57 protein-coding genes, 1 tRNA gene, 1 rRNA gene, 1 other RNA gene and 1 other annotated feature (1 of these 61 running past the window's edge) are annotated in these 57,671 nt (G+C 44.5%); of the genes, 21 read left to right on the plus strand and 39 right to left on the minus strand.

Annotated features, from left to right (window positions below; all coding sequences use genetic code 11):
• The 9 genes from G475_RS0115065 to tadA all read right to left on the minus strand — a co-directional run.
• Nucleotides 1-101, minus strand: a 16S ribosomal RNA gene (locus tag G475_RS0115065); the annotation flags it as partial.
• Nucleotides 102-417: 316 nt separating this feature from the next.
• Nucleotides 418-681, minus strand: coding sequence for a pro-sigmaK processing inhibitor BofA family protein (locus G475_RS0115070; RefSeq protein WP_026701987.1), 264 nt, complete (start codon nt 679-681; stop codon nt 418-420).
• Between the two features lie 230 nt (nt 682-911).
• On the minus strand, nt 912-1,133 hold the full coding sequence (locus G475_RS0115075) for a YaaL family protein (protein WP_026701988.1): 222 nt from the start codon (nt 1,131-1,133) through the stop codon (nt 912-914).
• Nucleotides 1,134-1,148: 15 nt separating this feature from the next.
• Nucleotides 1,149-1,745, minus strand: coding sequence for a recombination mediator RecR (recR, locus tag G475_RS0115080; RefSeq protein WP_026701989.1), 597 nt, complete (start codon nt 1,743-1,745; stop codon nt 1,149-1,151).
• 15 nt (nt 1,746-1,760) lie between these two features.
• The gene (locus G475_RS0115085) at nt 1,761-2,069 is read right to left on the minus strand and encodes a YbaB/EbfC family nucleoid-associated protein (RefSeq protein ID WP_026701990.1); all 309 of its coding nucleotides are present in this window, start codon (nt 2,067-2,069) and stop codon (nt 1,761-1,763) included.
• 24 nt (nt 2,070-2,093) lie between these two features.
• Nucleotides 2,094-3,809, minus strand: a complete 1,716-nt coding sequence (dnaX, locus tag G475_RS0115090) for a DNA polymerase III subunit gamma/tau (RefSeq protein ID WP_026701991.1) — start codon at nt 3,807-3,809, stop codon at nt 2,094-2,096.
• Nucleotides 3,810-4,041: 232 nt separating this feature from the next.
• Nucleotides 4,042-4,307: signal recognition particle sRNA large type (gene ffs, locus G475_RS26865), an RNA gene on the minus strand.
• A 103-nt stretch (nt 4,308-4,410) separates the two neighbouring features.
• Nucleotides 4,411-4,575, minus strand: coding sequence for a YycC family protein (locus G475_RS26870; RefSeq protein WP_084414151.1), 165 nt, complete (start codon nt 4,573-4,575; stop codon nt 4,411-4,413).
• 67 nt (nt 4,576-4,642) lie between these two features.
• Nucleotides 4,643-5,131, minus strand: a complete 489-nt coding sequence (gene tadA / locus G475_RS0115100) for a tRNA adenosine(34) deaminase TadA (protein ID WP_156911735.1) — start codon at nt 5,129-5,131, stop codon at nt 4,643-4,645.
• Between the two features lie 158 nt (nt 5,132-5,289).
• On the opposite strand from tadA, the gene G475_RS0115105 reads away from it, so the two are divergent.
• The gene (locus G475_RS0115105; protein WP_026701993.1) at nt 5,290-6,423 is read left to right on the plus strand and encodes an alcohol dehydrogenase catalytic domain-containing protein; all 1,134 of its coding nucleotides are present in this window, start codon (nt 5,290-5,292) and stop codon (nt 6,421-6,423) included.
• Nucleotides 6,424-6,731: 308 nt separating this feature from the next.
• Here the strand turns inward: G475_RS0115105 and G475_RS0115115 are convergent, their stop codons facing one another.
• The 12 genes from G475_RS0115115 to G475_RS0115170 form a co-directional block, all read right to left on the minus strand.
• Nucleotides 6,732-7,169, minus strand: coding sequence for a small multi-drug export protein (locus G475_RS0115115; RefSeq protein WP_026701994.1), 438 nt, complete (start codon nt 7,167-7,169; stop codon nt 6,732-6,734).
• Nucleotides 7,170-7,188: 19 nt separating this feature from the next.
• Nucleotides 7,189-7,722, minus strand: a complete 534-nt coding sequence (locus tag G475_RS0115120) for a TetR/AcrR family transcriptional regulator (protein WP_026701995.1) — start codon at nt 7,720-7,722, stop codon at nt 7,189-7,191.
• A 155-nt stretch (nt 7,723-7,877) separates the two neighbouring features.
• The gene (locus tag G475_RS0115125) at nt 7,878-9,092 is read right to left on the minus strand and encodes a hypothetical protein (protein WP_026701996.1); all 1,215 of its coding nucleotides are present in this window, start codon (nt 9,090-9,092) and stop codon (nt 7,878-7,880) included.
• A 223-nt stretch (nt 9,093-9,315) separates the two neighbouring features.
• Nucleotides 9,316-10,434, minus strand: a complete 1,119-nt coding sequence (locus G475_RS0115130; RefSeq protein WP_026701997.1) for a threonine synthase — start codon at nt 10,432-10,434, stop codon at nt 9,316-9,318.
• A gap of 23 nt (nt 10,435-10,457) precedes the next feature.
• Nucleotides 10,458-10,841: a hypothetical protein gene (locus tag G475_RS0115135; protein WP_026701998.1), complete on the minus strand. Its 384-nt coding sequence runs from the start codon at nt 10,839-10,841 to the stop codon at nt 10,458-10,460.
• A gap of 15 nt (nt 10,842-10,856) precedes the next feature.
• Complete coding sequence (locus G475_RS0115140) at nt 10,857-11,063, minus strand: helix-turn-helix transcriptional regulator (protein ID WP_026701999.1); 207 nt, start codon at nt 11,061-11,063, stop codon at nt 10,857-10,859.
• A gap of 171 nt (nt 11,064-11,234) precedes the next feature.
• Nucleotides 11,235-13,004, minus strand: a complete 1,770-nt coding sequence (locus tag G475_RS0115145; RefSeq protein ID WP_026702000.1) for an alkaline phosphatase family protein — start codon at nt 13,002-13,004, stop codon at nt 11,235-11,237.
• Nucleotides 13,005-13,030: 26 nt separating this feature from the next.
• A complete protein-coding gene (locus tag G475_RS0115150; RefSeq protein ID WP_026702001.1) occupies nt 13,031-14,185 on the minus strand; it encodes a mandelate racemase/muconate lactonizing enzyme family protein in 1,155 nt (384 codons plus the stop codon).
• A 25-nt stretch (nt 14,186-14,210) separates the two neighbouring features.
• Complete coding sequence (locus G475_RS0115155) at nt 14,211-15,704, minus strand: tripartite tricarboxylate transporter permease (RefSeq protein ID WP_026702002.1); 1,494 nt, start codon at nt 15,702-15,704, stop codon at nt 14,211-14,213.
• A gap of 25 nt (nt 15,705-15,729) precedes the next feature.
• On the minus strand, nt 15,730-16,182 hold the full coding sequence (locus G475_RS0115160; RefSeq protein WP_026702003.1) for a tripartite tricarboxylate transporter TctB family protein: 453 nt from the start codon (nt 16,180-16,182) through the stop codon (nt 15,730-15,732).
• A 61-nt stretch (nt 16,183-16,243) separates the two neighbouring features.
• A complete protein-coding gene (locus tag G475_RS0115165; RefSeq protein ID WP_026702004.1) occupies nt 16,244-17,293 on the minus strand; it encodes a tripartite tricarboxylate transporter substrate binding protein in 1,050 nt (349 codons plus the stop codon).
• Nucleotides 17,294-17,581: 288 nt separating this feature from the next.
• Complete coding sequence (locus tag G475_RS0115170) at nt 17,582-18,595, minus strand: LacI family DNA-binding transcriptional regulator (protein ID WP_026702005.1); 1,014 nt, start codon at nt 18,593-18,595, stop codon at nt 17,582-17,584.
• Nucleotides 18,596-18,834: 239 nt separating this feature from the next.
• On the opposite strand from G475_RS0115170, the gene G475_RS0115175 reads away from it, so the two are divergent.
• Entirely contained in the window at nt 18,835-19,593 is a 759-nt protein-coding gene (locus G475_RS0115175) for a DUF817 domain-containing protein (RefSeq protein ID WP_026702006.1), read from the plus strand.
• Between the two features lie 290 nt (nt 19,594-19,883).
• Here the strand turns inward: G475_RS0115175 and G475_RS0115185 are convergent, their stop codons facing one another.
• The 8 genes from G475_RS0115185 to guaB form a co-directional block, all read right to left on the minus strand.
• Nucleotides 19,884-20,537, minus strand: coding sequence for an SDR family oxidoreductase (locus tag G475_RS0115185; protein ID WP_026702008.1), 654 nt, complete (start codon nt 20,535-20,537; stop codon nt 19,884-19,886).
• A gap of 219 nt (nt 20,538-20,756) precedes the next feature.
• Nucleotides 20,757-20,849 (minus strand) — tRNA-Ser (locus tag G475_RS0115190).
• 93 nt (nt 20,850-20,942) lie between these two features.
• Nucleotides 20,943-21,395, minus strand: coding sequence for an Lrp/AsnC family transcriptional regulator (locus G475_RS0115195; RefSeq protein ID WP_026702009.1), 453 nt, complete (start codon nt 21,393-21,395; stop codon nt 20,943-20,945).
• Between the two features lie 243 nt (nt 21,396-21,638).
• The gene (gene serS, locus G475_RS0115200) at nt 21,639-22,913 is read right to left on the minus strand and encodes a serine--tRNA ligase (protein WP_026702010.1); all 1,275 of its coding nucleotides are present in this window, start codon (nt 22,911-22,913) and stop codon (nt 21,639-21,641) included.
• Between the two features lie 89 nt (nt 22,914-23,002).
• Nucleotides 23,003-23,221, minus strand: a binding site (T-box leader).
• Nucleotides 23,220-23,825 (minus strand): pyridoxal 5'-phosphate synthase glutaminase subunit PdxT, encoded by a 606-nt coding sequence (gene pdxT, locus G475_RS0115205; RefSeq protein ID WP_026702011.1) that lies wholly within the window; start codon nt 23,823-23,825, stop codon nt 23,220-23,222. (Overlaps the previous feature by 2 nt.)
• Before the next feature lie 13 nt (nt 23,826-23,838).
• Nucleotides 23,839-24,723 carry a pyridoxal 5'-phosphate synthase lyase subunit PdxS gene (gene pdxS, locus G475_RS0115210; RefSeq protein ID WP_026702012.1) on the minus strand — a complete coding sequence of 295 codons (885 nt, stop codon included), beginning with the start codon at nt 24,721-24,723 and terminating at the stop codon, nt 23,839-23,841.
• Between the two features lie 119 nt (nt 24,724-24,842).
• Nucleotides 24,843-26,183, minus strand: a complete 1,341-nt coding sequence (locus G475_RS0115215) for a D-alanyl-D-alanine carboxypeptidase family protein (RefSeq protein WP_026702013.1) — start codon at nt 26,181-26,183, stop codon at nt 24,843-24,845.
• A gap of 295 nt (nt 26,184-26,478) precedes the next feature.
• On the minus strand, nt 26,479-27,936 hold the full coding sequence (gene guaB / locus G475_RS0115225) for an IMP dehydrogenase (protein WP_026702015.1): 1,458 nt from the start codon (nt 27,934-27,936) through the stop codon (nt 26,479-26,481).
• Between the two features lie 196 nt (nt 27,937-28,132).
• Here guaB and G475_RS0115230 point away from each other — a divergent pair, with 196 nt between their 5' ends.
• A complete protein-coding gene (locus tag G475_RS0115230) occupies nt 28,133-29,101 on the plus strand; it encodes a YaaC family protein (protein WP_026702016.1) in 969 nt (322 codons plus the stop codon).
• On the opposite strand, the gene G475_RS0115235 is transcribed toward G475_RS0115230, so the two are convergent.
• The 9 genes from G475_RS0115235 to dnaA form a co-directional block, all read right to left on the minus strand.
• Nucleotides 29,076-30,158 (minus strand): HD-GYP domain-containing protein, encoded by a 1,083-nt coding sequence (locus G475_RS0115235; protein ID WP_026702017.1) that lies wholly within the window; start codon nt 30,156-30,158, stop codon nt 29,076-29,078. The two genes, G475_RS0115230 and G475_RS0115235, sit on opposite strands and share 26 nt — an antisense overlap.
• 258 nt (nt 30,159-30,416) lie before the next feature.
• Nucleotides 30,417-32,951 carry a DNA gyrase subunit A gene (gyrA, locus tag G475_RS0115240; protein ID WP_026702018.1) on the minus strand — a complete coding sequence of 845 codons (2,535 nt, stop codon included), beginning with the start codon at nt 32,949-32,951 and terminating at the stop codon, nt 30,417-30,419.
• Nucleotides 32,941-33,228, minus strand: coding sequence for a hypothetical protein (locus G475_RS0115245; protein WP_026702019.1), 288 nt, complete (start codon nt 33,226-33,228; stop codon nt 32,941-32,943). Before G475_RS0115245 ends, gyrA begins: the two co-directional genes overlap by 11 nt.
• The gene (gyrB, locus tag G475_RS0115250) at nt 33,206-35,122 is read right to left on the minus strand and encodes a DNA topoisomerase (ATP-hydrolyzing) subunit B (RefSeq protein ID WP_026702020.1); all 1,917 of its coding nucleotides are present in this window, start codon (nt 35,120-35,122) and stop codon (nt 33,206-33,208) included. Before gyrB ends, G475_RS0115245 begins: the two co-directional genes overlap by 23 nt.
• Before the next feature lie 84 nt (nt 35,123-35,206).
• On the minus strand, nt 35,207-35,491 hold the full coding sequence (gene remB / locus G475_RS0115255) for an extracellular matrix regulator RemB (RefSeq protein ID WP_026702021.1): 285 nt from the start codon (nt 35,489-35,491) through the stop codon (nt 35,207-35,209).
• Nucleotides 35,492-35,501: 10 nt separating this feature from the next.
• A complete protein-coding gene (gene recF, locus G475_RS0115260; RefSeq protein ID WP_026702022.1) occupies nt 35,502-36,623 on the minus strand; it encodes a DNA replication/repair protein RecF in 1,122 nt (373 codons plus the stop codon).
• A 9-nt stretch (nt 36,624-36,632) separates the two neighbouring features.
• The gene (yaaA, locus tag G475_RS0115265; protein WP_026702023.1) at nt 36,633-36,857 is read right to left on the minus strand and encodes a S4 domain-containing protein YaaA; all 225 of its coding nucleotides are present in this window, start codon (nt 36,855-36,857) and stop codon (nt 36,633-36,635) included.
• 192 nt (nt 36,858-37,049) lie between these two features.
• Nucleotides 37,050-38,192 carry a DNA polymerase III subunit beta gene (dnaN, locus tag G475_RS0115270; protein ID WP_026702024.1) on the minus strand — a complete coding sequence of 381 codons (1,143 nt, stop codon included), beginning with the start codon at nt 38,190-38,192 and terminating at the stop codon, nt 37,050-37,052.
• Between the two features lie 154 nt (nt 38,193-38,346).
• Nucleotides 38,347-39,699 (minus strand): chromosomal replication initiator protein DnaA, encoded by a 1,353-nt coding sequence (gene dnaA / locus G475_RS0115275; RefSeq protein ID WP_026702025.1) that lies wholly within the window; start codon nt 39,697-39,699, stop codon nt 38,347-38,349.
• A 623-nt stretch (nt 39,700-40,322) separates the two neighbouring features.
• Here dnaA and rpmH point away from each other — a divergent pair.
• From rpmH to G475_RS0115325, 10 genes are all read left to right on the plus strand, one after another.
• Nucleotides 40,323-40,460, plus strand: a complete 138-nt coding sequence (gene rpmH / locus G475_RS0115280) for a 50S ribosomal protein L34 (RefSeq protein WP_026702026.1) — start codon at nt 40,323-40,325, stop codon at nt 40,458-40,460.
• Nucleotides 40,461-40,538: 78 nt separating this feature from the next.
• Nucleotides 40,539-40,895 carry a ribonuclease P protein component gene (gene rnpA / locus G475_RS0115285; RefSeq protein ID WP_026702027.1) on the plus strand — a complete coding sequence of 119 codons (357 nt, stop codon included), beginning with the start codon at nt 40,539-40,541 and terminating at the stop codon, nt 40,893-40,895.
• A gap of 120 nt (nt 40,896-41,015) precedes the next feature.
• The gene (spoIIIJ, locus tag G475_RS0115290; RefSeq protein WP_026702028.1) at nt 41,016-41,792 is read left to right on the plus strand and encodes a YidC family membrane integrase SpoIIIJ; all 777 of its coding nucleotides are present in this window, start codon (nt 41,016-41,018) and stop codon (nt 41,790-41,792) included.
• On the plus strand, nt 41,789-42,412 hold the full coding sequence (jag, locus tag G475_RS0115295; RefSeq protein ID WP_026702029.1) for an RNA-binding cell elongation regulator Jag/EloR: 624 nt from the start codon (nt 41,789-41,791) through the stop codon (nt 42,410-42,412). The genes spoIIIJ and jag overlap by 4 nt, the downstream gene beginning before the upstream one ends.
• A gap of 562 nt (nt 42,413-42,974) precedes the next feature.
• Nucleotides 42,975-44,354: a tRNA uridine-5-carboxymethylaminomethyl(34) synthesis GTPase MnmE gene (gene mnmE, locus G475_RS0115300; RefSeq protein WP_026702030.1), complete on the plus strand. Its 1,380-nt coding sequence runs from the start codon at nt 42,975-42,977 to the stop codon at nt 44,352-44,354.
• A 16-nt stretch (nt 44,355-44,370) separates the two neighbouring features.
• Nucleotides 44,371-46,260 (plus strand): tRNA uridine-5-carboxymethylaminomethyl(34) synthesis enzyme MnmG, encoded by a 1,890-nt coding sequence (gene mnmG, locus G475_RS0115305; protein WP_026702031.1) that lies wholly within the window; start codon nt 44,371-44,373, stop codon nt 46,258-46,260.
• Between the two features lie 87 nt (nt 46,261-46,347).
• Nucleotides 46,348-47,064 carry a 16S rRNA (guanine(527)-N(7))-methyltransferase RsmG gene (gene rsmG / locus G475_RS0115310; RefSeq protein WP_026702032.1) on the plus strand — a complete coding sequence of 239 codons (717 nt, stop codon included), beginning with the start codon at nt 46,348-46,350 and terminating at the stop codon, nt 47,062-47,064.
• A gap of 122 nt (nt 47,065-47,186) precedes the next feature.
• Nucleotides 47,187-48,023 carry a nucleoid occlusion protein gene (noc, locus tag G475_RS0115315; RefSeq protein WP_026702033.1) on the plus strand — a complete coding sequence of 279 codons (837 nt, stop codon included), beginning with the start codon at nt 47,187-47,189 and terminating at the stop codon, nt 48,021-48,023.
• Nucleotides 48,024-48,169: 146 nt separating this feature from the next.
• Nucleotides 48,170-48,931, plus strand: a complete 762-nt coding sequence (locus tag G475_RS0115320) for a ParA family protein (protein ID WP_026702034.1) — start codon at nt 48,170-48,172, stop codon at nt 48,929-48,931.
• On the plus strand, nt 48,924-49,772 hold the full coding sequence (locus tag G475_RS0115325) for a ParB/RepB/Spo0J family partition protein (RefSeq protein ID WP_026702035.1): 849 nt from the start codon (nt 48,924-48,926) through the stop codon (nt 49,770-49,772). Before G475_RS0115320 ends, G475_RS0115325 begins: the two co-directional genes overlap by 8 nt.
• A gap of 93 nt (nt 49,773-49,865) precedes the next feature.
• Here G475_RS0115325 and yyaC read toward each other — a convergent pair whose 3' ends face one another.
• The gene (gene yyaC, locus G475_RS25300) at nt 49,866-50,540 is read right to left on the minus strand and encodes a spore protease YyaC (RefSeq protein ID WP_084414155.1); all 675 of its coding nucleotides are present in this window, start codon (nt 50,538-50,540) and stop codon (nt 49,866-49,868) included.
• Nucleotides 50,541-50,642: 102 nt separating this feature from the next.
• Between yyaC and G475_RS0115340 the strand changes: the two genes are divergently transcribed.
• The 8 genes from G475_RS0115340 to G475_RS0115380 form a co-directional block, all read left to right on the plus strand.
• Nucleotides 50,643-51,659 carry a YkvI family membrane protein gene (locus G475_RS0115340; RefSeq protein ID WP_026702036.1) on the plus strand — a complete coding sequence of 339 codons (1,017 nt, stop codon included), beginning with the start codon at nt 50,643-50,645 and terminating at the stop codon, nt 51,657-51,659.
• A gap of 141 nt (nt 51,660-51,800) precedes the next feature.
• Nucleotides 51,801-51,998 (plus strand): DUF951 domain-containing protein, encoded by a 198-nt coding sequence (locus G475_RS0115345; RefSeq protein ID WP_026702037.1) that lies wholly within the window; start codon nt 51,801-51,803, stop codon nt 51,996-51,998.
• Between the two features lie 110 nt (nt 51,999-52,108).
• Nucleotides 52,109-53,209, plus strand: a complete 1,101-nt coding sequence (gene ychF, locus G475_RS0115350; protein WP_026702038.1) for a redox-regulated ATPase YchF — start codon at nt 52,109-52,111, stop codon at nt 53,207-53,209.
• 329 nt (nt 53,210-53,538) lie between these two features.
• Nucleotides 53,539-53,826, plus strand: coding sequence for a 30S ribosomal protein S6 (rpsF, locus tag G475_RS0115360; protein ID WP_026702039.1), 288 nt, complete (start codon nt 53,539-53,541; stop codon nt 53,824-53,826).
• Nucleotides 53,827-53,853: 27 nt separating this feature from the next.
• On the plus strand, nt 53,854-54,342 hold the full coding sequence (gene ssb / locus G475_RS0115365) for a single-stranded DNA-binding protein (RefSeq protein ID WP_026702040.1): 489 nt from the start codon (nt 53,854-53,856) through the stop codon (nt 54,340-54,342).
• Between the two features lie 60 nt (nt 54,343-54,402).
• Nucleotides 54,403-54,630, plus strand: coding sequence for a 30S ribosomal protein S18 (rpsR, locus tag G475_RS0115370; protein ID WP_026702041.1), 228 nt, complete (start codon nt 54,403-54,405; stop codon nt 54,628-54,630).
• A gap of 208 nt (nt 54,631-54,838) precedes the next feature.
• A complete protein-coding gene (locus G475_RS0115375) occupies nt 54,839-55,774 on the plus strand; it encodes a YybS family protein (protein WP_026702042.1) in 936 nt (311 codons plus the stop codon).
• 11 nt (nt 55,775-55,785) lie between these two features.
• On the plus strand, nt 55,786-57,671 hold the 5' portion of the coding sequence (locus G475_RS0115380; protein ID WP_026702043.1) for a DHH family phosphoesterase. It continues 82 nt past the right edge of the window; the window shows 1,886 of its 1,968 coding nt (coding positions 1-1,886); its start codon is at nt 55,786-55,788; the stop codon falls past the right edge of the window.

Consider the following 57,671-nt stretch of genomic DNA (forward strand, 5'->3'; position numbering starts at 1 on the left):
CATTCCCTCCGAAGAGGGGCTGCCTGCTTCCCGCGCTCGACTTGCATGTATTAGGCACGCCGCCAGCGTTCGTCCTGAGCCAGGATCAAACTCTCCATTAAAAAGTTTGAACTAGCAAAACATAAATCATGCGATTCAACACCGTTGAATCGTCTTTGAATTGACAGACGCTTGACTTTCATTCAATTTTCAAAGGGCAGTTCATATGTCTCCGCCTTTTTTGGCGACTTTTATATAATATCATTTCTTCAAAACAAAGTCAACCTAAAATGTTGTTTTTTGTCGAAATGATTTATTTTCTTCCGTACCTTTTCTATAAAGAAACGGCGGAAGTACTGTTGATCCCTCTCTTTATCGAAGGGAATTCCCATTATAACGTTTTATAAAAAAATGTCAACAACACACAAAAATTTTTTATCAGAGAATGAAAATATCTACGGCAACCAGCATTAAAATACCTGGAATGCCTAAAAGTCCAGACACAGATACTGTTACTGCATTTATAGGCAGATGGTAATCAACGGCGCTGCCAAAAGCATTCAGAAAGAATAAGGCCAAGGCTCCTATAACGAGTTTTACCAATATACCGCCTGCCCACTTAATCGGCTTTTTCCCTCCACCCAACAAAAAAAATAAACAAACTCCTATCCCTGCCAACGAAATATAAAGAATTGGATCCACTATCTTCCCTCCATATCACTTTTTCCTCCATATATATGTACAGGCCCGAAAGGTTATCCCTAAAAGAAGTAAAAAGTTGTATGGGTAAATCAGAATGCCATAAAAAAGAGGCTCCCACCAGGCAGCAACATCCATAAGTAAGTTTCCACTCAATCTTTTGGAGTGCAGCACTATAAGGGTCCTCTTTAGGAGCAGGCGGTCATACGTACGCGCGCCCCGGATCGGTAAAGCTATACTCTGTCATAACCGTTGACACGGCGGTGACGCGCTTCTTTTAACAAAAACATATACTTAGCCCGTTTTCGTTTTAATTCTGTCTGAATGTCCAATGAAGGTTCTACGCTTCTATCTATAAGATGCTGGTATTTATCCAAATCCTCTTTTATCGTTTGAATCAGGTGAACCAATCGTTCGTTTTCCGCTTGATGAATACTTTTCTTTTGAAACAACATACCGTTTTCCCCACCTTAAAGTTCTCTACGCCCCTCAATAGCTTTGGACAGCGTAACTTCATCCGCGTACTCCAAATCCCCTCCGATAGGCAGACCATGAGCGAGACGAGTTACTTTAATCCCTGTGGGTTTCACCAGGCGGGATATATACATCGCAGTCGCTTCCCCTTCAATGGTCGGGTTGGTGGCTACAATCACTTCTTGAATTTCATCATTCTGAAGGCGTTTTATAAGTTCCGGAATTTTTATATCTTCCGGACCAATCCCATCCATAGGCGAAATCGCCCCGTGCAGGACGTGATAAAGCCCGGTATACTCTCTCATTTTTTCCATGGCCATCACATCTTTAGAATCCTGTACCACACACACAGAGGTCTGGTCCCGTTCTTTATCTTCGCATATTCTGCAGGGGTCAATATCTGTAATGTGATGACAGATAGAACAATAGGTTAAATCTCGTTTGGCATTAACTAATGATTTAGCAAAATCCAGGACATCGTCTTCCTTCATATCAAGCACATAAAAAGCCAGGCGGCTCGCCGTTTTGGGGCCGATACCCGGCAATTTCATGAATCCTTCTATTAATTTGGATATAGGCGTTGGATACTGCACCACATCCTCCTCCTATCACATGCCGGGGATATTCAATCCTTTGGTGAGCTTTCCTAAATCCTGCTCGGTTAACTCATCTACTTTTTTCAACGCTTCATTCATTGCAGCCAGGATGAGGTCCTGCAGCATTTCTACATCTTCCGGATCAACTACATTCTCATCAATTTCGATATCAACAATTCGTTTATCTCCGGCTGCTGTTACCTTTACGGCTCCTCCTCCGGACGTTGCTTCCACCGTTTTTTCTTTTAATTCTTCCTGCGCTTTTTGCATCTGCTTTTGCATTTTCTGCATCTGTTTCATCATATTTCCTTGGTTTTTCATTTACATAACCTCCATCGTAAAAAATTATTCTTCAATTTCCACCAGGTCCGAGCCAAAAAGTTTTACCGCTTCATCGACGAGCGGATCTGCTGTGTCCTCTTTTTCTTCAGACGGGTCTTCTGATCCTTCTTGTTCCTGCTGTTTTTGTTTAAATTCCTCTTTTATCTTTTCCCAATGCACAGATTGAACGGTTAAAAGATATAACGGCTTTCCGGACTTTTCCAATGCTCCTTCGATAAGAGCACGGAATTTTGTATCCACCATATTACGGTGCATTTCGTTTTGGAAAGCCAGAACCACCGTCCCCCCGTCAGAAACAACCGGTTTCGCGTCACTCAGCCACGCATGCGCCGGTACACTTTGCTGCTTGACTTCTTTCATGACGGTACTCCATTGATTCACGACGGACTGCAGTTCCTGTTTTGTAGCACTTTTTAACACTTCCCGGACTTTTCCTTCTCCCCCGAGCCCGGCAGAAATATTTTTGGCTGTCTGCCCGCGCGCTGCTTTGCCTGTTTCTACGGCAGGTGCTTCCTGAGAAGACGAGGGGGACGGGGATTTCCAATGTTTTATCCTCTCTTCCAGCCGGGCTATTTTTTCTTTTAACGATTGCACTTCTTCTGTTTCTGCTCCCCCAGTTTGAGTCTGCTGATTTTCCGCTGTATGACATATGTTAATCAATGCCATTTCCAGAAAAATCTTGGGGTGGCTGGCCCATTTCATCTCCTGATGATAATAGTTCAGCCGGTTGATCACCTCATATAACCAGTTGGTCTCTGTTTTTTGGGAAAGCTCCTCAAAGTTTTCATCCACTGTGACACGATCCATAATTTCATCTAAGCGGGGAGCTGTTTTATACAGGAGCATGTCTCTGAAATAATAAATCATATCTCCCATGAATTGAAGGGGATCTTTTCCGTCCCGTATCATTTGATCAGCTGCTTCTACGGCGGCAGGAGTGTCCTGATTTTTCAAAGCATGCACTACTTTTGTTAAAAATTGCTGAGACACAGTGCCTGTAATAGCCAGGACATCGTCTGCCGTAATCACATCTTCCGAGAAAGAAACAGCCTGATCCAGAAGGCTGAGGGCATCCCGCATACCGCCTTCCGCTGCCCTTGCGATTAAGTATAAAGCATCTTCTTCCGCTTCCCATCCCTGGGCCTCGAGAATATACTTCATCCTTCCCACCAAATCGTGGGCAGTGATCTGTTTAAAATCAAAACGCTGGCAGCGGGAAATGATCGTTAATGGTATTTTGTGGGGCTCCGTGGTCGCTAAGATGAAGACAGCATGTTTCGGCGGTTCTTCCAGGGTCTTGAGCAGGGCGTTAAACGCTCCCGTGGAAAGCATATGAACCTCATCGATGATATATACTTTGTAACGGACGTCCCTGGGAGCTGCGATGACGTTATCCCGGATATATCTTATTTCATCTACTCCGTTGTTGGAAGCTGCATCAATTTCAATAATATCTACAACAGAGCCATCGGTAATGCCTCTACAGGCCGCACATTCGTTGCACGGTTCCCGCACCGGCGCTTTTTCACAATTAATAGCTTTTGCCAGAATCTTAGCGGCGCTTGTCTTGCCTGTGCCACGCGGTCCGCTGAATAAATAGGCGTGGGAAAATTTTTCCTGTCCTAATGCATTTTGAAGGGTTTGGGTAATGTGTTCCTGACCCACTACATCCTGCAGTTCCTGCGGGCGCCAAACCCGGTACAGCGCCTTATAACTCACCCCCGGGACCTCCTTTCTTTTCTTGTTCTATTATACCGGTTCCAAAGACAGTTTTCAAAGCTCAAATACATCTGGGAGTTTCTACGCATCCGCTTCAGACAGACGCTTTTCGCTCTTGCTTTGATACTATGTCGTTCATAAACCTTTAACATAATAACAAAATAACAACGGATTTGCTTATAAAAAAAAACCGCCCATTTGGAGCCGTTTTTTCTAAGTATTATGTATAAAGCCGTGCACCTTCTGTCGGCAATGAATCCATGAGCGTTACCCGGGCAGTTAGCTCGGCCCAGGCGACTCTGCGGCACACAGAAGAGGCCGCTTACTGCTGCTTCCTTCCGGACCTGACAGGGTTCACGGGTTTCCGTTGCACAGAACCCGGACGTCAACACCACTTACACGGGTCAGGCCTCACGGAAACAAAGCCTCGAGAAGGGATTCAGCCTCGCTATAGCGGATTGCGAGTGCAGGGCACCGCTACCTCCCCGCCTAGCACGGCAAATTTGTTAACTTATTCAGGCACTCTTCTAAAGAGCGCATTACTCAGTATATCTGTTTTAAAATGAAAACGCAATAGATAACGTGCAGGAAAGAAAAAATTCTATCTGTTGTTTTTTTCCATCCCCGCTTCCTCTTCTTTCTTTTCCAGTTCCGAAATTTTCTCCATAATTACCTGTGGAGGTGTATGAACAATATGTTCGATTGGCATATTCAGTTTCTCGGCTAGTTTTTGAGCTGTTTCTGCTGAAAATTGATTTGGACGCACCGTTTTCCCTCCCGCATTTCACACATTCTATAACTACTATATCACGGGTATTTTATGAATCCAATCGTCATTCTTCGACTTCTTTTGTCTTCTTTTTTTCCTGCCGCTTTTGCATGCGCAGTTTCTGAAAAAATGCCGTCAGCAAATGACTGCATTCCTCCAGCAGCACATTCGATTGAACCGAACAGCGGTGGTTAAAACGTTCTTCTTCCAGAAGGTTCATTAATGTACCGGCACATCCTGCTTTCGGATCAGGAGCACCGTAGACAACGTGAGGGATACGGGACTGAACAACAGCCCCAGCGCACATGGGACAGGGCTCCAGGGTAACGTACAAGGTGCAGTCTTCCAGGCGCCAGCTTCCTAAAAAAGCACACGCTTCCTTTATAGCCAGCATCTCCGCGTGGGCAGCAGACTGCTGGCTGCATTCCCGTTGATTATACCCTCTTCCTATGATCTGGTTCTGATACACAATAACGCAGCCGATCGGGACTTCCCCTGCTTTTTCCGCCTTTTCCGCTTCTTCTATCGCTGCCTTCATCCATTGCTCTTCCAATACCTCAGGCACTCCTTCATTTTACATTGTTCTAACATCTTATTTTATCAAACTTGCGCGTTCCGTGTGTTTGATTGCTTTTTTTTATGGGAAGGAAGATGACAAATGGCACGTGAGCCTTATATCATTCAGAGTGCCTTATAGAAAGGATGGTTCGAATGCAGGCTGTAACGTTTCAGGATAAAGATCAGATGCGGGTAAAAGAAATCGAGACACCAACCATTCGGCAAAAAGACGATATGATTGTAAGAATCACTGCTACCGGCATATGCGGATCCGATCTGCATTTGTACAAAGGCGGTTTCCCCCTGCCTCAGGACTACGTCGTCGGCCATGAACCGATGGGAATTGTAGAGGAGACCGGTCCGGAAGTAAAAACCCTGAAAAAAGGCGACCGGGTCGTGATCCCTTTTAACATTGGCTGCGGGGAATGCTATTACTGCACCCATCAGATGGAAAGCCAGTGTGATCATTCCAACCCTCACGGCGAAATTGGCGGCCTCTTCGGTTTTTCAGAAATCATGGGCGACTATCCCGGCGGCCAGGCTGAATACCTGAGAGTTCCTTATGCTGATTTTACTTCTTTTAAAGTTCCCGAAAACAGTGAATTGGAAGATGAAAGTGTGATGTTTCTCTCCGATGTGATTCCCACTGCCTACTGGAGTGTGGAAAACAGCGGAGTGACCAACGGAGATACCGTCATTGTGCTGGGCTGCGGTCCAATCGGCCTTATGGCACAGAAATTTGCCTGGCTCCGGGGAGCCTCCCGCGTTATCGCTGTGGACCAGGTGCCGCACCGGCTTGAGCATGCAGAGCGTACCAACCACGTAGAAACGTATAATTTCAGCAGACATGAAGAAATTGGCAAGGTTCTGCATGAAAACACAAAAGGCGGAGCTGAGGTTATCATTGACTGTGTTGGCATGGACGGTACCGTGCCCCCAAATACTACGTTTGGTTCCGACGGAGATAATCAATTTGGCACGATCAGTCCGATTGTCACGGCATCTCAGGCCGTGAAAAAATTCGGCATGGTCCAGTTGACTGGTGTGTATGGCACCGAGGCCAACAATTTTCCGATTGGCGACTTTTTCAGCCGGAACGTAGGACTCACCATGGGACAGGCTCCAGTCATTCATTTAATGCCGGGGTTATATAACATGGTCGAAAACGGCTATATCGATCCAACTGATATTATTACCCACTCCATGCCTTTAACGGAAGCGCCTGAAGCATACCGTATTTTTGATCAAAAAGAAGACGGCAACATCAAAGCGATCCTTAAACCTTAAGAGGGAGCGGGCATACTCTTCGGACATTTATTCCGTTAAATGGCAGATTGTGCGAGGTGGGCTGGCTTTTTCGGACATTTGTTCCGCTATCCGAGGGTTGGACCACTTCTTTTACGCTAAAAAGGGAGAATAACGGAATATATGTCCGATGCCCCCTTCAACATGGGAAAAATCGAAGAAATAGCGGAATATATGTCCGATCGGTTTGTGATAAAACCGGTTCTTCGAAAAAACGCCCAAAATTTAGCTTTTCCCGCAAAACCCTGGATGACTCCAAGCAACCGATGCAGGCGGGACACTTTCACTGATCAAGACTGAAACCAATCCAGCCCGACCTGTACCGAGTAAGCTGTTAAGACGCTGTATACAAAAATACTGACCCCGGTGGTAAGCATTAATTTCCTTCTACTCATTCCAAGAGAGCGGCATATGGCTGCCACTGCCCACACGCCGACAAAAACAGTCGTTAATAAAACCATGATACCGCCGTAACGTTCTATTTTCGCACGGAACCGGTTGTGCTCCATACGGTGCAGCCAGTTTTGGAAGCGGGGAATTTTACTTAACTGATCATAAAAAAAGAGAATCGTGGGTACTCCCGCAAAATTCCCAAGTCCTGCCCATATTACTGCTGACACCGGCCCCATCCCTGCTACCATCATCGCAGGAATAGCGAGATAGATTTCAAAAAAAGGGATATACCCCATTCCCAGTGCAGAAATCGCAAGCAATAGATATTCCAACATTCCGCCTTCCCCCCTTTTTTCAGCTCTTTTTTTCTTTCTCGATCAACTCGAATATATACGTTTTGATGTTTTTCTGTTTCTCTTCGGACAGGGGAAGCAGATCAAACATATTGGCAAACCACAACCCGTCACTGACAAGCCGGACTATTTGGGCCAGTTCATCGGAAACCCCATCCTGTTTCATCTTGGCATCCATGTCCTGATATTTTTCATTCCAGGGCTGAATCAACTCCCGGTTCGTTGCAGCTGCAGCCAGCAGGCTCGTACTGACATTCAAAACATCCGGGCCATTCAGTTCTTTAAGTGATCCATCCAGATATGCTTTATTATAGGAAGATTCCTGTCGGTAAGCGTCTTCGATGCTTCGCGTAAAACGGGCTGCCACCTCTTCATTCATCGCAGTAATCAGACCCTCTTTATTAGGGAAGTGATGAATAAGTCCCGCTTTGCTCAGCCCGCATTCTTTGGCGACCGCATCCAGTGTCAGGCGATGCAGTCCCTGCTCTGCAACAACTTTAGAAGCTCCCTCAAGAATCTGCTGTTGTTTTTCCATGATTACTCCCCTTTCATTCAACCTACCAACCATTTGGTAGGTATTTATTTTACAGATTTCGTGACAAACAATCAAGGAGGGGAAGTCAATAATGTTTCAAAAAAGTCCGGAAGTATGTAAGCCTGCTGTCCATCTCCCAGCAGGCTTTGCTTTTATTAACAACTAAAGGTCAGCCCTCTCAACATCCCCATCGTAAGCCCCGTTAGAGCCCTGTGGAAAAAAGATCCTGTCGTATCATGATCTATTTCACAAATACGAACAATGGCATCCTTAAAAGGACTTCCGATTTGTTCCCTTTCGCAATAAGCATAGACAGCTTCATCCAGCCATGGCAGGAAAGAATCACTCCCAGCGGTTTCTGCGAAGATCATGGGATATAAATAACCCACTGCATTCCCACCGTCCATGATCGTACCGTTTCTATCATAAATAAATGGAACAGTCTCGTTACTTCGATAATAGGTTGCTGTGAAACCATCCTGCATTTCCCTGGATTCAGAAAAAAATACAGAATCATTATCATCAGCAATACTTGGAGGATAAACAAGGCCAAAAGCCATTTGGGCTATACTCCAGGCGACCCAGCTGTTATATCCCGCATGAATTTCATTTCTTCTGCTGGAGCTTTCTCCACCGCCCACTTTTCCTTCTCTCCCCTCTACCTGATGATTATAGTTCATTGCCTTTATATAATATCCAATCTCCTCAATTCTGCCATAAAGAGGATAGTCAGCAGGAGCAGAAGATTTGTGGTTATTTTGTTGGTGGGTAATCAAGTAAGAATCTAAAGCTAAACTCGCACCATAAAGGGCCACTATATTTGTAGAAAAATAAGGGGTGTAGGTACTCGGCTCCCTATACTCCTGATCTAAAACGTGTTGTCTGAACGTGCGGGTACTATCCTGCACGATAGAATTCAAATATTCATCTTCCAGATTCTCCTTCGAACGGTGATACAGTTCGTCTACCATGGTTTGTACAGGAGAATCAACTGATTTTAAACGCTTATAATTATAACGTTTAGCATAAATCATCGCCTGCAGCGTTAAACTCATACCTGGAGCATCAAACGGCCGTACTTTATCCATACCTTCTTCTCTCCATTTTAAATGAAGTTTTTCAATTGCCTCATTCAGCTTCTCCCCTGCTTCCTCCTTGAATGTTTGATTCTCTCGAGTGATGTGGCAAGCGAAATATTCCAGAACACTGAGAAACTGAATATCAAGAGCAAGTCTCATAAAGTGGGCGCCATCATGATACACTTCCCCCGTGTCAGGGTTTTCATAATCATCCATTGTGTCAAGATGACCCTTTGAACCAGCAAAATAAGTGTTAAAAACGTCCCTGGCATTTTGATAAGCGGTAGCCATAAAAACACTGTACTCCTCTCTTTTTATTTTTTATACCATGCGTGCTTTTTCCGTGATTTTCCATTTGTTAGTTATTTTCCCTGTATCGCTTTTTCTAAACTTCCGCACCATAAAAAAGCAGCACCGCTTATCCAATGCCGATCTAACGAAAAAGCTGGCTTCTGATATATTTTTTGTTGGAGAACATAAAAGGGAAGTCATCGATTTTGCCAAATATGGAATCCTATACCAGAAGTTCTTTATAGCCGTTGGAGGAGAGCAGCAGGAGAACTTTTTCCCCTTCCTGCACCATGCCGGTCCGCCGTGCCTGTTTGAGGGCTCCGAGGACAAGCGATGACGAGCGTTCCGCGTAAATGCCGGCTTCTGCTAATTCCTGTTGTTCTGCTTCCGCTCTCTCCGTCGGCACGACCACCGCTTCTCCCCCGGATTCCTGCAAGGCTTTCACACTTTGATAGGTCACCGTGGTTCCAGCAACAGAAGGAGTTTCCGCAGCGTTCCCTTCAAAATTGCCGATATAGGAAGCCCCGTGTCGTACAGCCTGCAACCGAGCAAAGGGTTCCACTGCCAGCAGCCGGGGCAGCTCGGAAATAACCTGCCTGTCATAGGCCTGTTTAAATCCTTCCCAAATCCCCCACAACAAGTCTCCTCTGGAAGTTGGAATAACAATAACACCCGGCAGCTTTTCCATATCCTCGATGATTTCAAAAGCGATACTCTTTAAACCTTGCACGCCAAATGGATTACTGCCGACAGGAGGATTCATAAAATTGGTGGCAGGATACCAGTTCCCTTTCTCCACCTCTTCTTTCATATGAGCCCATCGCTCCATCGGGTAGTCTTTCCAAATGATAGTGGCTTCTGTTTTTTCTATCGCCTGTTTCCATATAGGGTTTATCCCGCGCGTCGTTAGAATGACACCTTTCATACCAGCCATCGCAGCGTAAGCAGCAAGGGAAGCTCCGGCATTCCCGCTTGAAGCCGAAGCTACCGTCGTGAAGCCTGCTTCTATCGCCCGCTGTACAATATATGGACTCATTCTATCCTTATGAGAACCGGTTGGATTCTGGCCTTCATTTTTGAACCATATTTCCACTTTATATGTATCCGACAACGAAGAATGATAAATATGCGGTGTCTGTCCTTCACCAGCATATGGCCGGTCGTTATAGGGAAGCAGCTCATCGGACGGGGCTTGGTGCAGCCCAGAGGGGTGATACTGAAAGGAAACACTGGCCGGCTTCCCTTCCGCCAGACAGCGCGGACAGCCCTTAAAAAAATCACCAGCCGCGTACTCCATGCCACATCGCAGGCAATACATGTTTTTTATCTCTTTCCAACCCATAACACTCTCTCCTTTTCCTTCTATTACGTTCGTTTAGCGGTAACGACGAAGGAAAGAAAAACCGTCATCATCGTCAATGCCGCCAGCAGGCTGACAGTCTGATAACCACTCAAGCTTATCGCCTGAAACTGAAAAAGTCCCATCAGGACTAACATATAACTTAAAATAAAGAAATAACTGACAAACATCCCTTTTTCGCGTATCTGCTTCGTCCGCTCATCATTTTCTTTAAATTGCGGATAAAGGTAAGCATTGCAAAACGCCATCACACTAACGCCAAATAAGACCAGGTCGTGGCCTAAAGGAAATACCCCGCCCGACACCGCAGCTATACCGATAACCGTACTGAAAAGTAAAAACAAAAAACCGAAAATAACAAATTGAATCTGAAACGTTTTATTCTTCATCCTGCACCCTCCCCATCACTTATAATCCTCTTCTTCCAGAATAAAAATATCTTCAACCCTGGTATCAAATATCTCGGCGATAATCATAGCCAAGGGAAGAGACGGTTTGTACCTTCCTTTTTCTATAGAAATAATGGTTTGTCTCGAAACACCCAACGTTTGAGCCAGCTTCTCCTGAGAAAACCCCCGTGTTTTCCTATGTTCCTGCATTTTATTTTTCAATGCCCCCATCACCACCTATTTTTACATGGTAAAGTAAAGCTAACTTTACGTCAAGTTCACTTTACAAAAATTCTTTATGGTTATGAGCAGCCGTACTTACCTTGTATAAAGAAAGTCTGCAGCTAATAACAGCTGCAGACTTCTTTTATACATTTAATTATAATAGGGGGGTTATTTCAATACTTTCGTATCCAGGGTGTCTCTTTTGTCTACTTTTAAAAGTTTAGCAATGGTTTCTCCTGCCTGGGCCATTGAAAACGGAGCTTCGTTAGGGGAAGAGGGAAGATTACTGTTGACAGAATTTCCATAAAACAAAGCGATGCCTAAATTGGAGGAATGGCTGGTCGAAGCTGTTGGAATCTGCGGGCCGTGGTTCGCTCCCGGTTCGGAGACGGGCGCGGTCACATCTTTGTTATTCTTTCCCCAGACGAATCCTTTATTGTAGGCGAACACAACATCTCCAACATTCGGGCCCCAGTAGCCGATAATAGCTGCGTCCTGTTTCTTTATGGTCAAAGCCGTTACTGGCAGCGTTTCCTTCGGTGTCGTGTAACTCCAGGTGGTCAGTGCCTGAAACACAGCATTCTGCACCTGCTCATATTCTTCCGGCGGTACGGTGCCTTTTTCGTCTCTGCCCTGCAGGTTCACAAATACTTCCATGCCGCCTCTTTCATCTTTAAGGTAGGCTTTTGATTCGCTGATTACCTGCTTTCCTTCTTCATCCAACACACAAAGACCGCATTCTTCCAGCCGTTTGTGTATATCACAGAAATAATGATTTGGTACATCTCCGTGATCCGAGGCGACAATCAATGTAGTATCTTCCTGCTTTTCTTCCAGGATTTTTCCGACCGCCTGATCGAGTACTTCATAGCTTTTCCGCATATTTTCTTCATACACAGGAGCTTCTTCCGGTGTATAAAACGGAGAAGCAGGGTCGTATTTTCCCAGACTGGTATGATGCGTTTCATCATTTAATCGAAACACGGTGGCAAATAAATGATAGTCTTTTTCGCTCAGCAGGCCAAGCGCTGCTTCTGCCAGCCACATCGCCTGATACTTTCCTTCTTCAAAACTTGTCTCATGATACTTTTCTTCCGGGGAGGCTGTAACCGTCCAGTTAGAAATAAAAGGACCGCATTGGTTCAAGAGATATTCTTCGAGCTCCGTGTCGTTGGACAACTCGCCTTCTATCGTTATCTGCGATTGGAGCAGATCTATTTGCTGTTTATCCCGGTCATAGTGAACGAGTTTAAATCGTGTCCATCCGTTTTTCCCGTTCTCCAGGGGAATCGTTCCCCACTCCGACCAGTGGTCCTCTGTTATTTCCATTGTATATCCACCAGGCAGCAACAATGCTACCTTATCCTCGGTCAACGGCTGTATGGTTACGGCAACTTCGCCGCCGCTCTGAAGCTGGATGGAAAAGGCAAAGGCTTCGTCTGTTTTTTCGATAGGGAACCGATTGCTTTTGATATGATGGGCAAGTGTTCCAACCGGCGGCCATCCCAGAAACTCGTTGCCCTTTTTTTCCGGCCATTGATCCGGATTTGTTGTGTACACCGCTGACGGCGCCGCTTCAAAAGAAGGCTTACCGTAATACGGCGCAAAACAAAAATGATTGGTTCCTTCCGTGGACAGCGTCTGAGGAAAGTGGACCAACGCCGCTTTTTTGCGCTCCTGCTCCATCCTGCCAAGCAGATTCCCTTCGTTCTCTTTAGGTACATTCTGGCCTTTCCAGCAGTCCCCGGGAGCCTGTCCCGCTAGAAACGATACCCAGTTCACATCTCCCCATGTTGAGATGTAAGGCAGTAATTCAGAACCGGCTCCTTCTTTTAACATTTTGTTCATGTTGGGCAAGTACCCTTCTTCCGCAAATTTATAAACCAATTCCGGAATTAAACCATCTACCCCAAAAACGATGACTTTTTGTTCTCTCATGCCGCTTTCCCTCCATGCTAGTAATGTTACTGAAACACTTGGACGCTGTATTCCTTAATGACGTCCCGGTTGATCTCCACCCCGATACCGGGTTTTTCAGGGATATTGACTTTTCCGTTTTCCATCCGGACCGCATCATATATCAGATCTTCCCGGAACGGATGGGAGGATTGATCATATTCCAGATACGGCTCCATCGGATTCAGGGACAAAGGAATAGGAGGCAGCGAGGCTATATATTGCATCGAAGCAGCAAGACCAATACCGGAGCCCCACACATGAGGGATGAGCATGGTATTATAGGCCTGCGCCATGGCCGCAATTTTCTTTCCTTCCGTAAATCCACCGGAAGAACATAGATCCGGCTGCAGGATATCCAAAGCACCACCGGAAATCCAGTGCCGGTACCCTATTTTCCCGAAAATATTTTCCCCGGCTGCTACATAGGTTTTCGTAAGATTTTTCAGCTGTTTATACCCTTCTAAATCCTCCGGCGGCAATGGCTCTTCGAAAAAGTGAATATTATCGGATTCACTTTCCAGTAAAATTCTCCGCGCCAGAGAAGCATTATACGCCCCATTGGCATCCAGCATAATTTTTGGTTCTTCTCCGACAGCTTTCCGGATTTCATGAATGTATTCCAGATCTGCTTCCACGCCAAATCCGGTTTTCAATTTAAAGGCTTTAAATCCTTTGGATAAATGTGATTTTGCTTCATTAATGCCAGCTTCTATATCATCCTGATTCTTTTTCCGGTAAAATCCTGTCGCATATGGAGTAATTTCGGTACGAAAAGTGCCCCCTATTAACTTACTTACCGGTTTATTTACGCTTTTTCCGATGATATCCCAAAGTGCAATGTCCACACCGCTTATGGCATTGACCGCGGCTCCGGACTGGCCGTAAGGTCTGGAGACGTTATACATTTCTTCCCACAATACTTCCACATCAAAAGGATCTTTTTCCAACAACAGCGGCTTAAAACAATAATTGATGAATGATGCTGCGATTTCCGGAGGCTGAAGGCCATGACAAAGGGATTCTCCCCAGCCGGTGATCCCCTCATCCGTGACGATTTCTGTAATAACTGTGCTTCGTTGATGCACCCAGCCCTGGGAAAAAGAAAAAGGCTCTTCCAGCGGGGTGGTTAGTACATGAGGTATAACATCAATAATTTTCATTTCTCCTACTCCTTTTTACTTTTGGTTAAGCTTTCTGGCTTCTCTTTTTATTGCTCAAAAATTTAATAAACGGTAAAGAAATCGACACCAGAGATAATAAAAGAAACACCAAAGAAATGGGTTCCGTCACAAAAATCATCCAGTCTCCTCTGGAAACGGATAAAGCCTGCCTGAAAGAGGTCTCTGCAATTGGTCCCAAAACGATACCCAGCAGCATGGGAGTAACCGGAAACCCGAATTTCGGAGCGATATAACCGATCAACCCAAAAACAAGCATTATTTTGGCATCAAATACCGTGTTATTCACCGCAAATGACCCAATGAAACAAAGGATGAGTAAGCCGGGAAGCAGCATGTTAACAGGGATATTTTTTATTTTTGCGAAAAATCGGATGGCAAAAAATCCTTGCAGCAGCATCATAATATTTACAAGAATTAACCCGAACATAATCGTATACATCATATCTGCAGAGGTCTGAAAAAGCTGCGGGCCTGGAGCAAGTCCCTGCATCATCAGGGCTCCCAGCATCACTGCTGTTACGGTATCCCCTGGAATTCCAAGCGTCAACAACGGAATCAAGGTAGCCCCGGTCACCCCGTTGTTCCCTGCTTCTGCCGCTGCGATCCCGTCCATGGATCCCTTCCCGAATTCCTCTTTATGTTTCGAAGATCTTTTAGCCTCGTTATAGCTTAAAAAGGAAGCAATGGCAGGACCAGTCCCCGGGATCGACCCGATAAATGTTCCAATCGCACTTGATTTCACAATTGTTTTCAAATGTTTCATAAAAGCTGCTGCGGAAGAGGCAGCTTTTTTTACATGACTAACTTCTTCTTTTGATTGTATATGGGCAGTACGTGATTTATTAATGATTTCAGAAATCGCGAACAACCCTATTAATGCCGGGATAAGATTAACTCCTCCGATCAGCTCGTCATTCCCAAAGGAAAATCGGGATAAGCCGCCGATGGGATCAATTCCAATAGTGGACACAAACATTCCAAAGATCCCCATAATGACGCCTTTTCTTAAATTGTCCCCGCTTATACTTGCGATCATTGTTAAACCAAAAACAGCCAAAGCAAAAAATTCCGCCGGCCCAAACTCCAGTGCAAACTTCGACAGTTGAGGAGCTATTAAAAGCAGAGCAAGACCACTAAATATTCCGGCAAAAACGGAGGCATACAGAGACATGCGAAGAGCATCAGCCGCTTTTCCCTGTTCTGCCAGCGCATAACCATCCATTACCGTAGCAGCAGAAGCCGGGGTTCCCGGAGTTCTAATTAAAATGGCTGAGATCGAACCTCCGTATGTCCCCCCACAATACATCCCCAATAACGCCATCATCGCCAGAGTCGGGGACATTCCGTAAGTAATAGGGAGCATTAACGCCACTCCCATCGTAGCGGTCAGACCCGGCAATGCACCAAATATAAAGCCTGCGAATACTCCCAGGAAGATAACCAAAAGGTTATTTAACGCGAAGACATCGCCTAAACTGTTTACTATTATTTCTCCCACAGGGCCCACCCTTTACATGTTTATTCTAAGGAAGCTGAATATACAAAAGATTTTCAAATACATACTGGATGAATAAGATAATGCCAATCATCAGTATGTACAAATACCACTTTCTAACGGAAAGCACCCACATAATCAGTAGCATTGAAATGATGGTGGCAGGTAAATAATGAATAATGTCAATAATGTAGACGTAAAACACCATAATGAGAAAAACAATGAAACCAACCCACTTATTCCCTTCTTCGTCCTTTCCGGAAGTTTCTTTTTGTTTCTGATCCGGCGTCTTCACAAAGGTCCATGCAAAAGAGAGTGCACTTATAATAATCACAGCTATAGCTAATACATTTGGAAAAAAATCAGGTCCATACGTAGATGAATTCTGATTTATTTGGACTTGGGTTGGAATTAAAATCTTCCAGATCACTACTCCTACAATAAATAGAAAAAGCCAGATATAACGTTCTGTGGATGCCACTTATAACTCCTCCTGGAAAATAAGGATATAGAGGGCAGTTCCGCCCTCTATCCTTCTGTTATTACTCAGCGGAAAGACCCATGTTCTCAATGATCTCTCCATGCTGCTCATTATTCTCCTGCAACCTTTCCACTACTTCATCTCCATCAAGATCCATAGGAGTAAGGTTGGCATCTTCAAGGAATTGCTGATATTGATCACTGCCCATTGCTTCTTCAACGATTTCTGTTAATTTATTTTTTACATCATCTGGTGTTTCCTGAGATACAAGCAGGAACTTCCAAACGCTCATGTCAATGGGATATCCTTTTTCTTCAAAAGTGGGAACGTCCGGCAGTTCATCAAAGCGTTCCGGAGAGAAAATCCCTAAAATTTTAATGTCTCCCGATTCCACATGCTGCATAATACTGCCTGGATGAGCTGCAATCGTATCAACATGCCCGCCCAGCAGTGCCGATACTGCCGGATTCTGGCCCTCATAGGCAATACTTTCCGCTTCTATTCCGGCTTGATCAAAAAAACCAGCCTGTGCTAAGTCCGGTAAACCACCGGCACCGGAATGGCCGTATGAAATTTGAGTACCCTTATCTTTTTCTGCGATTAAATCATCCAGAGTATCCCATTCGGAATCCCCATTCACTGCTAAAACAATTGGTTCATAAGTTAAACCTGTGATCGCTTGAAAATCATCAATGGAGTACTGGACATCTTTAAGGTGAGGCTGGGTCGTAAACACACCAACCGCATCCAAAAGTATGGTATGTGCATCTGGCTGAGTCTGCGCTACTTCAGCTGTAGCGATGGTACCACCGGCACCTTCTCTGTTTGTAACGGTTACATCCTGATCAATATTGGCACTTATCGCTTCCGCCAATGCCCTTGCTGTCTGGTCACTGCTTCCTCCGGCGGCCCATGGTACAACAATTTCAATCGGCTTGGTTGGATAATCGACTTCTTCAGACTCTTGTTCGGAATCTTCTTCACTGCCGGCATCATTTTCGTCACTGTCATTACTCCCTGACGCATTATCATTTGAATCGGAGCCGCATGCGGCTAAAATAAACAAAAGGGACAACATAACAATAAATCCAATAAAATTATTTTTTTTCATTTTTTTATACCTCCAATATTATAAAAATCCTACAACGCTTTCAAAATGGCTTCTAATGAAATGGCATAAAGCTTCTTCCATTTGTTTGTACATCACCTCCCTCTGTCATGTTCCTTGATAAGGAATACTGTTTCATATAAGTATTTGTTTATTTTTCATTTCTTAATGACAGCCTTTACAAACGATCAAGCACATAGTATCCGCTTTCATTTCTCTTTTTATAAACGCTTCCAACGAAATCTAATCGATTAGATTTCAGACAAAAAATAAAAAAGTCTTCGCTGGTTTTTAATAAACCCTGCGCCTTCCACAAGAATTTCGTACCATCAGTGATGTATCGAGGACAATATTCTTAGTTTCTCGATTGGACTTTTTTTCGTTTATTTTATCAATCAACATCAGTACAGCCTGTCTGCCAATCTCATAGCGGGGCACATGTACAGTAGTAAGCTGGAGGGAAGAGGTCATAAATAAATCGTCATAACCGATGATCGCAATATCATCAGGAATCGCTAATCCTACCTCCTTTGCTGCATCGACCGCTCCTAACGCCATAAGATCTGAGCTGGCAAATATAGCAGTCGGTCTTTCCCTACCGGATGATCGCAGCAGATTTAACGCTCCATTATAACTGGTATCATAGTGGGTCTCCCCTTTTATCATCCATTCAGGACGAATAGCAAGACCTGCTTCCTCCATTGCCTTTTTAAATCCTTCTTTCCGGTTCAAACTGACAGTCGATCCCAACAGCCCCTCTATAAACGCGATGTTTTGATGGCCGCTGGATATAAGGTGTTTCGCAGCGGTGTAACCACCAGAAAAATTATCTGCAGTGACAGAATCCACATCTAGTTCTTTTATACTTCGGTGAGCAAAAACAACAGGTATCGGAGTTTCCAGCAGTGCTTCCACCTGCGACATATCTCTTTTCATAGCGTTTGCTAGAATCAGGCCATCTATCCCCCCCTGCCGTACTTGATTTATAGCTCCTGACAGCTGGTCTTCTTTATCCTCCGTATTAATCATGATCAAAGTGAAACCGTTTTCTTTTGCAGCGTCTTGACAGCCTTTTGCTAAGTCAGGATAAAAAGGGTTTGTAATATCAGGCAGTACCAAAGCAATGGTATGATTTTTCTTCACCCTGAGTCTTCTGGCAATTTCATTAGGTACATAATTTAATTCATCGATGGCCTGTAAAACTTTTCCCTTCATTTCATCGCTGACCGGTCGGTCATTTAATACGTAAGACACTGTTGCAACGGAGACTCCAGCCTTTTTTGCTATATCTTTAATGGTGACCAACTGCTTCCACTCCTAAAAATCTAATCGATTAGATTGTGTCATTAGTATACTGTGGTGAATAATGTATGTCAACATTCCTTTTTCAGAAAAATCTTTTTGTTAGGTAATTTTTTATAAAAAACATACAAGACACTTTATTTTATTATAGAATAATACATGGAAAACAATCATCTTCCAGGGTGAAATCCTAACTAAAAAAATGGATGACTGCCCTGCTCGGTATTGGATTGGATGCTGTGATGAGACAATTAATCTATTTCGGATGGGAACAGGCAAAGTCCTGTCTCTTCCCGGTTATTATTTTTCTGAGTCTGGCTGCTACACAAATGGTAAATGTCCCCGGCATCGCACGCTATGATATCATCTTTTTGATTTGTATCGGCACACAGCTGTTGATGTTTCTGTTGCGCATGGAAACCGTAGACGAGCTAAAAGTGATCGGCGTGTTTCACCTGATCGGACTGGCGCTGGAATTATACAAGGTACATATGGGATCGTGGAGTTATCCAGAAGAAGCCATAACAAAAGTATTTGGTGTCCCGCTGTACAGCGGGTTTATGTATGCCAGTGTCGCCAGTTACATGTGTCAGGCGTGGCGGAGGCTGCATCTTCAGCTCACGCACTGGCCGCCGACATGGACAGTGATTCTGCTCTCTGCAGCCATTTATTTTAATTTTTACACCCACCATTTTGTTTATGATATCCGTTGGATATTGAAAGCTGTCACCCTTCTGCTGTTTCTCCGCACGATGGTATATTTTACGGTGAGGACCTCTACCTACCCCATGCCGTTATCCCTGGCATTTGTGCTTATCGGCTTTTTCATCTGGATCGCGGAAAATATCGCCACGTTTTTTGGCGCGTGGAGTTACCCGCATCAACAACAGCAATGGGAGGTTGTCCATCTCGGTAAAATCAGCTCGTGGCTGCTGCTTGTCATCGTCAGCTTTCTGATCGTTGCGCTGTTAAAGCATTTAAAAGAAAAACGAAGCTCCTAAAAAGGGTGCCCATAGTTTTGGGCACCCTTTTTCTGTTCCCTGCGGACATATAATACGTTATTTCCTGATAATTTCCCTTTTTGGCGGAGGAAAAGGACATTCTTTCCGCTATTTCTCCTTTTCATTACGAAATCGACCTGCTTTTCCTCAAATAGAGGAACAAATGTCCGAAAAACCTCTGGAAATCCTATAATTTGGCCTAATAACGGAACAAATGTCCGCAGAAGAAAGCCGTGGATGTGTTCCAATTTCCACTCAGCTTCGTTGATCATGTCACTTTATCATTATTGTTAAAGCGACTGAACTGCATCTTTAATAGAGGTCGTTCCTGCCACGACCTGAAATTCCTTTCCAATTGCTGCATCGTTTTCGAGGCAGGCTGTAATAACACGTGCAACATCCTCCCGGGGCACTTCACCCCTGGCCACTTCCCCTGCTGCCTGCACCTGCCCGGATCCTTCCTCGTTGGTAAGGATCCCGGGGTGAATAATCGTATACTCCAGGTCTGTAGATTTCAGCCATTCATCTGCATAGTGCTTAGCCGCAACGTATGGAGCAAAGGAGGATGGAGCTTCCTGGATGGCTTCCCGGGTCGTGTCAAATGAGCTGATCATCACAAACCGCTTCACTCCAGCTTTTTCTGCTGCCTTAATGGTCTTCACCGCACCATCCAGGTCAATTAAGATCGTTTTATCTTTCCCGGTATGGGGTCCGGAGCCGGCAGTGAATACGACCGCATCCACACCCTCCGCAGCTTTGGCAATCGTTTCGATCTCATCTTCAAGATCCACCACAGTGGTCTGCGCTCCGAGATCTTCAAAATAAGAGGCCTGCTCCTGCTTGCGGATCATCGCTTTGGCTTTCAGGTTATCACTGTCTTCAATAAAGGAAACAAGATGCTTACCAATCTGTCCATTGGCGCCGACAACGAGAACGTTCATCATGAATCATCCTTTCCAGTACACGGTATTTCATCTTCTGTCATGATCGTTTTATTTTTCATTTCAGTATCTTTATCGTAACTCGAATGGAAAAACGATGTCCAGTTATCTGACTGAGCGATGGGGGAAGACCTTCATCATAGCCGTTAAAAAAGCCTAACCCGGCATCAAAGACCGGGTTAGGCTTCCATTATTGTATCTTGTCATTTTACATTGTTGTTATGGCGGAGGAGGAGGGATTCGAACCCCCGCGGGGCGTTAACCCCCTGGCGGTTTTCAAGACCGCTCCCTTCAGCCGGACTTGGGTACTCCTCCGTGAAAAATGCTGCATTTTAAGCTGACAACGACTATATTATCATACCCGAAAAATGATGGCAAGCCTCTTTTCTCCGTGGATACAAGAAATTTTCACTCCTGAATAACGTACGAAAAAGAATCTTTATACTGTTTCAACTCCACATTCACATCCGCGTTTAAAATGCCGTCAATATGGGCCAGCTCTTCATTTACGAATCGAACCAGGCTGTCGTTGTCCTGAAAATAGGCCTGTATGATTAAATCGTGCTTGCCGGAGAAAGCGCCGATAAAACGCACTTCCGGAAATTGCTGCAGGCTTTTCGCAATATGATCCTGGAGACCGAGCTTTGTTGAAAAACCAATAATTGCCTGGACCTGTAAGCCTACTTTATTGGGATTGGTATGAATGATAAATTCGAACACTCCATTATCCAGCATTTTATTAATCCTGGATCGGACCGTGCCTTCACTTACTTCCAAGTAACGGGAAATCTCACTGTAGGAGCGTTTCCCATTTTCCTGCAGGTATGCTAAGATATCCATATCCGTCTGATCCAATTTCATAGCTTGTCCCTCCTTTTTTGATAAAAATACGAGTACATGATAATTTTCTATCATTCATTATGCAATTCGTAAAAAAAGCTAGGATAATTATAAAAAAAACCGTGCCATCTTGCAAGGTATCTACTTTAATTTTTCGAATTTTTGAATAAAATTCTAGTTGTAACAGTTCCTCTTTAAGCTCCTTCGTCTTTTTCCTATTCCTATATGAAAAAGCTGCCTCTGGGGACAGCTTTTTCTCTTTCGTTACGTAATATACTCTTTATTTCCCATATACCCGCGCAGAACTTCCGGGATTTTAATGGAGCCGTCCTCTTGCTGGTAATTTTCCATGACAGCGGCCACGGTGCGTCCTACCGCAAGCCCGGAACCATTCAGGGTATGAACGAATTCTGTTTTCGCTTTTTTATCGCGCTTAAAACGAATATTGGCACGGCGGGCCTGAAAATCTTCAAAGTTGCTGCAGGAGGAAATCTCTTTGTAATCTTCATAGCTTGGCAGCCATACTTCAATATCATATTTTTTGGCAGCGGTAAAACCTAGATCTCCGCTGCACATGTTCATGACCCTGTAAGGCAGACCAAGCTGCTGTAGAACTTTTTCAGCCTGCCCGGTTAACGTCTCCAGATCCTCATAGGATTGTTCCGGAAGGGCAAACCGAACCAGTTCTACCTTATTAAATTGATGCTGGCGGATCAGGCCACGGGTATCCCGCCCGGCAGACCCGGCTTCGGAACGAAAACAAGCACTGTATGCCGCATATAACAGGGGCAGCTCTTCAACATCCATTATTTCATCACGGTGCAGATTGGTGACCGGTACTTCGGCGGTGGGAATTAAAAAGTAGTCTTCTTCCCTGATTTTAAAAGCGTCCTCTTCAAACTTCGGCAGCTGGCCGGTGCCGGTCATGCTGTCGCGGTTTACCATATAAGGCGGCAGGATTTCCTGATATCCATGCTCCTCTTCATGAAGATCCATCATAAAATTGATGAGCGCCCGTTCTAATCGTGCGCCGGCCCCTTTATAAAACACAAACCGGCTTCCTGTTACTTTGGAGGCACGGTCAAAGTCCATCATGCCAAGATCTGCGGCCAAATCCCAGTGAGCTTTTGCATCAAAGGAGAAAGAAGGCTTTTCTCCCCAGGTGCGTATCTCTTCATTATCGGACTCATCTTCTCCGTAAGGCACGCTCTCATGAGGAATATTGGGAATCCGCAGCATTAACTCTTCAAGCTGTTGTTCTATCTCTTTCAACTCTTCATCAAGCTCTTTAATTCGCGAAGAGACTTCTTTTGTTTCCTGAATTAAATGATCTGCATCTTTTTTTTCCCGCTTCAGCTCCGCAACCTGCTGAGAAACCTCATTTCTTTTCTGCTTTAATTCTTCGGTTTTTTGAATATAATCCCGCCGTTTTTCATCGAGTTCCTGAAATGTATCTAAATTCGCAATGTCTTCGCCCCGTTTAGCCAACTGATTTTTGACTTCCTCAAAGTTATGTCGAAGTTTTTTTACATCAAGCATTCTCCATCCTCCTTCTCTAGCATATAAACGCATGACAAAAGGGGTTACGGACGTTTCCTTATCAGAAAAAACTCCCGTCCCTTAATTGATCAAGGGACGGGAGCCGGACCCGCGTTGCCACCCAAATTGCAGCATAGACACTGCCTCTTTGCAATCCTCTAACGCGGATAAACCGGAAAAAGGTAATGGAGCACTCGTTCCCTTTTTCGCTCAGAGCAGGATTCTCAGCACTCTGCAGCCGGTTCGCAGCAACCACCGGCTCTCTGGGTGTCAGATATGCTGGTACTAGTGCCCGTCCATGCTTTATCAAGTCACAGCTGCATGAGATGGCGCTGTTTCTTTCGATTCTCTTACCATTTGCACAAAATATTGATGAAACCGTGTATCTTCTGTTAATTCAGGATGAAAGGAGCAGGCCAGTAAGTGGTCCCGGCGTGCGGCTACAATTTCTCCTTTGAACTCTGACAGTACTTCCACACTTTCATCTACAGCAGATATGAGCGGTGCTCTAATAAACACGGCATCGATATCTTCTCCTACATCTTTGACAGAAAGATGGGTTTCAAAACTCTCGCGCTGGCGTCCAAATGCATTCCGCTGAACTTCTATAGGCATTACCTGAAGATGCCCTTCTGTCTCACTTACAATGTGTTCTGCCATCAGGATAAGGCCGGCGCAAGTGCCGAAAATTGGTTTACCGGCAGCGGCGAATTCCCGAAGAGGTTCAAAAAAACCATATTTATCTACAAGCCGGCGCATTGTCGTACTCTCCCCGCCCGGAAAAACCAGCCCGTCTAATGCTTCGAGCTGATCCATCCGTTTAACGACAACCGTTTCAACGTCAGGCGCCTGCAAACTTTTCACGTGTTCCTGAACTGCTCCCTGCAGAGCGAGAACACCAATTTTCAACATAATAAACCTCCTTTTACCAACCGCGGTCCTGCATACGCTCGGATGGTTCAAGGGTGGAAATTTCCAGTCCCTGCATGGCTGTTCCAAGCCCTCTGGACAACCGTCCGATCAGTTCATAATCCTGATAATGCGTGGTTGCTTCCACAATAGCCCGGGCATACTTATCAGGGTGTTCTGATTTAAAAATACCCGATCCCACAAATACACCATCCGAGCCCAGCTGCATCATAAGCGCAGCATCTGACGGCGTTGCAATTCCGCCGGCTGCAAAATTGACAACAGGCAGTCTGCCTGTGTCTTTAATATCAAGCAGAAGCTCATAGGGAGCCCCCAGGTTTTTCGCTTCTGTCATTAGTTCATCCTTTGACATGCCTGCAATTTTCTTTAATTCAGCCTGTACGAGGCGCATGTGACGGACAGCCTCCACAATATTCCCGGTGCCCGGTTCTCCTTTCGTACGCAGCATGGAAGCACCTTCGCCGACACGGCGCAGAGCTTCGCCTAGATCACGGGCACCGCATACGAATGGAACCGTATATTCACTTTTATCCAAATGATACACTTCATCAGCCGGTGTCAGTACTTCGCTTTCATCAATATAATCCACACCGAGGGATTCTAATACTTTAGCCTCCACAATATGGCCGATTCTCGCTTTTGCCATCACAGGGATGGATACAGCATTCATTACTTCCTCTACAATGGTAGGGTCAGCCATACGAGCGACACCGCCTGCTGCACGTATATCAGCCGGTACACGTTCGAGTGCCATCACTGCCACAGCACCTGCTTCTTCCGCAATTTTAGCCTGTTCCGCATTGACGACATCCATGATGACGCCGCCTTTCTGCATTTCAGCCATACCTCGTTTAACTCTGTCTGTCCCTCTATCTGCCATCTTCCATTCCTCCTGGTCCCTTCGTTATATCGTTTCGTTCCGCATCATTTCATTAAGAACTAGACGTAATGGTATCATTTATTATAACACTACCTATAGCCGGAATAAACACCTGCGCCTTAGAATAGTCCTTTTACGAAATTAGACGCATTCTCCCACATATTACCGAAAAATCCACCGATGCTTCGTGTGGTAAGGGCAAACCAGCCGGCTTTTTCTACATCTTCCTCCAAGACCAGAGGTACAGCCTGGGCGGAGGCTGCTTCATCCAGAAGATATTCCTGGCCGGAGCCTCCTTCCAGTGTGACCGTTCCTATTTCCGTTCCTGCTTCAAGCGGCGCCTCCAGTTCTCCTTCGTCATTCAGCATGTCTTCGTTAATACTGACCGAAGGGGTTATCCCTTCCGTTTCTCCGCCTTCAAGAAGCAGAGAAAGACTTTCTCCCGCAGAAGCGGAAACCGTATCTTCTTTTCCTTTTATTACTGGAAAAGCAGAAGCTTCGTCAAATACTTCCCCTTCATTAATGACTTCTGCCTCTGAAAAGTCCTCGAATCCGTAATCGAGCAGCTTCGCCGTTTCCTCAAAACGGGCCATTCTCGAACCAGTCCGCATGACAACTGATATATAGCGGGTTCCATTCCTTTCCGCAGTACCAGTAAATGCATTTCCGGCCAGTTCGGTGTACCCCGTTTTCAGTCCGTCGACCCCTTCATAATCTAAATGTTCCTCCAGACTTCCCGGCAGCATCCAGTTCCAGTTTTCCATTAAAACGTTGGCCGAATTCTCTTTAAACGTTTTTTCCGTAATGCTGGCTGTGTCAAGTACGTCCGGGTACTCATTTAACAAATGAAACGTTAAAATGGCCGTCGCTTCAGCAGACATCATATTCTCTGCATCCGCTTCCGTTCCTTCTGGATGCAGACCATTCATGGAAGCATTATTCAGACCGGTGGAATTAACAAATTCATATTCCTCCATCCCCAATTCTTCCGCTTTTTTATTCATTCTATCCACAAACTCTGATTCTGACCCTGCCACGTGTTCTGCCAGTGCAATCGTCGCCCCGTTTGCCGAATATATAGCCATTGCTTCATATAATTCCTGGGCCGTATAGGTTTCTCCTTCCCGTAATGGTACGTTGGATAAATCATAATCCTGCGACATCTGCAGTGTTTTTTCACTAAGCTGGACCTCATCATCCCAGGAAATTTCCCCATTGGCCTCTGCTTCATTTACAAGATATTCTGTCATTATTTTCGTCATGCTCGCCGGCGGCAGAATGACATCTTCATTTTCGCTGTATAATACTTGTCCCGTTTCCGCATCGACTAATATAGCCGCTTCAGCAGCCAGGTCGGGAGCACTTGCCTCCACTTCGGTTTCGTTATGTAAAAACAATCCAATACTTAAGGATACTGCTGTTACGATAGATAAATAATTGCTTTTTTTCAAATCCTGCACCTCCACGGTCTACTTACACAAACGATATTTTATCATAGGAAAAAATAAAAAAATAGATCGCCTGAGTCCTAATTTTAAGAAAAGCACCTTTGTTTTTAACTACAGCCTCGTTTTCACTCTTTTCCCTGTCCTCCCCGGTAAATTTCCTTGAGAAAGTCCCGGATGGCCCATGGACCATATCTTTTAGAAGCATGGCAGTCCAAAACATATTTCCCGGGAAATTAAAAAACTGTCCGGAAGAGAAAAACGCGGGAAATGTAATTTCTCTTCCAAGGACAGTCTGTTTAGGGGCCCACTATAAACTATAGTTGGGAGCTTCTTTTGTTACCTGAACATCATGAGGGTGACTTTCTCTTAGACCTGCGTTTGTAATTCTGGTAAACCGGGCATTTTCTCGAAGGTCATGAAGGTCTGCAGTCCCGCAGTACCCCATGCCTGCACGCAGTCCGCCCATGAGCTGGTGAATCGTATCTGTTAATGGTCCTTTATAAGGGATACGACCCTCAATTCCTTCTGGAACTAATTTTTGATTATTTTCCTGGAAATACCGGTCTTTACTGCCTTGTTCCATGGCTCCCATCGAGCCCATCCCGCGGTATACCTTAAATTGACGTCCCTGATAAATTTCCGTATCTCCCGGGCTCTCTTTCACACCGGCGAGGATACTTCCAAGCATTACAGCATGGCCTCCTGCCGCCAGCGCCTTTACAATATCGCCGGAATATTTAATGCCGCCATCTGCAATAATTGGGACATCGTGAGCCGCAGCTTCTTCCGCACAATCAAATACAGCGGTAATCTGGGGCACCCCTACTCCAGCTACTACTCTTGTTGTACAAATCGACCCAGGTCCGATGCCGACTTTTACGATATCTGCTCCAGCCTTGATGAGGTCTCTCGTTCCTTCTGCTGTGGCCACATTGCCGGCGATTATTGTTAACGCTGGATACTTCTCCCGGATTTCTTTGATCTTATCGAGCACCCCTTTAGAATGCCCATGCGCGGTATCGAGGACGATCACATCAACTTCTGCTTTCACGAGAGCGTCAATCCGGACCATGGCATCTCCAGTGACACCAACCGCTGCACCAGCCAGCAGGCGTCCGTGATCATCTTTGGCCGATTGTGGAAATTCGATGACTTTTTCAATATCCTTAATCGTAATTAATCCCTTTAACGTGTGATGCTCGTCCAATAACGGCAGCTTTTCAATCCTGTGCTCCTGCATTATTTTTTCCGCTTCCTCTAATGTTGTTCCAACAGGCGCCGTAATTAAATTCGAACTAGTCATTACATCTTTAATGAAGATCGAGTAATCTTCAATAAAGCGGAGGTCCCGGTTTGTTAATATACCAACCAGCTTTTGTGCCTCGTCCACAATCGGAACACCGGAAATACGGTATTTACCCATTAAGTGCTCAGCATCATACACTTTTCGTTCCGGAGTTAAAAAGAACGGATCCGTAATCACGCCGCTTTCGGATCTTTTTACCTGGTCCACCATTTCTGCCTGTTCTTCAATAGACATGTTTTTGTGAATAACCCCGAGACCGCCTTCACGGGCGATCGCGATGGCCATTTCTGATTCCGTTACGGTATCCATTCCAGCACTGACAATGGGAATATTCAGATTTAATTTATTGGCAAGAGAGGTTTTCACTGACACATCCCTGGGATGAATATCCGAACGATCCGGCATTAGCAGTACATCATCAAATGTTAGGCCTTCTTTTGCGAACTTATCTTCGCGCATAATACACTCCACCTTTCCTGAGGATAATTATATTGGCGCCTGTTTATTGAAAAGCTTATAACTGACCAATAAACCGTCTACACTAAAAAAACTCTGAGATTTTCTAATATCTTATCATTTTTTTCGTTTAATAACGAGAAAATGAAATAAGTTTTAACTTTCTGATATATTTCACTGGAGAATAGGAGCAGTTATGATGGAAAAAAAACAGACACATGAATATTTTTCCTTCTATCGCGCCTTTGAATCGCAGGACGTACTGAGGCAGAAATTAGAAGAGGAGTATAGATTACGCGGGGCCTCCAGTAAAGAAGCGTTGGAATGGAGTTACCGTAACACACCAGTATTTCATTATGAATGGCTGATCGGCCGTACCTATTGGGAAGAAGCATTACATGCCTCTCTTATGACAAGACCTCTTTTACTTTTTTATGGTCTGGCTCATCTTCTAAAGGGAATTACATTAATAAGTGATCCGCATTACCCCGCTTCAACGGATGTGCTGGCTCACGGTATTACCTCCAGAAAACGTAAGAAAAAAGATTATACTTTCCTTCAGGACGAAATTAAAGTACAGAAAAGAGGTTTTTTTCCTCATTTCTCTCAACTATTGTTTCACATGAAACATCCTTATGGAGAAAAATGGAAAATGAGAGACCTATTTTTTAAATGGGAGGATCTTTTTGACCTTTATATAAAAATTCACGGGCCGGCCGCCCTTCCAACAATTCAACTGGAAACTTCCCAAATCACGGTTAAACACTTTCCAGCCATGAATGAACAAGCGTTTCAACGTCTTAAAAAACAACTGGAAGGCCTTTCTATTACCATCGAGCTTATCAAGAAAAGAACAAAGGACACCGCTCTATTTTATGTAGAAGACCTGCCTGCTGAAGTTAAACATTATTTCATTGAAAAAGGAGACAAACTGTATCTGCCTCCTCATCCGCTTCCTTTATTCAAGCTTTCAAAAATCTCCGCTCATTATTTAATCTTATATAATCTCAGTATGCTCTGCAGATATGAAGGGGAATGGTGGGGCGAGATCATTACCCAGCGCCAGACTGAGGATTATTCTTTCATTCGTTATTACCTGGAAATGGTGCTGTATAATGCACCAGGGCTTTTGGAAGCCTTCTTTAACTCGAGAGGATTTCCTCAATAAAAGGGCCTTGATCACCTTCAACTCGGATAACATCCTCTGTATCTTCCTGTTGTACCATTGGTTCTGCCGGTGACTTTTCATCAACGTAAATAATGGTAGCAAATGCCCCGTTGCTCAGCCTGACTTTCGTGCCGATTGAAAATGTGATCAGAGCATGCATTAATAACTGTGTTGTTTCAGGATCGAGTCTACCGAACTGATCTTTCGACATTTCATCAATAACTTTGTATGGAGAGCGTTGTTTCCTATAGTAATGCTCACTTGTCATAGCATGATACACGTCTGCAGTACTAACGATTTTACTTAATTTATGAATTTTATCACTTTTCACTTGAAGGGGATAGCCGCTTCCATCTTCTCTTTCATGATGCTGAAGTACAGCGAGTAAAACGTCTTCACTTACCGAGTTGATTTCTTTCACCATATTATAAGAGTAGTACGGGTGATTTTTAACTTCTTCATATTCGTGTTCGGTTAAGTGTTCTTTAATATACAGTACAGCAGCAGGAAGCCTGGCCATCCCGGCATCACACAAAGCTCCAGCTATTCCGGCCTGAAGCCGTTCTTTTTTAGAAAAGCCTTTTTTTCTGGCTAAAAACATAGCAAGAAGAGCTGTAGAAACAGCATGGTGATACAAATAATCTTCTTTCGTGCTGAAGTGGTGAAGGAAAAGAACCTGATTGGGATGTTTGGTTAGTTTCTCCGCCAGCGGCGCAAGGACCCCTCGTATTTTATCCATTTCAATCCGGCTGCCCCCTGTCCATTTCTGGAACAACGCTTTGTAGGTTTGGACCGCTTTTAAATAGTAATCTAAAAATGGAACCGGTGCTTCAGAGCGAGATTCTTCTGTTTCCTCCTCTGCATCCGGCGGTTGAAAGGGTGTCCCGTCGATTAGTTTCTTCTCCACATGTACCTTATGTATCAAGAATGCTTCGAGTACTTCTAGGTGTTTTGCTGTTAAAATGGTCTTTTTCCGGATAATAGGGTGAGATGTTACTGCAAAAACGTCTTCGGTCAGAATGCAGCCTTCTTTTAATTGTTCTCTTTTAACTTTCATAACATTTCCCCTTTTTCCTTCCTGCACACTTTTTTATCATTATAAATCATAAAAAGCGAAAAGAAAAAATAAAAATGGAAAGATATTCGCAAAACCATTAAAAGCCTAAAAACCCCGAACGATTTTTATGTATCGTTCGGGGTTTTTGTGCATTAGGGTTTATTGCTGTCCCAAAAACTGAGCTGGATTACTGCTCCTGTCACAAGGACCACACAACGTGCGTTTTTCCCCGTCCTCTCTTTTTATCCGAGACTCCCTCTATTCTTCAGAAGGATCCGGATCTTGGGCTTCTCCTGATTCTTCTCCTTCTTCTGGAAGTTCTTCGGGTTCTGCACCCTGCTGGTCTGAGTCGTCCGGGTCTACCTCATCTTCCGGCGTCTCCACAGGAGCTACGGTTGATACTTCTTCTCCTTCCGCCAGGCGGATGAGGGTAACCCCTTGGGCATAACGACCCAATTTTGATATCTCTTGTGCCTGCATTCGGATAAGGACCCCTTGAATGGTCATGATCATAATATCATGATCATCGGAAACGCAGCGCATCGAGACCAGAGACCCGTTGCGTTCGGTAAGGTTGCAAGCTTTGATCCCCTTTCCTCCCCGCTGCTGCATTTTAAACTCATGTATCGGGGTTCGTTTTCCAAATCCTTTATCCGTCACAATCAGCACATCTTTCTCCTCATCGGCAATGTCCATGCCTATGACTTCATCGTCGGCTGATAAAGAGATGGCTTTTACGCCGGTTGCGGACCGGCCCATAAACCGTACATCTTCCTCTCGAAAATGAATAGAAATGCCTTGTTTTGTTCCAAGAATAAGACTTTCATCGCCATGAGTAAGACGGACGCCATACAGTTCATCGTTTTCACGAATATTTATGGCGAACAACCCGCCCTTTCGGATATTGGAAAATGCTGATAGTTTTGTCCGTTTAGCGATTCCCTGTTTGGTTAAAAAGAACAGATAAGCATCGTCCGAAAAAGCTTCTACAGGAATCACTGTACTGATATACTCATCTTTTTCCACCTGCAGCAGATTAATTACCGGTATTCCTTTAGCCGTCCGCTGCAGTTCCGGAATCTCATAGGCTTTTAAACGGTAGACCTTCCCTTTATTTGTAAAGAAAAGGATCGTTTGATGGGAACTTGTCGTAAACAGGTGCTCCACAAAATCATCGTCGTTTGTTCCCATTCCCTGCACACCACGGCCTCCCCGGCGTTGACTGCGATACGTATCAATAGGCATCCGTTTAAGATAGCCGTGATGGGAAATCGTAATTACGACATTCTGTCGCGGGATCAGGTCTTCGTCTTCAATCTGATTTTCTCCGGCCGTAATAACCGTCCGGCGTTCATCATTAAACTTTTCTTTAATCTCCGTAAGTTCCTCTCTAATAATCTCAAGAACCCGTTCTTCACTTGCAAGAATCGCTTTCAGTTCTTTAATCCGCTCGACCAGATCACTGTATTCCTGTTCAATTTTATCCCTTTCCAATCCGGTTAAACGCTGAAGACGCATTTCGAGGATAGCCTGGGCTTGTTCGTGGGTTAATGAGAATTGTTCGATTAAGCCGGTCCTGGCAATGTCGGTGGTCTCTGACCCGCGGATTAAATCAATGACAGCGTCCAAATGATCCAGCGCTGTTCTTAACCCTTCCAGAATGTGAGCCCTTGCTTCTGCTTTTTGCAGTTCAAACGCCGTGCGGCGCTTAATAACAACTTTTTGATGTTCAAGATAATGATTAAGACACTGTTTTAAATTTAATACCTGCGGACGTCCGTCCACTAAAGCCAGAATGTTTATACCAAAGCTTGTCTGCAGAGCTGTTTGTTTATATAAATTGTTTAACAGAACATTGGCGTTGGCATCTTTTTTTACTTCAATGACAACCCGCATTCCGTTTCGATCCGATTCATCCCGAAGATCTGTGATGCCTTCTATTTTCTTGTCCCGGACAAGTTCAGCTATTTTTTCAATCAGCCGGGCTTTGTTAACCTGATAGGGAAGCTGATCGACTATAATAGACTGCTTTCCGCTGTTATTTTCCTCAATATAAGCATTGGCCCGAATAATAATAGAACCGCGCCCCGTCTGATAGGCTCTCTTTATGCCGGATCTTCCAACTATCGCTGCAGCGGTTGGAAAATCAGGACCGGGAATATATTCCATTAAATCAGGGACAGTCATTTCTGGATTTTTACTTAGCGCAAGGACGCCGTCAATAACTTCTCCCAGCTGATGCGGTGGAATATTGGTAGCCATTCCTACTGCAATGCCTGCTGCGCCGTTAACTAACAGGTTCGGGAAGCGGGAAGGCAATACTACAGGTTCTTGTTCGTTTCCATCATAGTTATCCTGATAGTCAATGGTATCTTTATTGATGTCCCGTACCATTTCCAGAGATATTTTGGACATCTTTGCTTCCGTATACCTCATCGCTGCCGCAGCATCTCCGTCGATCGAACCAAAATTACCATGCCCGTCCACCAGCATGTTCCGGTAGCTGAAATCCTGCGCCATTCTTACCATTGTTTCGTATACAGCGGAATCTCCGTGGGGATGGTATTTACCAATGACATCTCCTACAATACGCGCGGACTTTCGATAGGGTTTATCCGGCGTCATGCCGAGTTCATTCATTGCAAACAGGATGCGGCGGTGCACTGGTTTCAGTCCGTCCCGGACATCTGGAAGCGCCCGGCTGACAATAACGCTCATGGCGTAATCCAGAAATGAGGTACGCATTTCCTGACCTATATTTATTTCTGTTACTCTCGATTCATTATCTGCCATACCATAAACCTCCCAATTCTGAGCCATTCTCTGATAGAATGGTCTCTTCAAACAAAGGCGCAGCGGATGCAGCGGCATCCCTGCCTGCTCCCGGTTTCAAGCGCCCGTGAATCTCCCGCTTTCCGGAAGCCGGAGATAACAGACGACGAAACAACCTATTGGTTTCTGCCTGCATCATGCAGGCCCCAAAGACGCTCCCTTCCAATGTTGCGAACGAGTCTTTGGCCGTAAACTCTTCGGATGGAAGTTTGCCTTTATACGTCCAGGTTTTGTACATAATGGGCATTCTCTTGAATAAAATCGCGTCTTGGTTCGACCCTGTCACCCATCAGTGTTTCAAAGATTTCATCAGCTTTCATGGCATCTTCCAAATTCACCTGGAGTACCGATCTCGATTCTGGGTCCATTGTCGTCTCCCATAGCTGGGAGGGGTTCATCTCCCCAAGGCCTTTGTAACGCTGGTAAGAAGGCTTGGGCTGTGCCGGGAGCTCCGCAAGCACCTGCTCCAGCTCGTGTTCCACATAGGCATAGCGGACAGCTTTACCCTGGGTAATCTTATATAAAGGCGGCTGCGCGATATATACATACCCGCTTTCGATCAACGGCCGCATATAGCGGTAGAAAAACGTCAGCAGAAGTGTACGGATATGAGCTCCGTCTACGTCGGCATCTGTCATAATAATCACGCGGTGATATCTTGCTTTTTCTATATCAAATTCATCTCCGATACCCGTGCCAAGTGCGGTGATAATGGAGCGGATCTCATTATTAGCCAGTATCTTATCCAGCCTTGCTTTTTCTACGTTAATGATCTTACCCCGCAGCGGGAGAATAGCCTGAAAATGGCGGTCTCTTCCCTGTTTTGCCGAGCCGCCGGCGGAATCCCCTTCGACAATATAAATCTCGCTGATCGAAGCTTCATTGGAAGAACAGTCCGCCAGTTTTCCAGGCAGGGAGCTGACCTCTAATGCATTTTTCCGCCGCGTTAATTCTCTCGCTTTCTTCGCAGCATCTCTTGCTCTGGAGGCCATTAGTCCTTTTTCCACGATATTTTTGGCTGTCTCCGGATTTTCGGACATAAAACGGGAGAAGTGTTCGGAAAACATAGAGTCCGTCGCTGTTCGTACTTCACTATTGCCAAGCTTCGTTTTTGTCTGCCCTTCAAATTGCGGGTCCGGAATTTTCGCGGAAATGATAGCAGTCAGTCCTTCTCTCACATCATCGCCAATCAGATTGGGGTCATTTTCTTTGAATAAGCTGTGTTTTCTTGCGTAATCATTAATAACCCGGGTTAATCCTGTTTTAAAACCGGATTCATGCGTTCCGCCTTCATGCGTATTAATATTGTTGGCGAACGAGTAAATATTGCTTGTAAAGCTTGAATTATATTGAAAAGCTATTTCTATCTGTAACCCGTCTTTATCTCCCTCGACAAAGATGGGCTGGTCATGAAGAGGTTCTTTCTGGCGGTTCAAATATTCTACGAAAGAAGCAATCCCGCCTTCATAATAGTACTCTACCGTTTCTATTTCTTCCTTTCGTTTGTCATCAAAGGTAATACGAAGCCCTTTGTTTAAAAAAGCCAGTTCCCTTAATCGAGTCGCCAGAATGTCATAATCAAAATCGATATTCTCATCAAAAATCAGGGCATCCGGCTTAAAATGAATTTTCGTTCCATGTTTTTCGGTAGTACCGATAGACTGCACGTCCTGTTTAGGCACGCCCCGTTCATAATTCTGATAATAGACTTCACCGTCTCTGTGAATTTCTACTTCCAGCATTTCCGATAACGCATTGACAACAGAGGCTCCCACGCCGTGAAGACCGCCGGAAACCTTGTATCCGCCGCCGCCGAATTTACCACCGGCGTGTAAAACGGTCATAATTACTTCTACCGCAGGTCTGCCCATTTTTTCCTGGTTCCCTACCGGTATACCGCGTCCATTATCCTGTACGGTAATACTGTTATCTTCTTCCACGGTGATATGAATGTGATCACAATAGCCTCCCATTGCTTCATCGATACTATTGTCCACGATTTCCCAGACAAGATGATGAAGTCCCCGGGTGCTTGTGGTGCCAATATACATTCCAGGCCGCTTTCTTACCGCTTCAAGGCCTTCCAATACCTGAATCTGGCTTTCGTCGTATGAGTATTGCTCTACTGACAATTTATTCACCTTCGCTTCCATCACGAGTTCCGTTTCTTATGGCTCCTTTTTCAGTACAATTCCTGTACGCCATTACGGACTACGTTATGATTCTGCTGTATCCTCACTATCTTCACTGTAGTCGTCAAAATCCGATACCATCTGAGCCCGCCGCTTCAGGGTTAACGTAGATATGGGGGATAAATAAATTTTTTCCGTAGTAACAACCACAGACTTTGATTGTTCCGCAGAAATCCGTTCAATATCATTCTCGTTCCGGGAGGCTAAAAACTGCTGAGTGATACTCGAAGAATCATGAGTATCCTGATCTACGATTGTAATGACGTCTTTCGAACGAATGACGGTATCTCCGCCTAAATGAATAAACATCTGTTCCACCTCATTTCCTTTGCTCCAATGTTCCTGCTTTGGCGATAAATGTAGAGGCCTGCTTCAAGGTATCATGTTCAATTCCATGAACGCTGGTTGTTGTCACAAATGTCTGTACCTTTCCCTGAATGGTGTTTAACAGATGGGACTGCCTGTAATGATCCAGTTCAGAAAGAACATCATCCAATAATAAAATCGGGTATTCCCCGATATTATCGTGTATGAGTTCAATCTCTGCTAATTTCAGGGATAGAGCGGCTGTACGCTGCTGCCCCTGAGAACCGTACGTCTGTACATCTTTATTGTTAATCCGCAGGGTAAGTTCATCCCGGTGCGGACCGATTAACGAAACTCCCCGGCGTATCTCATTCTGCCTGTTTTGTTCAAATTTCCGTTTTACACCTTTTTCTATCATCGACAAATCCATGTCTTCTGATACCTCTGCAGAAGGAGCATACCTAATCTGCAGGTCTTCCTGGTGTTTGGTTATCCGGCTGTGTATCTCATTTGCCCAGTTTTGAAGCAGATGGAGAAAAGAATACCTTTTCTGTATTACTTTCGCGGCTGCCTGGGACAGCTGCTCTGTAAGCACGTCCAACATGACTTCCTGTTCCTGGTCAGGGATAGGAAACATGTTTTTCAACAGCTGGTTCCGCTGTTTTAAAATACGCTGATACATCATTAAGTCATAAAGGTAAACGGAACTTATCTGTCCAATCTCCATGTCAATAAAACGGCGTCTCATCTGCGGTCCGCCTTTTACCAGGTTTAGATCCTCCGGCGCGAACATAACGACGTTACATGTTCCTATATATTCGCTCAGCTTTTGCTGCTCGAGACTATTTATCTTGGTTTTTTTCCCTTTGGTGGAAACGATCACTTCCAAAGAAAGCGGACCATTTTTCCTCTCTATATCCGCTTCAATTCTGGCGAAGTCCTGTTCCCATTGAATTAACTCTTTATCTTTAGAAGTCCGGTGGGATTTTGCAAACGCAAGGACATAGACAGCTTCCATCATATTTGTTTTCCCCTGCGCATTTTCACCAAGGATGACATTCACTTTATCTTCTACATTAAGGGTGATGTCATCGTAATTGCGGAACTGTTTAAGGTGAATCTCTTTAATATGCACAGTATCCCTCTAAGGATAGTTTGAAAAAACCGTAAGTCTGCCGGTTTCCTCAATATCAATTTCGTCTCCGTGGTAAAGTTTTTTCCCCCGTCTCTGTTCAGGTTCGCCGTTAACAAACACTTCAAACTCGGATAAAAACAGTTTTGCCATGCCGCCGGAGTCGATAATAGCCGCTTCCTGCAATAGCTGCCCTAGCGTAATATATTCGGTATCAATCGTTATCGTTTGATCCATCTTGATTCCTCCTGCGTCTGCCGCTCTTGCATTTCCACACGGACTTCCTGTACGAACGACATATGGACTCACTATATATTTTACTAAACTTATAAGGATAACGCCAATAGGAACACGGAAGAAAAACTTCCGACCCCTGCTGTAAAGCAGAAACCTCCAGGTTATTTTTAACCCGGAGGGGATATTGTCGTTTTAATATGTGCGAACGGGAGAAAATAGATGCAGCATTTGATCGTGATCGGAAGGTCTTATGACAAAAGGACTCATCGCTCCGGTGAACATAATATGAACCACTTCGCTGTCAATGACCTTCAACGCGTCAATGATATTTTTTCCATTAAAAGAAATCCTCAGTTCTTCTCCTTCGAGAGAATGACATGTTATACGTTCCGTCACTTTTCCCACTTCAGCCGAGACGGAACTGATTTCTATATCCGAATTCTCCAATGTTTTAAAATTAATGACATTGTTTTTGGCTTCTTTTGACAACAACAGGGCCCGCTCTAACGAATGAAGCAGGTCTTTTGTTGAAATTTCCATCGTCGTTTTGGACTGATCTGGAATCATGTTGCTCGTTACTGGATATTTTCCATCCAACAATCTTGAAAAGAATAATAGATGCTTGAATTTAAATAATACTTGGCTTTCCGTTACAACAATTTGAACTCTTTCGTCGCTATCCTCTAAAATCTGCCTCAATTCGTTTAAACTCTTTCCCGGAATTACCACATTGGACATTTCAAGAAGATCTCCCTCTGATTCTATCGACGCTTTTCTCATAGCAAGCCTGTGACTGTCTGTTGCAGTACAGGTCAGCTGTTCTTTTTCATTTTCCAGGTTTACACCTGTCAACACTGGACGTGTTTCCTGAGTGGACACAGCGAATACAGTTTGTCGAATCATGTCTCTTAATAGGTTTTGAGGCAGTGTAAAAGTCTGGTTTTCTTCAAGATTAGGCAGTCTTGGGTATTCTTCTGGATCCAGACCGTTTAAGTTAAACACCACAGAACCAGAACGGAGAGTAGTAGCAAACTGATCCTGGACAATAAGTTCAATTTCCTCCCCGGGGAGTTTTTTTACAATATCAGCGAAAAAACGGGCCTGAAGAACAATACTTCCAGTTTCTTTAATATCTGCATATTCGGTTTCTTCATCTGCCTGTGGAATAAAGGTTTCAATAGATATATCTGAATCACTGCCGGTCAGGGTGATACCATCTGCCGCCGCGTCGATTTTTATGCCTGTAAGAATTGGAATGGTCGTTCTTGTAGATACAGCTTTATTTACATGCTGCACACTGTGAACAAAAGTTTCCCGTTGGATAACAAAGTGCATACGACATCTCCCTTATATATATTATTATATTTAATAATTTTAGTAGTAATAATCGTAGGTGTTGTGCAAAATGTGGATAATTAAGATAAATGCTGATGCAACAGAGTTATGCACATGTGGAAGGAATGTGTATAACTTAGGGTGTTTCTGCACATCATGTTTTTAACTTGTCGATAACATCTTGAAGATTATTTTGTAATTCTGTGTCGGTATCGAGCATGGAGGCAATTTTTTCATGGGCATGGATAACTGTCGTATGATCTCTGCCCCCAAACTCTTCTCCAATTTTAGGAAGTGAGGACTCTGTCATTTCTCTCGAAAGATACATAGCGATCTGTCTGGCAAAAGCTATGGTTTTTGTTCGTCTTTTAGCTTTTAATTCCTGGACTTGGACACTGAACTGGTCCGAAACGGTTTTTTGAATGTCTGCGATGGTCACTTTTTTTGGTTTGGCGCTTGGAATGATATCTTTCAGCGCTTCTGCGGCAAGGTCAGCGTTCATGTCCTGATTAATCAGGGAGGAATAAGCGACAACCCGGATAAGGGCTCCTTCCAGCTCCCGGATATTTGTATCAATTTGGTTGGCAATATATAACATTACTTCATTTGGTATATCCAGCTTTTCAGCCTTGGCCTTCTTGCGGAGAATGGCGATTCTTGTTTCAAGATCCGGAGGGGTAATGTCCGTGATTAACCCCCATTCAAATCTTGAACGGAGCCTGTCTTCAAGAGTCGGTATTTCTTTAGGCGGCCGGTCACTGGAGATAACAATCTGCTTGCTTTCTTCATGAAGTGCATTAAATGTATGGAAAAATTCTTCCTGTGTTTGTTCTTTCCCTGCTAGAAATTGAATATCATCTATCAATAATACATCGACGCTCCGGTATTTATTGCGGAAATTAACAGCTTTATTATCACGAATAGAATTTATAAATTCATTGGTAAATTTCTCCGAAGATAAGTATACCACCCGTGCTTCGGGGTTATGATCAATCACGTAGTGTCCGATGGCATGCATTAAATGGGTTTTGCCAAGCCCGACGCCTCCGTAGATAAACAACGGATTATAGGCTTTTGCCGGGGCTTCTGCTACAGCCAGAGAGGCAGCATGCGCAAAACGGTTTCCTGAGCCAATAACAAAGGTGTTAAAGGAGTATTTGTCATTAAGCATGCTTTTTGGCACATCATCTGTCTGATTTTCAGCAGGGGCCGGCATCTTCTTCATTTCCTGCTCAACCGGGATATGGTCTTCTTCCCCAGCATCCGGAATGATGAATTTTACGTAGAGCTCTGCTCCGGTAATGTCCTGAAGGGTATCAGAAATCAGCCTGGAATACCGATTTTCCAGCCAGTCTCTGGCGAATTCATTGGGAGCTGTGATAACAATGGTATCCTCTTGAAGTTCAGCAGCTTTTGTCGATTTTAACCATGTTTCGTAGCTGGGTTTGCTCACTTTTTTCTGCATGACAGACAGCGTCTGGTTCCATAAATCTGTAATATTCTCCAATATGTAGTCCCTCCTTTTTCATCGTCTTGTTAATAAAAGGGTATCCAAGGGCAAAGAAAGGCCTCCAACTCTTTAAATATACGGATGGAAGCCTTGCTGATAATAACGCAAAGGTATAGTTTTTGTATAAGGGGAACAGTGTAGTGCTCCATTGGAGGCTGTGCATAATTGTCGAAACGACAATAATATAGTAGAAAAACGGCGCATACACAATGTTCACATGGGTGTGGACAAACTAATTCACCATATGTGGATTCTTATCCACACTCTTATTAACAGATGTGGATAAAACAGAATCATTTTTGACTTATCCAGAGTAAAAACAAATATATCATACCAAAAATAAAAACTAGTGACAACGGCTTTTCGTAAGGTTATCCACATTATCAATACCTTGTGCAAAAGAATTATCAACACCACTATATTATGTGCGTAAGTTGTAGATAATTTTGTCGAAAAAATGTATGTTCGCTATTATTATTTATCCACAAGACGTTGAAAGGTTTATCCTATTTTTTATAGAGGGCGAAGTGGAAGGGAAAGCTTGACAACCCAAAGACATACTCTATATAATTTACGGGAATGTCATTGAATTAGATTCCTCGAGGGAGGTGCAAAATAGAATGGGTAAACCAACATTTACACCGAATAACCGCAAGCGGAAAAAAGTACACGGGTTCCGTGAACGCATGAGTACAAAAAAAGGTCGTCAGGTACTTAAAAACCGGCGTCGTAAAGGACGAAAAGTTATTTCTGCTTAAGACCACTGATCTAACAGTGGTCTTTTTTCCACTATTGGGGCTTTTACATAGGGCTGAACAGAAATGGAGGGGCCTGGGGTGAAGAAAGAATATAGAATCAAAAAGAATCATGAATTCAGCCGCATATTTGAGAAAGGAAAATCGTCAGCAAACCGGCAGTTTGTTATTTATGTTATGGATCATAAAGAGGCTGCTCATTTTCGTGTTGGTCTTACGGTTAGTAAGAAAATGGGGAATGCAGTGACACGGAACCGGATTAAACGGCTCTTGAGAGAAGCATTGCGTGAGCTCGAGGATCAGCTGATGGACGGCAGGGATTATATCATTATTGCAAGAAAACCTGTCGTTCAAATGAATTATGTAGATATCAAGAAAAGCTTAAAGCATGTCATGAATGTAGCCGGTGTGTTAAAAAAACACGATGTTAAAAAATGATTCCTTTATTTCTTCCTTCGTCTCCGCTAAAATATATGAAGGCCTGTTTCATCATGTGTCAGCGTTATCATACGCTTTTACAGGGATTTATAGATTTAAACTTTTCAAGGAGGAACTCTTGTGTACAAGAAAATAGGCGTAGCGGCAATGCTTGCTGCCTTTATGGTTTTAATGACAGGATGTATGGATGTTAATGAACCGATAACGGAGGACAGTGAAGGAATCTGGAATTCGATTTTTGTCTATCCGCTTTCGTGGCTGATCATCCAAATTGCTGAAATGACGGGGGAAGATTATGGGTTATCGATTATCATTGTCACGATCTTTCTAAGAATCCTCATTCTCCCTTTAATGATTAAACAGACAAAAAGCGCAGCGGCTATGCAGGAAATTCAGCCGGAAATGCAGAAGTTGAGAGAGAAATACAGCGCTAAGGATCAACAGACGCAGCAGAAACTGCAGCAGGAAACGATGGAGCTCTTTCAAAAGCACAAAATTAACCCGCTTGCCGGCTGTCTGCCGATTTTTATTCAGATGCCGATTTTAATTGCTTTTTATCATGCGATCATGCGGACAGAAGCTATAGGAGGGCATAATTTTCTTTGGTTCCAGCTGGGACAGCCTGATTATGTTCTTCCGCTCATAGCCGGGGCAACGACCTTTATCCAGCAGAAAATGATGATGGTCTCCGATAACCCGCAGATGAAGATTCTGATGTATATGATGCCGTTTATGATCACAGCCTTTGCCTTCTTTTTCCCATCGGCCCTTGCCCTTTACTGGGTGGTCGGTAACTTATTCATGATTGCTCAAACGTATTTTATTACGGGACCCGGAGCTCGGAAGAAACGAGAAGCGAAAACGGAAGCTAAAGCGGGGGGAGCGAATAAAAAGTGAAAACAGTAAAGGTTTCGGGAAAAACGATAGAGGAAGCAATATCAAACGCGTTGAAGGAACTGGAAACAAAGGAACCGGAGCAGATTGAATACACGGTTCTGGAGGAGCCCAAAAGCGGATTTTTAGGCTTTATCGGTGCGAAACCGGCAATATTGGAGGCTTCTTTAAAACGGGATCCCATCGAAGAAGCGGAACAATTTCTTTTAAACGTTATTGACGATATGGGAGTTCGGGTTCAGGTAGAGAAGCTGAAAGAAGGCAGAGAAACTACATTTTCCCTGACAGGCGAAGATCTTGGAGTGATGATTGGGAAACGCGGAAAAACGCTTGATTCCCTGCAATACCTTGTGAATCTGGTGGCAAATCGGTTTGCGGATCGTCATGCCCGCATTGTACTGGATGCAGAAAATTACCGCCAGAGACGTCAGGAAGCATTGGAGCAGTTGGCGGAACGGCTGGCCTTCAAAGCTGCCCGTTCAGGAGAAAACGTAGTGTTAGAACCGATGACAGCCAGAGAAAGAAAAATCATTCACGCTGCCCTGCAGCGTAACGACGATGTCGACACATATTCAGATGGCACCGAACCCCGGCGTTACGTAGTTATTGCCCCAAAATCTTAATCACGAACCGAAAACTTTACCGAGAAATAAGCACCCGCTGGAAAGCGGGTGCTTTTTTAGGTGGCATATGCGCAAGCTATAGGATGGATGCCCCGAACGTGGAAGGCAGTAGGAGCAGCTGAATTGGGCTTATCCCGTGCGGAAGGACATTTATTCCTCTATTTCTTTGATTGTTCCTATTTTAAAGGGAAGTTGGGACATTTGTTCCGTTATTTCTCCTTTTTAGCGTAAATGAACCGGGCCAAAGCCGGATAGCGGAATAAATGTCCAAAAAAGAGGCTCCGTCTCCCTCATTCTTCCACTTAACGGAATAAATGTCCGCCGGGGACTCTTCCGCAGCGAATGGTAAGAAAGTTTCGGTTTGGTGAATTTAGAGTTCACTCTAGCTGGGATCGTAAGATTGTGGGTAAGTGGAAAAGCTGATAAAAGAGGAGTATAGTTATCCACATGTGGATATTTTAATCTTCACTAAAAGTGGGCTTTATGATATTCTATTATGTTAGGGAAACTAAAAATAATACCATGCTATAGGCAGTAAAAATACAGAAGGGAGGGGAGAAGGATGGAATTTGATACGATAGCAGCTATTTCAACTCCTTCGGGGGAAGGAGCGATAGCGATCGTGCGGGTCAGCGGCGAGGATGCCCTTTCTATTGCGGATAAAGTGTATAAAGGAAAAGAAACGTTATCGAAGGTAGATACCCACACCATTCATTATGGCCATGTCGCCAATCCGGAAACAGAAGAAGTTGTGGAGGAAGTTATGATTTCCGTCCTTCGTGCCCCTAAAACATTTACCCGGGAAGACGTGGTGGAAATCAACTGTCACGGGGGCCTTGTCTCCGTCAATAAAGTACTTGATCTTGTCCTTAGTCAGGGAGCCCGTTTGGCAGAACCAGGAGAATTTACTAAACGGGCTTTTTTAAATGGCAGGATTGACTTATCGCAAGCCGAAGCCGTGATGGATCTAATTCGGGCGAAAACGGATCGGGCAATGAATGTGGCCATGAAACAGGTAGAAGGACGATTATCCGGACGGATCCGCCGTCTTCGGCAGCAGCTGCTGGAAACTGTGGCAAACGTAGAAGTGAACATCGATTATCCGGAATACGACGACGCCGAAACAATAACCCTGGATACTCTGACGGCCCGGGCGGGTGTCGTCCGGGATGAAATAGACAATCTGCTGACGACCGCAAAACAGGGGAAGATTTTAAGGGAAGGACTGGCTACTGCTATTATCGGCCGGCCCAACGTTGGAAAGTCTTCGTTAATGAACAGCCTTGTTCATGAAAATAAAGCCATTGTAACAGAAGTTCCCGGCACCACCCGGGACGTGCTCGAAGAGTATGTTAATGTGCGCGGGGTGCCTTTGCGGTTAATCGATACGGCAGGGATTCGGGAAACCGAGGATATCGTGGAAAAAATCGGCGTGGAACGTTCCCGTCAGGTATTGAAGGAAGCGGAACTTATTCTTTTAGTCATTAATAGTGCAGAAGAGCTGACGAAAGAAGATGAAGCATTGTTTCAGGCGATACAGGGGATGAATGCGGTTGTTATTTTAAATAAAACAGATTTGGAGAAAAATGTGGATGAAGATAGAATCAGGGAGCTGTCCTCCGGGCGACCGGTCATTACGGCTTCTTTATTACAGGATGAAGGGATTGATGAACTGGAGGAGTCCATCTCCCAGTTGTTTTTTGAAGAAGGAGTGGAGACAGCTGATCTAAGCTATCTTTCCAACGCCCGGCACATCGGCCTGTTGAACCAGGCAAAACGTTCCATCAATGATGCATTGGAAGCTGCGGAAATGGAAGTCCCCGTGGATATGATACAGATCGATATCACGAGGGCTTGGGAACAATTAGGAGAGATTGTTGGAGAAAACGTTCACGAAAGCTTGATAGATCAACTGTTTTCCCAGTTTTGTCTTGGAAAATAAAAAGGAGGTTAAAATTATGCCATACGAAGGCGGAAAATATGACGTGATTGTCATTGGTGCTGGTCACGCCGGAGTAGAAGCCGGTTTGGCAGCAGCGCGGATGGGATCAAACACCTTGATGTTAACGCTGAATTTGGATTCTGTCGCATTTATGCCCTGCAACCCGTCTGTCGGAGGACCTGCAAAAGGAATAGTGGTCCGTGAAATAGATGCGCTGGGCGGAGAAATGGCAAGAAATATTGATAAAACCCACATCCAGATGCGGATGCTGAATACGAGAAAAGGACCGGCAGTACGTGCGTTAAGGGCCCAGGCAGATAAATTCCTGTATCAGCAGGAAATGAAAAAAACCTTGGAAGATCAGGAAAACCTTGTGCTTCGGCAGGGACTGGTGGAAGAATTAATTGTAGAAGACGGCCTATGCAAAGGGGTCGTAACAAACACCGGAGCGTCCTATTATGCGAAAACAACCGTAGTGACCACCGGGACGTATCTCAGAGGAAAAATTATTCTCGGGGATCTGGCCTACGAAAGTGGTCCGAATAACATGCAGCCTTCCATTAATCTTTCACACAGCCTGCAAAAACAAGGCTTTGACATGGAACGTTTCAAGACCGGAACCCCTCCCCGGGTAAACAGCGGCAGCATTGATTATGATAAAACCGAAATGCAGCCGGGGGATGAACAGCCGCGGGCATTTTCTTATGAAACCACCAAATATATTACGGATCAGCTTCCCTGCTGGCTTACCTATACAGGTGAAGACACCCATGCGCTGATTAATGATAATCTGACGCGTTCGCCGATGTATTCAGGAATGATCGAAGGGACAGGACCTCGTTATTGTCCTTCGATTGAAGATAAGATTGTCCGTTTTCATGATAAACCGAAGCACCAGATCTTTCTGGAGCCGGAAGGAAGAAATACGTCGGAAGTCTATGTACAGGGACTTTCTACAAGCCTGCCGGAAGATGTGCAGTTTAATATGCTAAAAACCATTCCAGGGCTGGAAAACGTACGGATGATGCGGCCGGGTTATGCGATTGAATACGATGCCATCATGCCGACACAGCTGTGGCCGACGCTGGAAACGAAGAAAGTGGAAAATCTGTTTACCGCAGGGCAGATTAATGGTACTTCCGGATATGAAGAAGCAGCCGGTCAGGGTATCATGGCAGGTATTAATGCAGCCCGGAAGGCACAGAATAAAGAAGGTGTCATTCTAAACCGTTCGGATGCCTATATTGGCGTATTAATTGATGATCTGGTGACAAAAGGCACGGATGAACCTTATCGTCTGTTGACGTCCAGGGCAGAATACCGTCTGCTGCTCCGTCACGATAATGCAGATCTGCGCCTGACCGAAATCGGTCATGATATCGGAATGATCAAAGCGGATCGCTACGAGCGATTCGTCCGTAAAAAAGAGGCCATCGCTAAAGAAAAAGGCCGCCTTGAGAATACGACCGTTAAACCAAGTGACGAACTGCAGCAGATGCTGGAATCCAAAGATTCTTCTCCAATGAAAGAAGCAGTGTCTGCAGCACACTTATTGAAGCGGCCGGAATTGGGATACGATGATGTTATTCCGTTTGCTCCGGGAGGCGAGGCTCTGACCCCGGATGTAGCAGAACAGGTAGAAATTCAAACGAAATATGAAGGCTATATTGCCAAACAAATGGAACAAGTGGAACGAATGAACAAAATGGAAGAAAAGAAAATTCCGAATGACATTGATTATACGCAGATATCCGGGCTGGCAACCGAGGCCGTTCAGAAATTATCGGAAGTAAAACCGATTTCTGTAGGTCAGGCTTCCAGAGTTTCCGGCGTAAACCCGTCCGATATTTCCATCCTGCTTGTATATATTGAACAAGGAAAATTGGCTAAAACTGCAGAAGCATAAATAGAAAGAGAGAACAGCTCCAGGGTCTCCTGCTGGATAAAAGACCTGGAGCTGTTTTCATACATAATACAAAAGGTGGTTGAAAGGATGAGCAAGCCTCCATTTACGAGCTGGCTGCAAGAAGAGGGCCTAGAACTGTCAGAAAAACAGCACAAGCAATTTGATTTCTATTACCGGCTGTTGATAGATTGGAATGAGAAAATAAATTTAACGACATTAACCAGGGAAGCAGACGTGTATGAGAAGCATTTTTATGACTCTCTTACTCCAGCTTTTTATCACGATTTTCAAAACGATAAAACAATGATAGATATTGGGGCGGGAGCAGGGTTTCCAAGCCTTCCCCTGAAAATTATTTATCCTCATCTTCATATTGTTATTATCGACTCGTTAAAAAAGAGAATCACTTTTTTAGAACATCTTGCCGCAGACCTGCAGCTGGAAAATGTTCATTTTCTGCATGGACGGGCGGAAGATAAAGCTCACGCTCCAGAACATAGGGAACACTATGACACAGCAGTAGCGCGTGCCGTAGCAAAAATGCCGGTCCTGACAGAATTGTGTCTGCCGTTTGTAAAAAGAAAAGGAACGTTTATTGCGTTAAAAGGGTCGGAAGGTCTGAACGAAAAAGAGCAGGCCGGCACTGCCTGCCGCACGCTGGGAGGACGGTGGCAGGAGGCTTCTGCATTAACACTGCCCAATGAAGAAAGTACAAGATATATTTTAAAAATGGAGAAAGTGGACCATACTCCGCGGAAGTATCCGCGTAAAGCAGGGACTCCCGCCAAAAAACCAATGGTATAGCCAGGTGGTAGACATTGGATGCAGTCATGGTAAAATATAATCAGGTTATAGGGGAAAGAAGGAAACGCCCTTTTTGGCTGGAAGAAATAGAATGTAGTTAATTAGTAAGGTGGTGTCAGGCAATGAAGCAATCGCTTCAAAAATGGTTTGGCCTGGGGGAACAGCAGGAAGAAAAAGAGGAGCATCCGGAAGAAATCAAGTACCTGCCTGTGGATAAAATTACAGCCAATCCATTTCAACCGCGAACTATTTTCCAGGAGGAAAAGATTGCGGAGCTTGCACAATCTATTCGTACTCACGGACTGCTGCAGCCGATCACCGTGCGAGAAAAAGAAGGACATTATGAAATTATAGCGGGAGAACGACGTTGGCGTGCAGTACTTAGTCTGGGTATGAGCGAAGTTCCGGCAATTGTGAAAGAGTTTAATGATACCGAAACCGCTTCGGTGGCGTTAATTGAAAATCTGCAGCGGGAAGAACTGACCGCTATTGAAGAAGCATCTGCCTATGCTAAATTATTAGAACTGCATGGATTGACCCAGGAAAGCTTAGCGCAGCGTCTTGGAAAAGGCCAGTCCACGGTCGCGAACAAATTAAGGCTTCTTCATCTTAACGAATCAACCCAGCAGGCCTTAAAGGATAAACATATTACAGAAAGGCACGCAAGGGCTCTTTTATCGGTGAAAGACAGAGAGCAACAGGAGGAGATCCTTCAGGCCGTCATTCAACGTGAATTGAATGTGAAACAAACGGAACAGTTAATCAAAGAACCATTGGAAGAAAAACCTGCCAAAAAAGCAAAGCCGACCCGGAAACATTTTTCAAAGGATACAAGACTGGCTATGAATACGATCCGTCAATCGGTAGATATGGTGGAAAAAAGCGGAATGAATATTGATACAGAAGAAGAAGAGCATGAGGAATATTATCAGTTTACCATTCGGATTCCCAAGAAATAATCTACCTGGCAATGAAGGTAGATTATTTTTTGGATGTTATCTTCCATGCAATTGCAACATTATTGGTAAAACATGATAGAATAAATAATAGAGTTTTAGAAACGACCATTATTATAGCTCGTGGGATGCAGAAAGTAGGTGTACCGATGGCAAAAGTTGTTGCTATTGCGAACCAGAAAGGCGGCGTTGGCAAAACGACAACAGCTGTTAATATTAGTGCCTGTCTGGCATACATAGGAAAAAAAGTACTGCTCGTTGATATAGATCCGCAGGGAAATGCTACAAGCGGAGCGGGAATCGAAAAAGGCGATGTGGATGAGTGCGTGTATAACCTGCTCGTAGAAGATGCCGGGGCTGACCAGGTGATCAGGCATTCCAGTGTCGAAAACCTGGATGTCGTTCCGTCAACGATTCAGCTTTCCGGTGCTGAAATAGAATTGGTCTCCACTATTTCCCGGGAAATCCGCCTTAAAAAAGCGCTGTCAGAAATGGATGATTCCTATGATTATATGATTATAGACTGCCCACCTTCCCTTGGCCTTTTAACCATCAACGCATTAACAGCAGCCGATTCGGTATTGATCCCGGTTCAGTGTGAATATTACGCATTGGAAGGGCTGAGTCAGCTGCTTAATACGATACGTCTCGTGCAAAAACATTTAAATACAGAACTGGCGATTGAGGGTGTATTGCTCACGATGCTTGATGCCCGGACAAACCTTGGCATCCAGGTTATTGAAGAAGTGAAAAAATATTTTCGGGAAAAAGTGTTTGAAACGATCATTCCTAGAAATATTCGGTTGGGAGAAGCTCCCAGTTATGGGCTTCCAATCATTCTATATGATGCAAAGTCCAAAGGTGCCCAGGTGTATTTAGATTTAGCAAAGGAAGTGACGGCCGATGGGTAGAGGTTTAGGACGAGGATTAAATGCTTTTTTTCCGGAAGAAGCGGACAGAGAAGAGAATGTCGTAGAGGATGTAAAAGTCAGTGATTTACGGCCTAACCCTTATCAGCCGAGAAAAACGTTTACAGAAGAAGCAATTGAGGAATTAAAAGACTCTATCAGCGAGCATGGGGTTCTGCAGCCTCTTATTGTCCGAAAAAGTATCAAAGGTTATGAAATCGTAGTAGGAGAACGGCGGTACCGGGCCGCAAAAGCAGCCGGCATGGAAACCGTACCGGCTGTAGTAAAAGAGTTAACCGATGAAAAGCTGATGGAAGTAGCACTTATTGAAAACCTGCAGCGGGAAAATTTAAATCCATTAGAAGAAGCAAAAGCGTATGAAAAGCTGATGAAACACCTGGGTGCGACTCAGGATGAACTATCAAAACGGCTCGGCAAAAGCCGTCCCCACATTGCCAATCATCTTCGCCTGCTGCAGTTATCACCAGCTGTTCAACATAAAATTGAGAATAAAAATATATCCATGGGGCATGGCCGTACCCTGCTCGGTCTGCATGATAAAACCAAAGCAGACAAAATTGTGGAAAAAATAGAAAAAGAATCATTAAATGTCCGCCAGACAGAGGAACTAGTCCAGCACATGAATCAAAAGCCGGTTCCGGAGAAAAAAAAGAAAGAAGCTGCCAGGCCTTCGGTGTTCATTCAGTCAAAAGAAGAAGAACTTCGTTCCTACTTTGGGACCTCTGTTTCTATTAAGAAAGGGAGAAAGAAGGGGAAGATTGAAATTGAATTCTTAAGTGATGAAGACCTGCAGCGTATTTTAGAATTATTGGAAAATGAATAAACATCACCGACATATCGGGGATATGCCGCTGCAAAAACCACGGAGTCCTGTTAAAGGGCCCCGTGGTTTTTATATGGATGCGGAAGCAGGGGGTTAATTGGGATCCTGAAGGGAAAAGGCACTTTCTGTTTCGGAGGAACCTCCCTTGTAATAAGACTTATGAACCGTACTCCCGGCAGTGATCGACCTGGTTTTGTTCCGCAGTTTCCGGTCAGCTGCCTGAAATGCTTCCGCTGTACATTCAGCCATGGTCATCACTAAATGAAGCCGAGTATTCTGAAGAACGAAATATTCCATCATTCCACTTACATTTACGATGCCGGTGATATGCATCTCTCCTACCTCAGGAAGCTTTTTTTTCATAGCAGCTCCTGGAATGACAGGACCTTCGGTAAAGTTAATTTTTCCAACATTTCTTAATTTTCCTAAACAGGCATCAATCGCAATAATATATGGAAAATGATATTTGCATTGGATCTCCTGTATTGTGTCTTCCAGGTTAACCGCATGAACAGGGTTTTCCAGTGTTCCATATACAACGAAATGTTTTATCCTTTTCTTCTCCAGGGCAGATCCGATCAAAGGGCCGAGAGAATCTCCGGTGGAGCGGTCTGTTCCAATACAGACAATAACGATATCACGATATTTAGGGACGTTCTGAAGTTGATCTATCAGTTCAACCGCTAACTGGGACGGGGCATTTTTGTCCTCGGAATGCACGTGAAAGGTGTAGGGAGTATGAACCGAAGCGGGTTTTTTTCCAATCATAATAGCCTCTCCTTTTTCATATTAGTTCCAGTATAGGAACCACGTACGCTTTCTATACATGGAGACTTTCGAACTCATCATTTGGACAAGGGAGAAATGACAATGATTGCGGATGGACTAAAATGGATGTTTCTTATTATAGGTACGACAATTGGAGCTGGTTATGCTTCCGGACGAGAAATTTGGCAATTTTTTGGCCATGAAAGTGGACTGGCCATTTTTATTTTCAGTATTTTGTTTATGATTTGCTGTTACGTTGTGTTGAAAATCAGTTATCAGGAGCAGACAGAGAATTATTCGGCAGTGCTCTCTAAATTAATGGGCCCCCGATTTTCTAAAGGATATGATGTTATTATCATCATTTACCTTTTTACGACGACCGGCATAATGGTGGCCGGCGGAGGGGCCGCGCTCGAATATTTCCACGTGCCCTTCACTGCAGGAATTCTGTTCATGGCAGTGCTGTTATTTATTGTTTCGATTCGCGGTGTAAAAGGACTAACCAGCCTTAATAGTGTGTTAATGCCTGTATTGATTATAAGTTTGGGTGTTATATTGTTTACTTTTTTCTGGATACATGCTGATATCGAGCCCGGGAACTGGAAATCACAGAGCAATTGGACGTCCTCTCTTACCTTTACCTCTCTGAATCTTCTCCCCCTTGTAGCTGTATTATCTGCAACCGGAAAGCAGATTAAACATACGGGGGAAATATGGATCGCAAGTGTCGGAAGCGGCCTCATTCTGGGCGGAGTTTCCTTTCTATATAACGAATCATTATTAGCTGCAGCAGAAGATATCATGTTATATGAAATTCCTCTATTCGCGCTGCTGGAAACCTATCCAAGTATGGTCACTGCTTTTATGGCAGTGTTATTGTGGACAGCTATCTTTACCACAGCTGCCTCTGGATTATTTGGTTTATCAAGCCGGCTTCGTACAATCTGGCCGATACCTACCTGGGTGCTTGCCGCTTTACTCCTTTGTGTGATTCTTCCTTTTACGGAACTGGGATTTTCAAGGCTCATAGCATTTTTATACCCAATATACGGGGTTTTAAATTTATATTTACTTGCTGTTGTTATAATTCATCCTTTTTTCCTGAATAAAAAGTTGTGACCACTTCCATTCTCCAGCCAATTTCCCGGGAAATAGACACATTCGTTTTACAGCATAAGGATTGTCTCTTTTCATTAGATAGGATAGGATATTACATATAATAAACTATTCAGGCAGGTTTTCAGAAATGAGGTGTCAGAGATGACTGATACGCCTTTTTCCTTACATGACGTGGTAGAAATGAAAAAACCTCATCCATGTGGAGAAAATCAATGGAAAATCATTCGAATGGGCGCTGATATTCGTATTAAGTGCCAGGGCTGCGGCCATAGTGTCATGCTTCCCCGCCGGGAATTCCGGAAAAAAATGAAAAGAATCATTGAAAAAGCAGAACAATAACCTTTTCTTGTTTTTTACGATGCATGTCTCTATAATTGGAAAAGGTGAAAAATCTGTTTACAGCAGAGGATTAAAAAGGATAACAGTTTTTTAAAGGAAGTGAAGGGAACATGGCATTAACAACCGGTATCGTTGGTCTTCCGAATGTCGGGAAATCTACGTTATTTAATGCAATCACACAGGCGGGAGCCGAATCAGCCAACTACCCATTCTGTACGATTGACCCAAATGTGGGGATCGTGGAAGTTCCGGATCCCCGTTTAAATAAATTATCAGATCTTGTGAAACCGAAGAAAACCATTCCGACGGCGTTTGAGTTTACAGATATTGCTGGGATTGTAGAAGGCGCCAGTAAAGGAGAAGGACTGGGGAATAAATTTCTGTCGCATATCCGGCAGGTGGATGCCATCTCTCATGTCGTCCGCTGCTTTAACGATGGGGATATTACCCATGTTTCCGGCAGTGTAGACCCTATCCGGGATATTGAGGTTATTAACCTGGAGTTAATACTGGCAGATTTGGAAACCGTTCAAAAACGGATGGATAAAGTAGCGAAGCTCGCTAAATCCAAGGATAAAGACGCGATGGCAGAGCATGAGCTTCTTCAAAAATTAATGGCAGCTTTCGAAGAAGAAAAACCGGCCCGCAGCCTGGATTTGTCAGAAGATGAATATAAAATGGTCCATGGTTTTCAACTGCTGACGATGAAGCCCGTGTTATATGTGGCCAACGTCAGTGAAGAAGATCTGTTAAGTGATGAAGATAATGAATACGTACAGGCTGTCAAAGAGTACGCGGCCAAAGAAGGATCCGGTGTTATTACGGTCTGTGCCAAGATCGAATCAGAAATTGCAGAGCTTGAAGGAGAAGACAAGCAGGAATTTCTGGAGGATCTCGGCATTGAAGAGGCTGGGCTGGATCAGCTCATCCGTGCTGCTTACTCTCTGCTGGGCTTGGAAACCTTTTTCACGGCCGGGGAACCGGAAGTGAGAGCCTGGACGATTCGACATGGCACGAAAGCTCCACAGGCCGCCGGCGTGATTCATACCGACTTTGAACGCGGATTTATCCGCGCAGAAGTGGTCAGTTACGATGACTTAATGGCAGCCGGCACCATGAATGCCGCCAAAGAAGCGGGAAACGTCCGGCTGGAAGGCAAAGATTACCTGGTGAAAGACGGAGACGTCATCCATTTCCGCTTTAATGTTTGATAGTCAGGAGGCGGACAAAGAAAACTCTCGCAAATCCATCCATTCATGGGAACGAACGTTCGTAAACGGAAGCATGAGCAATATCGGACGGCGGTTGAGATTCTCTCATCCGCTGTTTTTCTTATGGGTGGTGCAGCAAATACCTTCCCTCCACAAATCCCAATAAGAGAAAAACAGCAGATGTCCTCCTTCTTTATTTTTAAAATAGGAATTGTCAATCCCCGCTGGTTCTGCTATAATCATAAGTTGCGAGTGAAATGTCTATAAACAATTTTGCTCCTTGCTCTTTTTAAAGGGAGAGCCGTAAGACCAAAAGGAGGTGACGCACTATGCGTAAGTATGAGGTACTTTATATCATTGCTCCAAGCGTTGATGAAAACGGTGTGAAAGAAATGATCGAGCGTTACAACAACGTGCTGACCAATCAGGGAGCAGAGATCGAAAAAGTGGACGAGATGGGCAAGCGCCGTCTGGCTTATGAAATTGACGACTTAAAAGATGGCTACTACGTTGTCGTATATATCAAAACAGAGCCGGGCGCAACAGATGAATTTGAACGCCTTGTCAAAATGGATGATAACGTCATTCGTCATCTTGTCGTTAAAAATGAAGACTAAGGACGAACCAGTGGGAGGGGTTCCAAAATGATAAATCGAGTTGTCCTGGTTGGCCGCTTGACCCGTGATCCCGAGTTACGATATACACCAAACGGGGTGGCAGTGGTGAATTTCGGTATTGCTGTCAACCGACCGTTTACAAACCAGCAGGGAGAACGGGAAGCTGATTTTTTCAACTGTGTGGCCTGGAGAAAACAGGCGGAAAACGTGGCTAACTATTTGAAAAAAGGAAGCCAGGCCGGAATCGACGGCCGGCTGCAAAGCCGTAAGTATGAAAATCAGGAAGGCCGCCGCGTCAGTGTGGTGGAAGTTCAGGCAGAAAGTGTGCAGTTTCTGGAACCCCGCAGTTCTTCCGGCGGTGGAGGCGGGTCCGGCAGTGAATATGCCGGAGCCCAGCAGGGACCCGGACAAGGTTCAGGCCAGCAGAGTCAGGGCGGCGCCTCCAACCTTAATGATGATCCTTTTGCCAATGATGGGCAGCAGATTGATATTTCAGATGATGATTTACCATTTTAGAAGTGCTTCTCCCCTAACCGTATACTAATAACAAACTTTCTTAAAGGAGGTTGAAACGATATGGCACGCCGTAGAGGTAAGAGAAGAAAAGTGTGTTATTTTACAGTCAATAAGATTGAAAAAATTGACTATAAAGACGTAGATCTATTGAAAAAATTCATTTCGGAACGTGGTAAGATTCTTCCGCGCCGGGTTACTGGTACTTCCGCTAAGTATCAGCGTCAATTGACGAAAGCGATAAAACGTGCCCGCCATGTGGCGCTGCTCCCGTACGTAAGGGAACAGTAAAGCATGCTGATACAAAACGTTTCCCGACCGTTTCGGGAAGCGTTTTTTATATAGGAAAAAGCAAATGCTTCCTTTTTCCTCCTGCTCAGGATGAAGTGAATTCTTTCTTTTTTATAAAGAATAGATTACAATAGACCAATGGATTCAACATACATACAGCAGAAACATGTCAGATATGTAAATGTGATGGATAGATGAGGTGACAGCGTTGCAGCAAACGAGAAGGTTAACAGAAGGGGCTGTGTTAAGCGGTATTTTTGTCGTCATGCTGCTTCTTTCTGTTTTTGTTCCTTTTCTCAGCATTGTACTTTTCTGGTTTATGCCGATGCCTTTTATTATTTTTGTTCTTCGGCATGGCTGGAAATCAGGGATGGTTATGGCGGTGGTTTCGTTACTGCTGTCTTTTTTTACCGCTGCGGTTGGTCTTCCTTTTGCCATATTTGCGGCAGCCGGGGGAATTACAGCGGGAGAGCTGATGCGAAGGAAAAAAGAAGCATTATTTGTGCTTGCAGGAAGCAGTATTGCCTATATAGGGGGACTGGTTCTTTTGTATGCCGGTTCTGTCCTTCTGCTGGACATTGATCCACTGGCTGCCATGCAGGATTTAATGAGACAGTCCACCCAGCAGGCCGAATCCATGATTGCTTCATTGGGGCAGGACCCTTCGGAAAACCTCGAAGTCTGGGAAAGTATGATTGATCAGATCGGCCAGTTGGGACCGCTGTTGATTGCGTTTACAGGCATCATGTTTGCGCTGATCACCCAGCTGATTGCCCATGCTGTGTTACGCCGCCTGCAGATGAGTGTTGAACCGTTTCCGCCGCTGCGTCAATGGAATTTTCCAAGGTCGTTGTTGTGGTACTACCTCATTGTTTCTATTGTCTATTGGATAGGAGTAGACGAAGGTACGGCCCTGGAGACGGTGACGTGGAACCTTTTTCCTTTATTAGAAACAGCAATGGCATTGCAGGGTTTTACGGTGGTCTTCCATTATTGTTATATTAAATCTGTTCCTAAGGTTATTCCGGTGCTGTTGATGATTTTTGGATTAGTTTCGCCCTTTGTTCTTCTGCTTGCCCGAATTTTGGGTATAATTGATTTAGGATTTCAATTGAAAAAACGTCTGGAATCTGACGCGAAGTAGGGGTTGACATTATGCCTAAGTTTTTAATGAATCGCTGGCACGGGCTGCATGTCATTTCATTATTTATTGTAGCAGCAATATTTATTGGATTTTTAACCGTGTACCAGTGGGTGCTCGGGCTATTCGGCTTTTTTCTCCTGGCGGGAATGTTTGTATACATCGTCCAGGCAAGAAAAGCGTTTGAACGAGATCTGGAAAAATATATTACGACATTATCGCACCGTGTGAATAAAGCCGGGGAAGAAGCGGTAACGAGACTCCCGATCGGAATCGTGTTATATGATGAAAATTATCAGGTGCAGTGGGCCAATCCATTTATGATGAAGTACCTGCCTTCAGAATTTCTGGGAGAGCCGCTGGAGGATATATTTGATGACTTGACCGCTCCAATAAAAAAAGGCGAGACGGAAACAGAATTGACCTTAAATGACCGACACTATACGATTTATATAAAACAGGAAGAACGCCTGCTGTATTTCTTTGATATGACGGACACGAAGGAGACGAAGTCCTTATACAGAGAAGAGCAGACGGTTATTGGACTGATCTACCTTGATAACTTTGATGAAGTGACACAGGGGATGGATGATCAGATACGAAGCAGATTGATGAGTCATGTCACGTCTTCCTTAAATGAATGGGCGGAAGAGTATCAAATATTATTGCGCAGTATCTCTTCCGACCGGTTTATTGCGGTCATGAATCAAAAAGCACTGCAGGAGCTGGAAAAGACCCGGTTTGAACTTCTGGATCAAGTACGGGAGGCAACTGGAAAAGAAAAAGTACCGATCACCCTCAGCATAGGTGTCGGCAGTGGAGATTCTTCCTTGCGGGAATTAGGCAACCTCGCCCAGTCCAGTCTGGATCTGGCCCTTGGCCGCGGCGGGGATCAGGTGGCTATCAAACAGACAAACGGCAAAGTCCGTTTTTACGGCGGGAAGTCGAATGCGATGGAAAAACGGACAAGGGTCCGTGCCCGCGTCATCTCCCACGCCCTTCGTGATTTTGTTCTGGAGAGCGATCAGGTCATTATCATGGGTCACAAGAATCCGGATATGGATGCGATCGGTGCAGCAATCGGGGTATTGAAGGTTGCGGAAGTTAATAATACGGATGCCTATGTGGTGGTGGATCCAAGTGACATTAATCCGGATGTTCAAAAACTAATGGAAGAAGTAGGAGATCATGATCACCTGTGGTCCCAGTTTATCACTCCGGAAGAAGCATTGGATGATTTAACACGTCATACTTTGCTGGTGGTCGTTGATACACATAAACCATCGATGGTGATCGAGCCCCGTCTCGTAGATGCGGTGGATCGTGTGGTGGTCCTGGACCATCACCGCCGGGGAGAAGAGTTTATCAAAGACCCAGTGCTGGTTTACATGGAGCCGTATGCGTCTTCCACGGCAGAATTAGTGACAGAACTGTTAGAATACCAGCCGCAGAAGTTAACGATGGATGAATTGGAGTCAACAGCCATGCTGGCCGGAATTATCGTGGATACCAAAAGTTTTGCGATACGGACGGGGTCACGCACATTCGATGCTGCCTCTTTCCTGAAATCCCACGGTGCTGACACCACGATGGTGCAGATGCTGTTGAAGGAAGATATTGATCAATACGTTCGTCGTTCTCATTTAATAGAAAAAGCCACGATATATAGAGACGGCATGGCGATTGCAAAAGCGTCCCAGGATGAAATGTACGATCAGATTCTGATCGCTCAGGCCGCAGACACGCTGTTAACGATGAACGATGTAAAAGGTTCCTTTGTCATTTCGAAACGCAGTGATGGGAAAGTGAGCATCAGCGCCCGTTCCCTCGGCGAGGTTAATGTACAGCTCATTATGGAGGCTCTGGACGGGGGCGGTCATTTAACAAATGCAGCGACCCA

The organism is Salibacterium aidingense DSM 18341, from assembly GCF_000429685.1.
Taxonomy (GTDB): Bacteria; Bacillota; Bacilli; order Bacillales; family Marinococcaceae; genus Salibacterium; species Salibacterium aidingense.

What these genes read in the sequence shown, in the direction of transcription:
- G475_RS0115075 (WP_026701988.1), bottom strand. Translation starts at nt 1,133, where the DNA reads ATGTTGTTTCAAAAGAAAAGTATTCATCAAGCGGAAAACGAACGATTG.
- G475_RS0115085 (WP_026701990.1), bottom strand. Translation starts at nt 2,069, where the DNA reads ATGAAAAACCAAGGAAATATGATGAAACAGATGCAGAAAATGCAAAAG.
- G475_RS0115105 (WP_026701993.1), top strand. Translation starts at nt 5,290, where the DNA reads ATGCAGGCTGTAACGTTTCAGGATAAAGATCAGATGCGGGTAAAAGAA.
- G475_RS0115115 (WP_026701994.1), bottom strand. Translation starts at nt 7,169, where the DNA reads ATGTTGGAATATCTATTGCTTGCGATTTCTGCACTGGGAATGGGGTAT.
- G475_RS0115120 (WP_026701995.1), bottom strand. Translation starts at nt 7,722, where the DNA reads ATGGAAAAACAACAGCAGATTCTTGAGGGAGCTTCTAAAGTTGTTGCA.
- G475_RS0115125 (WP_026701996.1), bottom strand. Translation starts at nt 9,092, where the DNA reads ATGGCTACCGCTTATCAAAATGCCAGGGACGTTTTTAACACTTATTTT.
- G475_RS0115130 (WP_026701997.1), bottom strand. Translation starts at nt 10,434, where the DNA reads ATGGGTTGGAAAGAGATAAAAAACATGTATTGCCTGCGATGTGGCATG.
- G475_RS0115135 (WP_026701998.1), bottom strand. Translation starts at nt 10,841, where the DNA reads ATGAAGAATAAAACGTTTCAGATTCAATTTGTTATTTTCGGTTTTTTG.
- G475_RS0115145 (WP_026702000.1), bottom strand. Translation starts at nt 13,004, where the DNA reads ATGAGAGAACAAAAAGTCATCGTTTTTGGGGTAGATGGTTTAATTCCG.
- G475_RS0115150 (WP_026702001.1), bottom strand. Translation starts at nt 14,185, where the DNA reads ATGAAAATTATTGATGTTATACCTCATGTACTAACCACCCCGCTGGAA.
- G475_RS0115165 (WP_026702004.1), bottom strand. Translation starts at nt 17,293, where the DNA reads ATGAAAAAAAATAATTTTATTGGATTTATTGTTATGTTGTCCCTTTTG.
- G475_RS0115175 (WP_026702006.1), top strand. Translation starts at nt 18,835, where the DNA reads ATGAGACAATTAATCTATTTCGGATGGGAACAGGCAAAGTCCTGTCTC.
- G475_RS0115185 (WP_026702008.1), bottom strand. Translation starts at nt 20,537, where the DNA reads ATGATGAACGTTCTCGTTGTCGGCGCCAATGGACAGATTGGTAAGCAT.
- G475_RS0115195 (WP_026702009.1), bottom strand. Translation starts at nt 21,395, where the DNA reads ATGAAATTGGATCAGACGGATATGGATATCTTAGCATACCTGCAGGAA.
- serS (WP_026702010.1), bottom strand. Translation starts at nt 22,913, where the DNA reads ATGCTTGATGTAAAAAAACTTCGACATAACTTTGAGGAAGTCAAAAAT.
- pdxT (WP_026702011.1), bottom strand. Translation starts at nt 23,825, where the DNA reads ATGTTGAAAATTGGTGTTCTCGCTCTGCAGGGAGCAGTTCAGGAACAC.
- pdxS (WP_026702012.1), bottom strand. Translation starts at nt 24,723, where the DNA reads ATGGCAGATAGAGGGACAGACAGAGTTAAACGAGGTATGGCTGAAATG.
- guaB (WP_026702015.1), bottom strand. Translation starts at nt 27,936, where the DNA reads ATGCGCGAAGATAAGTTCGCAAAAGAAGGCCTAACATTTGATGATGTA.
- G475_RS0115230 (WP_026702016.1), top strand. Translation starts at nt 28,133, where the DNA reads ATGGAAAAAAAACAGACACATGAATATTTTTCCTTCTATCGCGCCTTT.
- G475_RS0115235 (WP_026702017.1), bottom strand. Translation starts at nt 30,158, where the DNA reads ATGAAAGTTAAAAGAGAACAATTAAAAGAAGGCTGCATTCTGACCGAA.
- gyrA (WP_026702018.1), bottom strand. Translation starts at nt 32,951, where the DNA reads ATGGCAGATAATGAATCGAGAGTAACAGAAATAAATATAGGTCAGGAA.
- G475_RS0115245 (WP_026702019.1), bottom strand. Translation starts at nt 33,228, where the DNA reads ATGTACAAAACCTGGACGTATAAAGGCAAACTTCCATCCGAAGAGTTT.
- remB (WP_026702021.1), bottom strand. Translation starts at nt 35,491, where the DNA reads ATGTTTATTCATTTAGGCGGAGATACCGTCATTCGTTCGAAAGACGTC.
- yaaA (WP_026702023.1), bottom strand. Translation starts at nt 36,857, where the DNA reads ATGGATCAAACGATAACGATTGATACCGAATATATTACGCTAGGGCAG.
- dnaN (WP_026702024.1), bottom strand. Translation starts at nt 38,192, where the DNA reads ATGCACTTTGTTATCCAACGGGAAACTTTTGTTCACAGTGTGCAGCAT.
- rpmH (WP_026702026.1), top strand. Translation starts at nt 40,323, where the DNA reads ATGGGTAAACCAACATTTACACCGAATAACCGCAAGCGGAAAAAAGTA.
- mnmE (WP_026702030.1), top strand. Translation starts at nt 42,975, where the DNA reads ATGGAATTTGATACGATAGCAGCTATTTCAACTCCTTCGGGGGAAGGA.
- mnmG (WP_026702031.1), top strand. Translation starts at nt 44,371, where the DNA reads ATGCCATACGAAGGCGGAAAATATGACGTGATTGTCATTGGTGCTGGT.
- rsmG (WP_026702032.1), top strand. Translation starts at nt 46,348, where the DNA reads ATGAGCAAGCCTCCATTTACGAGCTGGCTGCAAGAAGAGGGCCTAGAA.
- noc (WP_026702033.1), top strand. Translation starts at nt 47,187, where the DNA reads ATGAAGCAATCGCTTCAAAAATGGTTTGGCCTGGGGGAACAGCAGGAA.
- G475_RS0115320 (WP_026702034.1), top strand. Translation starts at nt 48,170, where the DNA reads ATGGCAAAAGTTGTTGCTATTGCGAACCAGAAAGGCGGCGTTGGCAAA.
- G475_RS0115325 (WP_026702035.1), top strand. Translation starts at nt 48,924, where the DNA reads ATGGGTAGAGGTTTAGGACGAGGATTAAATGCTTTTTTTCCGGAAGAA.
- yyaC (WP_084414155.1), bottom strand. Translation starts at nt 50,540, where the DNA reads ATGATTGGAAAAAAACCCGCTTCGGTTCATACTCCCTACACCTTTCAC.
- G475_RS0115340 (WP_026702036.1), top strand. Translation starts at nt 50,643, where the DNA reads ATGATTGCGGATGGACTAAAATGGATGTTTCTTATTATAGGTACGACA.
- G475_RS0115345 (WP_026702037.1), top strand. Translation starts at nt 51,801, where the DNA reads ATGACTGATACGCCTTTTTCCTTACATGACGTGGTAGAAATGAAAAAA.
- ychF (WP_026702038.1), top strand. Translation starts at nt 52,109, where the DNA reads ATGGCATTAACAACCGGTATCGTTGGTCTTCCGAATGTCGGGAAATCT.
- rpsF (WP_026702039.1), top strand. Translation starts at nt 53,539, where the DNA reads ATGCGTAAGTATGAGGTACTTTATATCATTGCTCCAAGCGTTGATGAA.
- ssb (WP_026702040.1), top strand. Translation starts at nt 53,854, where the DNA reads ATGATAAATCGAGTTGTCCTGGTTGGCCGCTTGACCCGTGATCCCGAG.
- rpsR (WP_026702041.1), top strand. Translation starts at nt 54,403, where the DNA reads ATGGCACGCCGTAGAGGTAAGAGAAGAAAAGTGTGTTATTTTACAGTC.